This window comes from Acinetobacter sp. WC-141, from assembly GCF_000313935.1.
Taxonomy (GTDB): Bacteria; Pseudomonadota; Gammaproteobacteria; order Pseudomonadales; family Moraxellaceae; genus Acinetobacter.
The window spans coordinates 1-57671 of the sequence record NZ_AMSS01000049.1 but is presented as its reverse complement, the minus strand read 5'-3'; the positions used below and the strand labels follow the sequence as shown (position 1 = coordinate 57671).

Annotated in this window: 53 protein-coding genes, 4 tRNA genes and 1 rRNA gene; 13 read left to right on the top strand and 45 right to left on the bottom strand. The window is 38.9% G+C overall.

The features are described 5' to 3' along the window. Positions 1-409: 409 nt before the first annotated feature. The 6 genes from ACINWC141_RS09635 to ACINWC141_RS09605 form a co-directional block, all read right to left on the bottom strand. Positions 410-874: a hypothetical protein gene (locus ACINWC141_RS09635; protein ID WP_009390649.1), complete on the bottom strand. Its 465-nt coding sequence runs from the start codon at positions 872-874 to the stop codon at positions 410-412. 159 nt (positions 875-1033) lie between these two features. Next, complete coding sequence (locus ACINWC141_RS09630; protein ID WP_009390656.1) at positions 1034-1603, bottom strand: TetR/AcrR family transcriptional regulator; 570 nt, start codon at positions 1601-1603, stop codon at positions 1034-1036. 677 nt (positions 1604-2280) lie between these two features. Further along, positions 2281-2772, bottom strand: coding sequence for a flavin reductase (locus ACINWC141_RS09620; RefSeq protein WP_009390640.1), 492 nt, complete (start codon positions 2770-2772; stop codon positions 2281-2283). Between the two features lie 187 nt (positions 2773-2959). Continuing rightward, complete coding sequence (locus tag ACINWC141_RS09615) at positions 2960-4003, bottom strand: methionine synthase (RefSeq protein WP_009390634.1); 1044 nt, start codon at positions 4001-4003, stop codon at positions 2960-2962. Between the two features lie 21 nt (positions 4004-4024). Then, positions 4025-5011 carry a DUF1852 domain-containing protein gene (locus ACINWC141_RS09610; RefSeq protein ID WP_009390653.1) on the bottom strand — a complete coding sequence of 329 codons (987 nt, stop codon included), beginning with the start codon at positions 5009-5011 and terminating at the stop codon, positions 4025-4027. A 365-nt stretch (positions 5012-5376) separates the two neighbouring features. Continuing rightward, positions 5377-6249, bottom strand: coding sequence for a LysR family transcriptional regulator (locus ACINWC141_RS09605; protein WP_009390603.1), 873 nt, complete (start codon positions 6247-6249; stop codon positions 5377-5379). 255 nt (positions 6250-6504) lie between these two features. Between ACINWC141_RS09605 and ACINWC141_RS09600 the strand changes: the two genes are divergently transcribed. The 7 genes from ACINWC141_RS09600 to tcuB all read left to right on the top strand — a co-directional run bounded on the left by ACINWC141_RS09600 (position 6505) and on the right by tcuB (position 14413). Continuing rightward, positions 6505-7113 (top strand): LysE family translocator, encoded by a 609-nt coding sequence (locus ACINWC141_RS09600; protein ID WP_009390611.1) that lies wholly within the window; start codon positions 6505-6507, stop codon positions 7111-7113. Positions 7114-7317: 204 nt separating this feature from the next. Further along, complete coding sequence (locus ACINWC141_RS09595) at positions 7318-8247, top strand: LysR family transcriptional regulator (RefSeq protein WP_005302915.1); 930 nt, start codon at positions 7318-7320, stop codon at positions 8245-8247. Positions 8248-8525: 278 nt separating this feature from the next. Next, the gene (locus ACINWC141_RS09590; protein WP_009390595.1) at positions 8526-9836 is read left to right on the top strand and encodes an MFS transporter; all 1311 of its coding nucleotides are present in this window, start codon (positions 8526-8528) and stop codon (positions 9834-9836) included. Positions 9837-9924: 88 nt separating this feature from the next. Beyond that, positions 9925-10719 carry a substrate-binding domain-containing protein gene (locus ACINWC141_RS09585; protein ID WP_034678150.1) on the top strand — a complete coding sequence of 265 codons (795 nt, stop codon included), beginning with the start codon at positions 9925-9927 and terminating at the stop codon, positions 10717-10719. Between the two features lie 131 nt (positions 10720-10850). After that, complete coding sequence (locus tag ACINWC141_RS09580) at positions 10851-11780, top strand: LysR family transcriptional regulator (protein ID WP_009390620.1); 930 nt, start codon at positions 10851-10853, stop codon at positions 11778-11780. Positions 11781-11883: 103 nt separating this feature from the next. Beyond that, positions 11884-13290, top strand: coding sequence for an FAD-dependent tricarballylate dehydrogenase TcuA (gene tcuA / locus ACINWC141_RS09575; RefSeq protein ID WP_009390658.1), 1407 nt, complete (start codon positions 11884-11886; stop codon positions 13288-13290). Next, on the top strand, positions 13280-14413 hold the full coding sequence (tcuB, locus tag ACINWC141_RS09570; RefSeq protein ID WP_009390609.1) for a tricarballylate utilization 4Fe-4S protein TcuB: 1134 nt from the start codon (positions 13280-13282) through the stop codon (positions 14411-14413). Before tcuA ends, tcuB begins: the two co-directional genes overlap by 11 nt. 77 nt (positions 14414-14490) lie before the next feature. Here tcuB and ACINWC141_RS09565 read toward each other — a convergent pair whose 3' ends face one another. Then, the gene (locus ACINWC141_RS09565; protein WP_009390632.1) at positions 14491-15024 is read right to left on the bottom strand and encodes an HPP family protein; all 534 of its coding nucleotides are present in this window, start codon (positions 15022-15024) and stop codon (positions 14491-14493) included. A 97-nt stretch (positions 15025-15121) separates the two neighbouring features. Here ACINWC141_RS09565 and ACINWC141_RS09560 point away from each other — a divergent pair, with 97 nt between their 5' ends. Continuing rightward, positions 15122-15673 (top strand): TetR/AcrR family transcriptional regulator, encoded by a 552-nt coding sequence (locus tag ACINWC141_RS09560; RefSeq protein WP_009390607.1) that lies wholly within the window; start codon positions 15122-15124, stop codon positions 15671-15673. 40 nt (positions 15674-15713) lie between these two features. On the opposite strand, the gene ACINWC141_RS09555 is transcribed toward ACINWC141_RS09560, so the two are convergent. From ACINWC141_RS09555 to ACINWC141_RS09545, 3 genes are all read right to left on the bottom strand, one after another. Then, positions 15714-16943 carry a CaiB/BaiF CoA transferase family protein gene (locus ACINWC141_RS09555; protein WP_009390605.1) on the bottom strand — a complete coding sequence of 410 codons (1230 nt, stop codon included), beginning with the start codon at positions 16941-16943 and terminating at the stop codon, positions 15714-15716. A 52-nt stretch (positions 16944-16995) separates the two neighbouring features. Then, a complete protein-coding gene (locus ACINWC141_RS09550; protein ID WP_009390597.1) occupies positions 16996-18318 on the bottom strand; it encodes an MFS transporter in 1323 nt (440 codons plus the stop codon). A gap of 226 nt (positions 18319-18544) precedes the next feature. Next, complete coding sequence (locus ACINWC141_RS09545; RefSeq protein WP_009390606.1) at positions 18545-19765, bottom strand: acyl-CoA dehydrogenase; 1221 nt, start codon at positions 19763-19765, stop codon at positions 18545-18547. A 246-nt stretch (positions 19766-20011) separates the two neighbouring features. On the opposite strand from ACINWC141_RS09545, the gene ACINWC141_RS09540 reads away from it, so the two are divergent. Then, the gene (locus ACINWC141_RS09540; protein ID WP_009390636.1) at positions 20012-20959 is read left to right on the top strand and encodes a LysR substrate-binding domain-containing protein; all 948 of its coding nucleotides are present in this window, start codon (positions 20012-20014) and stop codon (positions 20957-20959) included. Between the two features lie 104 nt (positions 20960-21063). Here ACINWC141_RS09540 and ACINWC141_RS09535 read toward each other — a convergent pair whose 3' ends face one another. Continuing rightward, positions 21064-22239, bottom strand: coding sequence for a zinc-binding dehydrogenase (locus tag ACINWC141_RS09535; protein ID WP_009390617.1), 1176 nt, complete (start codon positions 22237-22239; stop codon positions 21064-21066). 401 nt (positions 22240-22640) lie between these two features. On the opposite strand from ACINWC141_RS09535, the gene add reads away from it, so the two are divergent. Continuing rightward, on the top strand, positions 22641-23636 hold the full coding sequence (add, locus tag ACINWC141_RS09530) for an adenosine deaminase (RefSeq protein ID WP_009390602.1): 996 nt from the start codon (positions 22641-22643) through the stop codon (positions 23634-23636). A 256-nt stretch (positions 23637-23892) separates the two neighbouring features. Here add and ACINWC141_RS09525 read toward each other — a convergent pair. The 14 genes from ACINWC141_RS09525 to rpe form a co-directional block, all read right to left on the bottom strand. Next, a tRNA-Pro gene (locus tag ACINWC141_RS09525) sits at positions 23893-23969 on the bottom strand. 4 nt (positions 23970-23973) lie between these two features. Continuing rightward, a tRNA-His gene (locus tag ACINWC141_RS09520) sits at positions 23974-24049 on the bottom strand. A gap of 32 nt (positions 24050-24081) precedes the next feature. Further along, positions 24082-24158 (bottom strand) — tRNA-Arg (locus ACINWC141_RS09515). A 56-nt stretch (positions 24159-24214) separates the two neighbouring features. Continuing rightward, positions 24215-24291 (bottom strand) — tRNA-Pro (locus ACINWC141_RS09510). Between the two features lie 142 nt (positions 24292-24433). Beyond that, entirely contained in the window at positions 24434-25498 is a 1065-nt protein-coding gene (nadA, locus tag ACINWC141_RS09505) for a quinolinate synthase NadA (protein WP_009390598.1), read from the bottom strand. A gap of 144 nt (positions 25499-25642) precedes the next feature. Continuing rightward, positions 25643-26863 (bottom strand): bifunctional glutamate N-acetyltransferase/amino-acid acetyltransferase ArgJ, encoded by a 1221-nt coding sequence (gene argJ, locus ACINWC141_RS09500; protein ID WP_009390655.1) that lies wholly within the window; start codon positions 26861-26863, stop codon positions 25643-25645. Positions 26864-26997: 134 nt separating this feature from the next. Continuing rightward, positions 26998-27477 (bottom strand): methylated-DNA--[protein]-cysteine S-methyltransferase, encoded by a 480-nt coding sequence (locus tag ACINWC141_RS09495; protein WP_009390601.1) that lies wholly within the window; start codon positions 27475-27477, stop codon positions 26998-27000. Between the two features lie 12 nt (positions 27478-27489). Continuing rightward, entirely contained in the window at positions 27490-27810 is a 321-nt protein-coding gene (locus ACINWC141_RS09490) for a DMT family transporter (RefSeq protein ID WP_004794435.1), read from the bottom strand. Positions 27811-27959: 149 nt separating this feature from the next. Then, positions 27960-28955 carry a cation efflux transmembrane domain-containing protein gene (locus ACINWC141_RS09485; RefSeq protein WP_034678145.1) on the bottom strand — a complete coding sequence of 332 codons (996 nt, stop codon included), beginning with the start codon at positions 28953-28955 and terminating at the stop codon, positions 27960-27962. Positions 28956-28983: 28 nt separating this feature from the next. After that, positions 28984-29739 (bottom strand): copper resistance protein B, encoded by a 756-nt coding sequence (locus tag ACINWC141_RS09480; protein WP_009390622.1) that lies wholly within the window; start codon positions 29737-29739, stop codon positions 28984-28986. Continuing rightward, a complete protein-coding gene (locus ACINWC141_RS09475; RefSeq protein WP_009390618.1) occupies positions 29726-31660 on the bottom strand; it encodes a copper resistance system multicopper oxidase in 1935 nt (644 codons plus the stop codon). Before ACINWC141_RS09475 ends, ACINWC141_RS09480 begins: the two co-directional genes overlap by 14 nt. Before the next feature lie 40 nt (positions 31661-31700). After that, positions 31701-32096, bottom strand: coding sequence for a hypothetical protein (locus ACINWC141_RS09470; RefSeq protein WP_009390646.1), 396 nt, complete (start codon positions 32094-32096; stop codon positions 31701-31703). 103 nt (positions 32097-32199) lie between these two features. After that, entirely contained in the window at positions 32200-33021 is an 822-nt protein-coding gene (locus tag ACINWC141_RS09465) for a Cof-type HAD-IIB family hydrolase (RefSeq protein WP_009390652.1), read from the bottom strand. 361 nt (positions 33022-33382) lie between these two features. Next, positions 33383-34069, bottom strand: coding sequence for a ribulose-phosphate 3-epimerase (gene rpe / locus ACINWC141_RS09460; protein ID WP_009390651.1), 687 nt, complete (start codon positions 34067-34069; stop codon positions 33383-33385). A gap of 184 nt (positions 34070-34253) precedes the next feature. Between rpe and ACINWC141_RS09455 the strand changes: the two genes are divergently transcribed. Then, entirely contained in the window at positions 34254-34526 is a 273-nt protein-coding gene (locus ACINWC141_RS09455) for a DUF2218 domain-containing protein (RefSeq protein ID WP_009390654.1), read from the top strand. Here the strand turns inward: ACINWC141_RS09455 and fghA are convergent, their stop codons facing one another. From fghA to ACINWC141_RS09425, 6 genes are all read right to left on the bottom strand, one after another. Further along, positions 34527-35372, bottom strand: coding sequence for an S-formylglutathione hydrolase (gene fghA / locus ACINWC141_RS09450; RefSeq protein ID WP_034678142.1), 846 nt, complete (start codon positions 35370-35372; stop codon positions 34527-34529). After that, positions 35341-36792 carry a C13 family peptidase gene (locus tag ACINWC141_RS09445; protein ID WP_009390631.1) on the bottom strand — a complete coding sequence of 484 codons (1452 nt, stop codon included), beginning with the start codon at positions 36790-36792 and terminating at the stop codon, positions 35341-35343. The genes fghA and ACINWC141_RS09445 overlap by 32 nt, the downstream gene beginning before the upstream one ends. A gap of 136 nt (positions 36793-36928) precedes the next feature. Continuing rightward, entirely contained in the window at positions 36929-37720 is a 792-nt protein-coding gene (locus ACINWC141_RS09440) for a class I SAM-dependent methyltransferase (RefSeq protein ID WP_009390612.1), read from the bottom strand. 9 nt (positions 37721-37729) lie between these two features. Then, complete coding sequence (tsaB, locus tag ACINWC141_RS09435; RefSeq protein WP_009390643.1) at positions 37730-38395, bottom strand: tRNA (adenosine(37)-N6)-threonylcarbamoyltransferase complex dimerization subunit type 1 TsaB; 666 nt, start codon at positions 38393-38395, stop codon at positions 37730-37732. Positions 38396-38530: 135 nt separating this feature from the next. Further along, a complete protein-coding gene (locus ACINWC141_RS09430) occupies positions 38531-39058 on the bottom strand; it encodes a gamma carbonic anhydrase family protein (protein ID WP_081400092.1) in 528 nt (175 codons plus the stop codon). A 19-nt stretch (positions 39059-39077) separates the two neighbouring features. Further along, positions 39078-39707, bottom strand: a complete 630-nt coding sequence (locus tag ACINWC141_RS09425) for a CoA pyrophosphatase (protein ID WP_085942204.1) — start codon at positions 39705-39707, stop codon at positions 39078-39080. A 114-nt stretch (positions 39708-39821) separates the two neighbouring features. Between ACINWC141_RS09425 and ACINWC141_RS09420 the strand changes: the two genes are divergently transcribed. Beyond that, entirely contained in the window at positions 39822-40370 is a 549-nt protein-coding gene (locus ACINWC141_RS09420) for an NUDIX hydrolase (RefSeq protein WP_002115876.1), read from the top strand. Positions 40371-40427: 57 nt separating this feature from the next. Here ACINWC141_RS09420 and filF read toward each other — a convergent pair whose 3' ends face one another. The 6 genes from filF to filA all read right to left on the bottom strand — a co-directional run bounded on the left by filF (position 40428) and on the right by filA (position 48554). Beyond that, a complete protein-coding gene (gene filF / locus ACINWC141_RS09415; protein ID WP_009390638.1) occupies positions 40428-42356 on the bottom strand; it encodes a putative pilus system protein FilF in 1929 nt (642 codons plus the stop codon). A gap of 18 nt (positions 42357-42374) precedes the next feature. Beyond that, complete coding sequence (gene filE, locus ACINWC141_RS09410; protein WP_009390604.1) at positions 42375-43655, bottom strand: putative pilus assembly protein FilE; 1281 nt, start codon at positions 43653-43655, stop codon at positions 42375-42377. After that, positions 43649-45313 (bottom strand): putative pilus system OmpP1/FadL family transporter FilD, encoded by a 1665-nt coding sequence (filD, locus tag ACINWC141_RS09405; RefSeq protein ID WP_034678157.1) that lies wholly within the window; start codon positions 45311-45313, stop codon positions 43649-43651. Before filD ends, filE begins: the two co-directional genes overlap by 7 nt. A gap of 12 nt (positions 45314-45325) precedes the next feature. Then, positions 45326-46495, bottom strand: a complete 1170-nt coding sequence (gene filC / locus ACINWC141_RS09400; RefSeq protein WP_034678138.1) for a putative pilus system protein FilC — start codon at positions 46493-46495, stop codon at positions 45326-45328. A 44-nt stretch (positions 46496-46539) separates the two neighbouring features. Beyond that, entirely contained in the window at positions 46540-47373 is an 834-nt protein-coding gene (gene filB / locus ACINWC141_RS09395; RefSeq protein WP_009390630.1) for a putative pilus system C39 family peptidase FilB, read from the bottom strand. Positions 47374-47678: 305 nt separating this feature from the next. Continuing rightward, the gene (filA, locus tag ACINWC141_RS09390; protein ID WP_005302845.1) at positions 47679-48554 is read right to left on the bottom strand and encodes a putative pilus system protein FilA; all 876 of its coding nucleotides are present in this window, start codon (positions 48552-48554) and stop codon (positions 47679-47681) included. Between the two features lie 356 nt (positions 48555-48910). Between filA and ACINWC141_RS09385 the strand changes: the two genes are divergently transcribed. Further along, complete coding sequence (locus tag ACINWC141_RS09385; RefSeq protein ID WP_009390623.1) at positions 48911-50269, top strand: chorismate-binding protein; 1359 nt, start codon at positions 48911-48913, stop codon at positions 50267-50269. Positions 50270-50272: 3 nt separating this feature from the next. Here ACINWC141_RS09385 and hisC read toward each other — a convergent pair whose 3' ends face one another. From hisC to rrf, 8 genes are all read right to left on the bottom strand, one after another. Beyond that, a complete protein-coding gene (gene hisC / locus ACINWC141_RS09380) occupies positions 50273-51358 on the bottom strand; it encodes a histidinol-phosphate transaminase (RefSeq protein ID WP_009390645.1) in 1086 nt (361 codons plus the stop codon). A gap of 69 nt (positions 51359-51427) precedes the next feature. Then, entirely contained in the window at positions 51428-52717 is a 1290-nt protein-coding gene (gene hisD, locus ACINWC141_RS09375) for a histidinol dehydrogenase (protein WP_009390642.1), read from the bottom strand. A 106-nt stretch (positions 52718-52823) separates the two neighbouring features. Next, positions 52824-53507 (bottom strand): ATP phosphoribosyltransferase, encoded by a 684-nt coding sequence (gene hisG, locus ACINWC141_RS09370; protein WP_003655841.1) that lies wholly within the window; start codon positions 53505-53507, stop codon positions 52824-52826. Beyond that, positions 53507-54763: a UDP-N-acetylglucosamine 1-carboxyvinyltransferase gene (gene murA, locus ACINWC141_RS09365; RefSeq protein WP_009390613.1), complete on the bottom strand. Its 1257-nt coding sequence runs from the start codon at positions 54761-54763 to the stop codon at positions 53507-53509. Before murA ends, hisG begins: the two co-directional genes overlap by 1 nt. Before the next feature lie 6 nt (positions 54764-54769). Then, positions 54770-55021, bottom strand: a complete 252-nt coding sequence (gene ibaG / locus ACINWC141_RS09360; protein ID WP_004641297.1) for a BolA family iron metabolism protein IbaG — start codon at positions 55019-55021, stop codon at positions 54770-54772. 135 nt (positions 55022-55156) lie between these two features. Then, entirely contained in the window at positions 55157-55498 is a 342-nt protein-coding gene (gene hpf, locus ACINWC141_RS09355) for a ribosome hibernation-promoting factor, HPF/YfiA family (RefSeq protein WP_009390621.1), read from the bottom strand. 164 nt (positions 55499-55662) lie between these two features. After that, a complete protein-coding gene (locus tag ACINWC141_RS09350) occupies positions 55663-57111 on the bottom strand; it encodes an RNA polymerase factor sigma-54 (protein ID WP_009390625.1) in 1449 nt (482 codons plus the stop codon). A 304-nt stretch (positions 57112-57415) separates the two neighbouring features. After that, positions 57416-57530, bottom strand: a 5S ribosomal RNA gene (gene rrf / locus ACINWC141_RS09345). Positions 57531-57671: the final 141 nt, after the last annotated feature.

Genomic DNA, 57671 nt, shown 5'->3' with positions numbered 1-57671 from the left:
GAAGAATTCAAAAGGGTTTGGGTTTTAAGACACCAAATCAAATGGCCGAAGACTTTTATAAGTTGGCTGCCTAGAATCTCCCAAGGGAAAGTCTCCTGATAATTCAGCGTATATCAAGTAGATTTTATATATTTTTTAGTAAACAACAACTAAGTTATATAATATTAAAATATACTTCATCATTTTTATAAGTTGCCATCAAATATACAATTAAGAGCAAAAATATCAATTAAATTTCTAAAAAAATTTTTATCATCCAAGATCTTCCAAATTATGAACTTTTTTATTATTAATATTTTTTTCATCCAATAAAATAAATATTTCATTATTTTTATTTCTCTTATTAAATACAGATATATTTTATTCTTCCACTTCCTTACAATTTTCAAAATTTTTAATTTATGTAAAATTAAAAAGGAGTCTCCTGAGGATTAAATATAGTTATAAAATACACACGCAAGTTCTCAATTTTTGTATTTTCATCCCATGGCTCTTCATTAGAGAACTCCAAGATTATTCCCTCATAATTTCTACTTAATATACTTTCATAGAATTCATCATAATAAAAGCTACTATCTTTCCCAAAAATATCTTTGGCTTTATCTCCAACAAATATTATTCCATTAAATTTACCTTGATAACCAATACCCGCAGAAATTTTATAAATCTTATCAAAATCTTTTTTTACGAATATTTCTACTGGCAATTTTCCAAAAGTAATTTTTCTTTCGTTAGTATCTATGTTCTCAATGAGGATTTCCTTTTTTATATTCTCATCAATCATATTTAGATAGTCAGATAATGTATCACCTATACATATATTTCCTATTGATTTTGAAGGAATAATAGGGGCATTTATATCCAAATATTTCATTTTATTCCTCTACAAATTGAATAGTACATTTTTGCCATTTTACTCGATTTTCTTAAATTCTCCCCTTTTGAAGTCATTCCTTTATACTTAACCAATCGACTGTCACTTAGCTTAAAGTTCTCATTATTTTTTCCTTTTTAGAATAGATTTATTTAGTAACTATTTAATCTTAACAGTATTCCCCCTCCCCCAAAACCTTTCCAAAACCACATCCCGTTCATCCAAACGATTTGAACTCAAAACCTGTAGCATCAAGCCATCAATTAAGTTTAAAACCATGTTGGCATCAGGTTTAAATGCAGTGCTTTCCAGACTAAAGACCAGATCAAAAAGCTCTCGAAGTAGCCATTTTCGATATTCAACGGCCATGCGGTAAGCCGTTGGATAAAGCTGTTTTATTTCAAAAATGGCTTTAAACAACAGGTGGTAAAGGCTATTTACATCGGCATGTAAACGCACAATTTCTTTGAGATTATCGGTGGGTTTTGAGTAGCGGTGTGAATAGACAATTGCCAGCACTTCTTCTTTCAGTCGGCTTTTTTGAAAGCTTATGCACGATTCTATAAGGCGTTCTTTTGAGTGAAAGTAGTTATAAAGCGTGGCTTTTGGAATTTTAGTTTCTTTGGCGATCAGGTCTACGCCTGCATTATGGAATCCATGCGTCGTAAAGAGTTGGATGGCGGTATGTATTACTTTTAATTTTTTTGAAGTCGTTTCTAAAGTTTGCATAGGTTTACCGTTTTAAATTCTTGTTGTTTCTAAATGAGATAAAAAGCCTGTGCCTTTTCTGGGAGAAAAAAAGGCACAGCAAAGCCGTAAGACGGTGCTTGGCACATCTCAAGTTTGTTGTTGCTAAGTTTTAAGTAAAAATGACTTAAAGCCTGAAAACCTTATGGCGTTCAAGCTGCTTTAATTTTTTAAGCTGTGTCGTTATAGCTTTTGGCAATGAGTGCCAAGAAATGATAGATGTGCATAGCCAACTCCTGTTTTTGGGAGTTCTGCCAGAGCATTTGTTTGGAATTATGGTGGCAGAACGAAAGAGGGTTGACAGACTGGTTTTCGAGAACCCAGCACACCCGAAGGTGTCCCCCTTCCGTCCTACCGCTACAAAAGAGGGACGAGTGGGTCTACATCAAAAAAAACAAGTTTTTTCAATGTACTCGAAAAATCAGCCTGTCAAAGCCGGCTGGCAATGTGGCCAGCAGGCAAAGAATAATCTGAGAGTTTAGATGTGTCAATGTAGCTTTTATGACAACTATTTAAATTTATTATTATTTTTCATTAAATTAAATTAATTATTATTTTAGATATTATATGTAATTGTATTTTTAAATTAAGTGAAGCGATCCATGCTTAATTCATTTCTATCATTTAACTTTTAATATAAGACAACAACACGAGTGGGATTAGACAATCTCCGTCTGCCCCACTTGGTGATAAGCACGATTAAAATAAACCAAGCTTTGGTCATGCTGGCTTTGTTTAATCGCCACAATCGGACAAATCAAAATGGTGTGTGTACCGACTTGTTGAATTTGTTCAATCTCACAATCGAAACTCACCAAAGCATCTTCTAACACAGGTGAACCCGTTTCTAACTCAATCCATTCGCCATGTTTAAAGCGTTCTTCTGGGGTTAGCTTAGATGAAAATGCTTTTGAAATATGTTCGTGGTGTGCGCCTAAAACATTCACAGTTAAGATTTTGTTATCTAGGAAATGTGCATGTGAGCTCGCAGATTGGTTCATACACACCAATAATGTCGGAGGTGTGTCAGTCACACTACAAACAGCAGAGGCAGTAAATCCAAAACGGCCAGACATGCCTGCCGTAGTCACAACACTAACCGCACTTGTGAGTAAAGACATTGCATTTCTAAAGTCTGTTGCTTGAACCATGACATTATTCCTAAATTGAATCGTACCTTGTCCTGAGTGTTTGCTATACCGCCCAACTCCATCAGGAGGGTACTTTATCGACATGAGTCCTAATTAGAACTACATGTAGTAAGTAAAATGAGGGTTACTTGTTTGATTATCAACTGCCATCAAAAAAGTAACCCTTTATACCACTTATTGGTAAATATTAAGCAGTAAGATCATAACCCGTAAGTTCTCTGCGAACGATTTCTGCACCTGCTGTTAAGGCATTTAGCTTGCCACGTGCCACTTCACGTGAAAGAGGCGCCATACCGCAGTTTGTGCAAGGGTAAAGCTTGTCAGCATCTACAAACTGAAGCGCTTTACGAAGTGTGTTTGCCACTTCTTCTGGTGTTTCAATCTGGTTAGATGCGACATCAATTGCACCAACCATGACTTTTTTACCACGAATGAGTTCGAGTAAATCGATAGGCACATGTGAGTTGTGACATTCTAACGAGATGATATCGATGTTAGATTTTTGCAGTTTCGGGAAAGCTTCTTCGTATTGGCGCCATTCCGAACCTAATGTCTTTTTCCAGTCAGTGTTGGCTTTAATGCCGTAACCATAGCAAATATGGACCGCAGTTTCACACTTAAGACCTTCAATTGCACGCTCTAAAGTCGCAACGCCCCAATCATTTACTTCATCAAAGAAGACGTTAAATGCAGGTTCGTCAAACTGAATAATGTCTACACCAGCAGCTTCTAACTCACGCGCTTCTTGGTTCAAAATTTTAGCAAATTCCCAAGCAAGTTTTTCACGGCTCTTGTAATGACCATCGTAAAGCGTATCAATCATAGTCATTGGGCCAGGTAATGCCCACTTAATGGGTTGATCAGTTTGCTGACGTAAAAACTTAGCGTCTTCAACAAACACAGGCTTTTGACGAGACACTGCACCTACAACAGATGGCACGCTTGCATCGTAACGGTCACGAATTCGAACTGTTTCACGCTTCTCAAAATCTACGCCATTTAAGTGTTCGATAAATGTGGTCACAAAGTGTTGGCGGGTTTGTTCACCATCGCTCACAATGTCGATGCCAGCAAGTCGCTGTTCGTGCAATGCTAAACGTAGCGCATCTTTTTTACCTTCAAGCAGACCTTCGTTTTCGAGTTTCCAAGGCGACCAAAGCTTTTCAGGTTCTGCAAGCCAAGACGGTTTAGGTAAGCTGCCAGCGGTTGAAGTTGGTAATAATTTTTTCATGATCAATGACCTATATGTTGATTAATTAAGAGCGTAATTAGCAGACCACTGCTCAAGAATCGCTTGGTATGGTTTGATAAATTGCTCTTCAACAAACTTCCCTTGCTCAATAGCGAGGCGGCTACGTTCTTCACGGTCATACACAATTCGAGTAAGTGAGTAATCTTGGTTCTTTAAGCTTGGCTGATAAGACTTTCCAGCCACTGAATTTGCGTTGTAAATTTCAGGGCGGTAAATCTTTTGGAACGATTCCATGGTGCTGATGGTGCTGATCAACTCAAGGTTGGTGTAATCACTCAGCAAATCACCAGTAAAATAAAACGCCAAAGGTGCAGCACTGTTTTTAGGCATGAAATAGCGAACTTTTAAGCCCATTTTTTGGAAATATTCATCAGTGAGTGAATAGTCTTCTTGCTTGTATTCAACACCTAAAACAGGATGTTCATTTTCAGTGCGGTGGTACACTTTAGTTGTTGAAACGCTTAAGCAAATCACAGGTGCTTTTTTAAAGTTGGCTTTGTAAGTTTCAGAGTTAATAAAGCTCTTAAACAAGTTACCGTGCAATTCACCAAACTTTTCTGGCGTGCTAAAAGTAGACTTGTTTTTGTTGTGATCTAACAACAGCACACTAAAGTCATAGTCACGTACATAAGACGAGAAGTTGTTGCCTACAATACCTTCAATGCGTTCATTGGTTTTTTTATCAACAATATTGGTTTTCAATATTTCGATTAAAGGAAGTGAACTGTTTTGGCTTGCTGCATCAACATTCATTTCAACTGAAATGATTTCGAGTTCAACGCCATAACGGTCGCCTTTCGGGTTGTCCCAATGAGCTAAGGCATTAAAACGATTGTCGATCATCTGTAAGGTGTTGCGCAGATTCTCTTGACGGCTCATCCCTCTCGCCAAGTTAGCAAAGTTGGTTGTAATACGCGTATTGTCTGCTGGACGATAGTTCTCATCGAAACAAATACTCTTAATCGTAAATGTAAATTCTTTACTCATTTTGATCAGTACCCTAATTTCTGAGATAAACCTAAAAATATTTCGAGCTCTTTTTAAACTTTCCAGCCTTGTCAGATTTGTGCCTTAAGGTCTTATCAAAAGTGAATTACTGGAATGCTTCAGAGCGTGAATAGATTTATACCGCAATCACAACATGAATAAAAATGATTTAGTCTCATTCAAAACTGAGTGAAATTCATGTTTAGGGTTTAATAAAGAAGTATGAAGTTAAATTTTTTTCATCTTTGGGAATTTTAGATAGCAGAGATTTAATATATGGCGCTTACACAGCGCCTTAATTATTTTAAATATTAATATTATTTTCAAAAACTTAAACAATAAAACTTTATATGAAATGGTTAGACTTAAAGTAATTTATGCTGACTCTCATTCATCTCTGCTTTTAACCATTCTAAAAATATGGTTTTACGTGAATCTTCCTCAAAAGCACTATGAGAAAGTAAAAAATAGGCTGAATTATCTTGTACAACAGGTGAAATTTTTTGCAGTAAGTTCCACTCAAGCTCTTTTTCAATCATATAAATTGAGATGATAGTCGCGCCGAGTCCAGCTAAACAACCTTCTAAACATAGATAAAAATGTTCGAGTTCAACTTTGGTATAGCTTTTTAAGCTTTGCTTTAACTCAGCAATACGGCTCATACTTTTGAAAAAATTTGGTCTAGAAGTCGAGATGAGTACGTCGTTTGTTTCCGATGGCTTGGTTGCTTGAACTAGAGCAATATATTCATCGGCAATTTTTTCGCTATAGATATGCTCTCCCCAATCAAAGTCATTTCTACGAATTGCGATATCAATATTATCTTTTTCAAAATCGACTACGCCACCTGCGGTAAGTAGAACCACATCAAAATCATGACCGAGCTTTTTAAATTTTGATAACCGTGGAATAAGCCATTTCATGGAGAGAGTCGGTTCACACGATAAAACCAGTTGCTTGTTGTGAGTTTTAGGCTGACTGAGATGAATCAAACATTCATCGAGTTGACCAAACACCTGATGGCAACAACTCAATAAAATTTCGCCCTGCTCAGTCATCACAAGTGTTTTATTTTTACGGTCAAACAAAGCCGTATTTAAAGTCTCTTCTAAATTATAAATCTGTTTACTGACCGCACTTTGCGTCACAAATAATTTCTTTGCAGCTAAAGTCACACTGCCATACTTCGCCACAAAATAGAAAAATTTTAGTGAATTCAGCGATATTCTTTCAATCATTCCAAAAACTCATAAATGTGTAGTCGTTTTTATCGATTTTTATTTTTAGATTTCTGTTCAAAATAAAAATCATCTTTATTAAAACCTATTTTAGATGATGAAAAATATATTAGATATCTATATCTATCTTCGAAGACCTAAAGCCCCAATCTTTCTCACGAAAAGAATAATAGCTTTCAGTAAAACAGCTCTCCTCTTGAATACATTCCAAAAAGTACAGATGAATTTCCTCGTTTTCAGCGAGGGTGCAAGATAATGGCAGAGTTCATTGCGGTTATTCTCATTACGATTTTGGCAGTGGTAAGCCCCGGCGCTGACTTTGCGATTGTTACCAAAAATAGTTACTTGTACGGCAGAAAAATAGGTGTGTTCACTTCACTCGGCATATCGCTTGGCGTGTTGGTGCATGTGACTTATACGTTTGTCGCCGTTGCGTTTGTGATGACATATACACCGCAAATTTTGAATATTGTTAAGTATATTGGCGCGCTTTATTTGATTTATATTGGCTATAAAACTTTTACTCAAAAACCAGTTTTAGACACTGCTGCTTTAACCGCTATCGGTACTTTTCAAGCCATAAAATACGGTTTTTTTACCAATGCCCTCAACCCTAAAACCACGCTATTTGTGATTAGCACCTATACGCAAATTGTGAGCTTAACTACGCCTAAAACCATTCTTTTGGCTTATGGCTTTTTTATGTCTTTTGCCCATTTTGTATGGTTTTCACTGGTGGCTGTGCTCTTTTCATCAATGCTGTTGAGACAGAAAATGTTAGCCAAGCAAGTGCAGATTAATAAGGTGATTGGTTCAATTTTATGTGTCTTAGGCGTGATTTTGCTTTTTACTAAGTTTCAGTAAGAAACTCATTTTATGGAAGAATAAGTTGCTTATGCTTCTATATAGTTTGTACTTTTAAAAAGGCTTTTTATAAGACTTTTCCAAAAGAGCTATTTAATTTTTAAGGAACTTTTATATTTTTTGCTGTTAATATTAAAACGCATGATAGATTTTCCAATCCTTCATATCTATATAAATCAAGGATGATGAGCGAATACATTTATTATGGAAATCAAACAAATAAAATATTTTTTGACGGTGGTTGAAGCAGGCAGTATTGGTAAAGCTGCCCAAAAACTCGATGTCGGTGCTTCGGCCATTAGTCAGCAAATTAGTAAGCTAGAGCAAGAGTTAAGCATTCGCTTATTACAGCGTAATGCTTTTGGTGTCACGCCTACACCCGCGGGTCTGGCCTTTTTAAAACACTCTCAACTTATTTTGCGTCAAGTTAACTTTGCTATAGACGCTGCACATTCAGCTCGGCTTTCAGGCCATGTGAGCCTTGGTTTTCCACCGACCATTACCGCTTTAATTGGCATCCCTTTAATGAAACTAATGTCTGAACGCTATCCAGACATTCGTCTAGAAATTGTGGAAACCCTGTCGGGTAACCTGATTCAGTCAATTAATTCGCGTCAGCTTGATATCGCCATTATTTTTACTAATGAAATTGATAAACAGTGGTCGATCCAGCCTTTGGTCCGCGAACAAATGTATTTAATGGCACGCAAAGAAGTGCTTGAAAAATATGGTCTTGCCGACTGTATCAAAAGTGGAATTATTCAGTCCCAACAAATCGGTGATATTCCTTTAGTGTTGCCACGACAGCGTCATAGCTTAAGAAAATTGCTTGAACACAAGATTGGGCAGCTCAATGTCGTCTATGAAATTGATGGTCTACACTTACTTATGGACAGCCTGATTCACCTTGACCTTGCAAGTGTTCGTCCCGGAAGTGCTTGTCTGCAAGAATACAAACATAAACTTCAATTACTCAAACTCATTGACCCTGAAGTTGAGCGAATCAATTACTTGGTGAGCCTTGCCGAAGAAGAATTATCACCTGCTGCACTCGCTGCAAAATCGGCAATTAAAGCCTGTGTGAAAGAGTTGATTCAAAACCAAATTTGGCCGTGTTCTGAAATTATTTTATAAAGGGTCATTAATTTTATTAAATACCTAATTAATTTTGCCCTCTCACTCCCTCCTGCTTTTTAAGATTACATTTTCATCCGAATGATAAGTGAATTTCTGTTTATCAAATTATAGATGTGTAGTTTGAACTGGAAACAAGGCATCACATTTTCTACGAAGGACATCTTTAAATCTCATCTCTAACCCATTTGCTATTTAGGTTTATTGAATGAGTCGATTTAAGGCCAATCATTGAAAATCGTGAATGTTTCCATTTTGTCAGGCCAAGGAGGTCTCCAATGGATGTCGTGAATAACCGTAGGGCTACTTTTAAAAAAATATTAAATGTAACGAGTGGCAACTTTTTAGAACAGTACGATTTTTTTCTTTTTGGTTTCTATGCCACTTATATCGCAGCAAAATTTTTCCACTCTGAAAATGAATATGTCTCTTTAATGATGACATTTACCGTGTTTGCTGCGGGCTTTCTTATGCGTCCTCTCGGCGCTATTTTCTTGGGCGCTTATGTCGACAGAGTTGGTCGACGTAAAGGTCTTATTGTGACTTTAAGCCTTATGGCAATCGGAACCATCTTAATTACCTTTGTACCGGGTTATGAAACCATTGGTATTATTGCGCCAATTTTGGTGGTGATTGGACGTCTATTACAAGGCTTCTCGGCAGGTGTTGAATCTGGCGGTGTATCGATTTATCTCGCTGAAATTGCAACAGATAAAAACCGTGGATTTATCACAAGCTGGCAATCTGGCAGCCAACAAATTGCGGTTGTGTTTGCGGCATTACTTGGCTACTGGCTCAACACTATCTTAACTACTGCTCAAGTGGGTGAATGGGGCTGGCGTATTCCGTTCTTAATTGGTTGTTTGATTATTCCTTTAATCTTCTTGTTCCGCCGTACGTTAGAAGAAACTGAAGACTTTAAAGCACAAAAAACGCATCCATCGACCAAAGAAATTTTCAGCACGCTTGCGAGCAACTGGCGCATCGTACTTGCGGGCATGATGATGAGTGCCATGACCACCACCACGTTCTATTTCATTACGGTTTACACCACCGTGTATGCAAAACGTACTCTAGAAATGTCGGTAACGGATAGCCTTTTAGCAACTGTGTTTGTCGGTTTATCAAATTTCTTCTGGTTACCAATGGGTGGCTTACTTTCAGACAAAATTGGTCGTCGTCCAGTTTTAGTCGGCATTACAACCCTTGCCATCTTTACAACTTATCCAGTTTTAAGCTGGTTGGTGAGTGACATTAGTTTTACCAATCTGATTATTACGCTTGCTTACTTCTCGTTCTTCTTTGGTATGTACAACGGCACCATGGTCGCAACGCTTGCCGAAGTCATGCCAAAACGTGTACGTACAGTTGGCTTCTCTTTAGCGTTTAGCCTTGCAGCCGCTATTTTTGGTGGTATGACGCCAATGGCTTGTACGTACCTTGTCGAAAACACAGGCAACGCAAGCACACCAGCATTCTGGCTGATGTTAGCAGCGGTATGTAGCTTAATCTCAAGCTTGTATTTATGCCGTGGTTCTAAGCAGAAGAATGCTGACCCAATTGCTGAACCTGCCAAGGTTAGCGCTTAAAACAACAACTATTTAACCTGAAATTTTAATGAACAGTACGGCGCATGTTGCAGCCGTACTGACTCTCCTATCATTAAAGCGAGATACTATGAAAAAGTCCCCTATCTTCATGACCATTTGCCTAGCTGGTGCAGGTTTAGGCTCAACGCTTGCTAACGCAGATACACTCGAAGTGATTAGCTCAGGCGGTTTCTATTCATCTATGGAAAAACTCATTCCAATATTTGAAAAGCAAACTGGTCACACGGTTCACCTTTCATCTGGTTCATCAATGGGCGCATCGCCAACTGCAATTCCAAATCGCCTCGATCGTGGGGAACATTTTGATGTGGTGGTGTTGGCTGCTCCTGAACTAAACAAGCTTGCAGAAAAAGGTTATGTCGACCCAAATTCACAAAGTCCTTTAGTCAATTCAAGCATTGGCATGGCTGTACCTAAAGGTGCGCCAAAACCAGACATTAGCTCTGCGGCAAAATTCGAAAAAGTTTTATTAAATGCTAAGCACATCGGCTATTCAGCAAGTGCGAGCGGTACGCATCTTGAAAAAGATGTTTTCCCAAGCTTCCCGCCTGTCGAGTACAAAGTGATTTCTGGTAAAGCAGAAAAAGTGGTCGGTGACCGGGTTGCAAAACGTATTGCTGAAGGTCAGTTTGATATTGGTTTCCAGCAAATTAGTGAAATCAAACCTTTTACTGGTCAATATGGTCAGGTTGAGTTAGTGGGTCCAATTCCTGCGCCTTATCAAAAAGTCACTGTGTTTGCAGCAGGCATTGGTAAGAACTCTGAACATGAAAAAGTCGCAAAAGAGCTCATCAAGTTTGTGAAATCACCACAAGCAACACAAATTATTGAAGAACAGGGTCTTGAGCAGGTTAAACAATAAAAGCTCTAAAAGGCAACGTCTTGAGGTGATGTTGCCTTTACTCTGTTGGTAGTTTACTCAGCCTAATAGAACAAAATGTATAGCGATAAACCAGTGTAGAATAATCAATAAAGGTCAATGTAGTATTTGCCGTGGAACTCAAACAATTAAAGTATTTTATTGCGGTGATCGAGTCAGGAAGCTTGGGTAAAGCTGCAAAAAATCTTGATATTGGAACTTCCGCATTAAGTCAGCAAATCTCGAAACTAGAAAGTGAGCTTTCTATTCGCCTTTTACAACGCACTGCTCTTGGTACAGTTCCCACCCCTGCGGGTTTAGCTTTTTTTCAACAGGTTCAACTGGCGCTTAGGCACTTAGACCATGCTGTAGATTCTGCACACTCTTCACGTTTAAGTGGTCATGTCACCGTCGGTTTTTCGCCAAGTGTCGCGTCGGTTATAGGCACGCACTTTTTAAAACTCATGAGAAACCGTTATCCCGACATTAAAGTCCGTTTAATCGAAGGATTGTCTGGTGACCTCAAGGCCTTAGTGAATGCAAGGCAGCTCGATGTTGCCATCATCTTTAGTGACGATGTCGATCCACAGTGGGCCATACAGCCTTTAGTCAAAGAACAGATGTTTTTAATCTCGCCTAAAGAAGTGCTGAGTCAATACCACCTTGAAAGTTGTATCGACACTCAAACCATTACTCATCCACAGCTTAAAGAACTTCCGCTTATTTTGCCGAGCCAACGACATGGACTGCGCTTGTTGCTCGAACAGAAAATTCATCAGCTTAAAGTGGCCTATGAAATTGATGGGCTACACTTGTTAATGGAAAGCATTAGCCAACTCGAAATGGCAACCATTCAACCTGCGGGTGCATCATTAAACTCAAGGCAAGACTTATGTTTACTGCGTGTTGTAGAACCTGCTATTGAGCGTATTAACTATTTAATTAGTCTCTCTGAAGAAGAACTCTCGCCTGCTACTTTAGCCACCAAAGTGGTGATTCGTGCTTGTGTGACCAACCTGATTAATGAAAAGCGTTGGCCCGGTGCGAAACTCATAAACACTTAAGCCTTTAGTGTTTATTTTTACTAAACACCCATTCAAGCTTAGCCTCTCACTTCATCGTCCCTTTTAAAGCTACATTAGCCCTAGCTGAGAAAGGGAGAAATCCATGCATGATGTGATTGTAATTGGTGGTGGGAATGCCGCACTGTGTGCTGCGCTCACGGCAAAAGAAAGTGGCGCGTCTGTGCTTGTCATAGAAGCAGCACCTAAAGAATGGCGTGGTGGTAACTCACAACACACTCGTAATCTCCGTTGCATGCATGATGCCCCTCAAGATGTATTAGTCGATGCCTACCCCGAAGAAGAATATTGGCAAGACCTCCTTAAAGTGACTGCGGGCAAAACCAATGAGCACTTAGCTCGTCTGGTTATTCGTAGCACGGCGACCTGTCGTGACTGGATGCGTAAACATGGCGTGAATTTTCAGCCGCCACTATCGGGTGCTTTACATGTTGCACGTACCAATGCCTTTTTTATGGGTGGCGGTAAAGCCCTCATGAATGCCTACTACCGTAGTGCCCAAGAACTTGGCATTGAGATTTTATACAACACAAAAATTAAAGATCTAAAATTAAACCAAGGACATTTTGAAGCCGCAATTACGGAAGATGGTCGTGTATTTAAAGCTAAAAGCTGTGTATTGGCCGCAGGTGGTTTTGAGTCAAATCTGGAATGGTTAAGAGAAGCATGGGGGCAAAATGAAAACGGCGAATGGCCTGCCGATAATTTCATTATTCGTGGAACCCGCTTTAATCAGGGCAATTTGCTCAAATTTATGATAGATCAAGGCGCCGATATTATTGGTGACCCATCACAATCGCATTGTGTCGCTGTAGATGCACGCGCACCATTATATGACGGCGGCATCTGCACCCGTATTGACTGCGTTTCACTAGGAATTGTGGTCAATAACAAAGCCGAACGTTTTTACGATGAAGGCGAAGACTTCTGGCCAAAACGTTATGCGATTTGGGGCCGCCTTGTTGCCAAACAACCTCAGCAAATTGCCTATTCTATTATCGACTCAAAAGCCATTGGTCGCTTTATGCCACCTGTGTTTGCGGGTGTAAAAGCAAATAGCATTCAAGAACTGGCCGAAAAAATCGGGCTAGATGTAAAAACCTTCTGTCACACCGTAGAAGAATTTAATCAAGCCTGCGTACAAGGCACCTTTAACCACACGGTTTTAGATGACTGCACCACCGAAAATATTGTTCCCAACAAAACCCACTGGGCCGTTCCTCTCGATCGCCCGCCCTTCTATGCCTATGCGCTTAAACCCGGCATTACCTTTACCTATTTAGGCTTAAAAGTCGAAGACGATGCTGCGGTACGTTTTAACAATAAAGCCAGCCGCAACCTGTTTGTCGCCGGTGAAATGATGGCAGGTAACGTACTCGGTCAGGGTTATACCGCAGGCGTTGGTATGTCGATCGGAACAACATTTGGGCGAATTGCCGGAAAAAATGCAGCCCACTATGCACTTTCACAAGGAGTTGAACATGAATGCTAGTACTAAAGCCCTAATTCCCGTTGTTCAGCTCTCTGACCATGAGCAGGAAGTTCAAAGAGCCCTACAGATTTGTAATGCTTGTCGTTACTGTGAATCGTTTTGTGCTGTATTTGCGGCGATGACCAAGCGCCTTGAGTTTAATCAAGCCGATATTCATTACCTCGCAAACCTGTGCCATAACTGTGGTGCTTGTCTACACGCTTGCCAATATGCCCCGCCACATGAGTTTGGTGTAAACATTCCAAAAGCGATGGCGCAAGTACGTTTGGAAACTTACCAAGAGTTTGCGACCCCTCAGCCTTTAGGGCGACTTTATAAGTCTGTCGGCATTCCTTTTGTTTCGTCGTTATCAGTTATTTTCTTTTTATGCATGTTAGCTGTGGTCTGGCACAAAGGCACCGACCTGTTTGCAGGCTATCAAGGTAATTTCTATGCGATTTTCCCGCATAACTTTTTAGCTCTATTGTTTGGAGCGACCTTTACAGTTGCGATTGTTTTGCTCGGTATCGGAATTAGTAAATTTTGGCGACAAACATCTAAAGTTATTCACGGCAAAGTTGAGAAACCAGATCTAGTTCAAGCTACCCAAAATGTATTAACACTTAAATATTTAGACGGTGGACATGGCAAAGGCTGTAATGAGCAAGATGACCGTTATACACAAATCCGCCGTGTGTTCCATCACCTGACTTTTTATGGCTTTATGCTTTGCTTTGCAGCCACGGGCGTAGCGACGTTATATCACTATTTCCTTAACCTGCATGCGCCGTACCCTATCTTTAGCTTGCCTGTTATTTTGGGTACGTTGGGTGGACTTGGCTTAGTGGTTGGGCCATCTGGCTTGCTCTATTTAAACCTTAAACGCCACCCATTACATGGTGACCGTGAGCAAAAACCTGTAGATCGAGGCTTTATTTTCCTTTTAATTTTAGTCAGTGCTTCAGGGTTAGCACTCATGGCATTTCGGAATTCTCCTTACATGGCACTTTTACTGATTTTCCATTTAGCTACGGTCATGACATTCTTCATTACTATGCCATTTGGAAAGTTCGCACACGGTTTTTATCGCAGCGCTTCTTTACTCAAATTTGCCATCGAAGAACGTATTTCTAAAAAGTCATAATTTCACTCAAAAGTATTCACTATCTTGACGTAGTGAATACTTTCATTATTTTAAGCTCCGAATACTTCATGCCTTCCCTAATTTTTACTATTTAAAATTCCTAAACCATACATCGGCCACTTGTTACTCGCTTTAATATTATTAATGAGCATCGCTACCAAAACTAAAGACACTGCACCGACTAAAACAGGGAAAATCAAAAAGCTCCACTCGTAATGTATGCTACTCGCGGTGAGTAAAATAACCAAAGGATTGGCCCCAGCAGGTGGATGAACGCATTTAAAAATCTGCATGAGTGCAATGGCACAGCCCACTGATAAAGCAATTGTAAAAATGGAAACACCAACAAATTTTAGAAAAAACAAACCTACAAAAGCCGAAATAAGATGCCCAAATATAATATTTCTCGGCTGCGCCAAAGGTGACTGCGACACGGTATAGAGCAACACACAGGTCGCACCAAACGGTGCCATGATAAAGATATTGTGTGTGAGCTGACTCAACCACAGAAGTATAAAAATACTGAGCGTACCTCCAATAAGGCTTCTTAAAATATCAATTTTATTGGGCGATGGAGCCAGTTTTTCTTTGCCATAAAAGATCGAGAACATGGTTTTTTCCTCAAACAAAAATTTGCTTTTTAAAAAGCATATAGATAAAATTTCAAATAGTACAGATCTGTACTATTTTGTTTTTTGGAAAAGACACATGTCAAAATCTGCCTTAAAAATATTAGATATAGCCGAGAAGTTATTTAATGAAAATAGTTTTGTCGGGGTTGGTGTCGACCTGATTCGCGATGAATCTGGCTGTTCCAAAACCACCATGTACACGTACTATAAAAATAAAAATCAACTAGTTCAGTCTGTACTCATTGCACGTGATGAACGATTTAAGCAAAGCCTTTTGGGCTATGTAGGAGATGCAACGGGTTTAGAAGCCATCAATAAAATTCTGGATTGGCACACCAATTGGTTTAGACAAGATTTTTTTAAAGGCTGTTTATTTGTAAGAGCGGTGGCTGAATCTAACCAAGACGATCAAGACATTATTTCTATTTCTAAAGTCCATAAACAATGGATTAAAGTATTGATTGCGGAAAACTGCAATATACCGAATGGTGAAGCTTTATCTGAGCTGATCTATACGGTGATTGAAGGATTAATTAGCCGCTTTTTAGTCGATGGTTTCGATGAAACACTTGCGATAAACATGAAAAAATCGATTAACCAATTATTTAATATTAACCAAAATTTATAATTGCAGCCCTAGAGCTGCAATTGAATAAATGAAATTTTAATTAAGCAATTTTCCCATCAATAATGCCCTTTTCCTTTAACACGATGAGTTCTTCTGCGGTTTTAAATCTCGATAAGATTTGAGCAGTATGTTCACCCAGCTCTGGCGGTGCATGATGATATTCAACCGGAGTATCAGACAGTTTGATGGGTGAGCCAATAGTTTGAAAGTTTTCATTTAAACGATGAGGAATGTTCACCACCAAATTGCGATGTACGATTTGTGGTTCAACCAAAGCATCTTCAATGGAGTTGATGACACCTACGGGCACTTTAAGCGCATGAATCCTCTCAACCCATTCTTTGGCAGTTTTCTGCAAAAAGTGCTTCGACAATAAAGGAATCAGTTCATCTCGATATTTTACGCGGTCTTGGTTGCGCACAAACTTTTCATTTTCGAGTAACTCGGGATAACTAATCGCAACACACAAATCTTTAAACTGTTTATCGTTACCGCAAGCAATAATAAATTCTTTATCTTTAGCCTTAAAAGTTTGATACGGCACAATACTCGGGTGTTGATTACCCATGCGCTGCGGGGCTTTCCCTGAAGCTAAATAGTTCATTCCCTGATTTGCCAGTGCCGCGACCTGTACATCAAGGAGTGACATATCAATATATTGACCGCGCCCCGTGTGTGAGCGTGCAATCAATGCCGCTTGAATGGCAATGGTTGAATACAAACCAGTTTGAATATCTACCACAGCCACACCAACCTTTTGTGCACCACCACCGGTAACATCATCAGGCTCGCCAGTAATGCTCATCAAACCAGACATACCTTGAATAATAAAATCATAGCCGGGTTCTTCTGCACGCGGGCCATCTTGTCCAAAACCAGTAATCGAGCAATAAACAATATTTGGATTTAACGCACTTAATGAAGCATAGTCCAGACCGTATTTAACCAAAGAGCCTGTCTTATAGTTTTCAATCACGACATCGGCAGTTTTAGCAATTTCATAAATTAAAGCCTGACCTTCTGGTGTGGTAATGTCCACGGCAACAGAATATTTATTGCGATTCGTGCACTGAAAATAGCCAGATTCACGGGTCATGTTTCCGTCTTGATCGGGCATCCATGGTGGTCCCCACATGCGGGTGTCATCACCGACTCGAGGACGTTCAATTTTAATGACTTCCGCGCCAAGGTCTGCCAAGATTTGCCCACACCATGGCCCCGCAAGCACACGACTTAAATCTAAAACCCGAATTCCTTGTAATGCACCCATAACGATACCCTTATCTTTTTAGAAGGCACTCAACGCACCTTCTTTTCATTGTCTATGATTGTTTTTGCGGATCGTACTGACGATCTTTAATAAATAAACCTGGCAATACACCCGCAACAAAATACGCAGCGCCCATCACAATAAAGGCCATGGTAAACGTACCGCCCGATGCCAAGAAACCAATGGTGGCTGGTGCAATAGCAGCCCCGACACGACCAATGTTATAGGCACCGCCAATGGCTGTTCCGCGTACATCAGTTGAAAAACTTTCAGCCATATAAGTCGCGTTTACACCATATGGAATGCCATATAAGAAGCCAAAAGTGATTAATAAATACAAAATATTGTCAGGGGTATTGAAGAAAATAATGATGGGTAAGAACACTGCACTGGCAATTGTTCCAAACACAAAAACAGCACGGCGGTTAAATTTGTCTGCAAGATAACCCGCTAAAATTTTTCCTAGAATCATTGCAGTATATGAACCCACCATATAACTGGTTAAGTTTTTAAAGTTCATATGCACTTCTGTTTCTAAATAACTTGGCATCCAGTTGTTAATGCCGTAATAACCAAACTGTAAGAAGAATGCTGTCGTCATCCACAACAAAAACATCTTACGGTGCTTAAAGTTATTAAAAATTTGCTTATAAATACTGCCACTTTTAGGCTTTTCGGCCACGGCTATTTCTTTAGGTTGCCTATTGCCTTGTAAGCTTTCAATTTTGGTGAGCTGCCAAGATTTTGGTTCTGGTACAAATCGTTGCAGGAAAATATTAACGAAAGCAGGTACTACAGTCAGGAAGAATAAAACACGCCAGCCATGATCTGGAATAATCGCGCCAGCTAATAGCGTCGCAGCAATATAACCCACCGTTTGACCCGTCTGTAATGTACCCAAGACCGTTGTACGGTAAGTGGTTGGCACATATTCAGCCATTAAGGTATTGCAGGCCATATAGAGTGCTCCGATTCCCAAAGCACCAATAAAACGTAAAGCCATAAATTGCTCGAAGCTTTGCGTAAAGCCTAATAAACAGGTCGCTACAGAAAAGAAAGTCACTGAGTTGGCAATGGTCCGTACACGACCAAACTTGTCACATGCCCAGCCACCTAAAATACCGCCGATCCCCATACCCGCTAAAGAAGCACTACCTAAGGCACCTGCTTGAAAGGTACTTAAACCAAACTCTGCCTTTAAACTGGTCAAGCTATAAGACAGCAGCATAATATCAATGCCATCGACCACCATTGCAAAATAGGCAAATAACAACGCCCATTTCCATGTATTTGGTCCAATCTTTTCATATGTTCCAAGGTTACTTGGAAATGTAGTTCTTAACTCTTTCGATATTACTTGAACGTCATTGTTCATCTTTAGTTCCTCATTTTCCCAAATGAGTCATCGATAGCTTACTTATGTTTTCTGTATGACTTAATCTTCTATATTTTCATCATCTTACTTTCAAATTTAAGTACACAGAGGCACATCTTTACATGAGTATCCTTACGATGAATCTTGTCATTATCCATAAATTTTTGCGTAAAAATCCCTAAAGGCGTTCTCGAAAGAACACCTTTATCTTTTTAGAATTAACGAGTTAGTTACTAAATGCGGCGATACCTGTTTGTGCACGACCTAGAATTAAGGCATGAACGTCATGTGTACCTTCGTAAGTATTTACGACTTCAAGGTTAACCAAATGACGTGCCACACCAAACTCGTCACTAATGCCGTTTCCACCCATCATGTCACGTGCCATGCGAGCAATATCAAGTGCCTTTCCGCAGTTGTTACGCTTAATTAAAGATGTGCCTTCAACTGACGCAATGCCTTCATCTTTCATACGACCAAAACGTAAAGCCACTTGCAAACCTAATGCAATTTCAGTTTGCATATCAGCCAGTTTCTTTTGAATCAATTGATTTGCAGCCAACGGGCGACCAAATTGTTTACGGTCCATGGTGTATTGATGTGCAGTATGCCAGCAGAACTCGGCAGCACCCATCGCGCCCCATGCAATGCCATAACGAGCGCTATTTAGACAGGTAAATGGGCCTTTTAAACCTCGAATTTCAGGGAATGCATTTTCTTCAGGTACAAAAACGTTATCCATCACAATTTCACCTGTAATCGATGCACGTAAACCGACCTTGCCATGAATGGCAGGTGCAGATAGGCCTTCCCAGCCCTTTTCTAAAATGAAACCGCGTATATCACCAACATTGCCTTCAGCAGAAACTTCTTTTGCCCAGACTACAAATACATCGGCAATTGGGCTATTGGTAATCCACATTTTTGCGCCACTTAAACGATAACCACCGTCAACTTTTTTAGCACGGGTAATCATACTGCCCGGGTCTGAACCGTGGTCAGGTTCAGTCAAACCAAAACAGCCAATGTATTCACCAGTAGCCAGTTTAGGTAAGTACTTTTGCTTTTGCTCTTCAGTACCAAATTCATGAATCGGTACCATCACCAATGAGCTTTGCACGCTCGCCATAGAGCGGTAACCCGAATCGACATATTCAATTTCACGCGCAACCAAACCATAGCTCACATAGTTCAAACCCGCGCCGCCATATTGCTCAGGAATGGTTGGGCCTAGTAAGCCTAGCTCTCCCATTTCACGAAAAATAGATGGGTCTGTTTTTTCATGACGGAATTGTTCAAGTACACGGGGTTGCAGGCGTTCTTGGCAATAGGCATGAGCCGCATCACGAATCATGCGCTCATCTTCGGTAAGCTGTTGCTCAATTAAAAATGGGTCTTGCCAGTTAAATTGAACTTTTGCTTTTTTTGTTGTCACCATGTGATTCATCGCATCCTCTGCTTGATTTGATCTTCTTTATTTAACTCGATGTTATGCGTGAAAAATGCAGTAATCAAACGATAAATGTTCATGCAGATATGCGGCTTACGCATATTTAAAATAAGATGTATTAAATTTAGATATTTAATTCGTTGTATTTCATTAAAAATGGCTTATTTTTATACTAAACTCTGCTCTCTGCATTTAGGTCATATGCTGTTTTGAAATATGACGACAAATAAAAGGATTTTATTTATGCGAAGAAGCATCCCGTCTATTCAGGGTCTAATTTGCTTTGAAAGTGCAGCAAAACATCTAAGTTATACCTACGCTGCGCAAGAGTTATGTATTACCCAAAGCGCAGTTTCTCGCCAAATTCAGCAGTTAGAAGATTTCTTGGGCGTTGAGCTATTCATCCGTACTCGGCATGGAGTTGAACTCACGATTGCTGGTAAGCAGTATTTTAAAAGTATTAAACCTTACTTATTAGGCTTAGAGAAATGTACGGCCGATGTGATTTCTCATAAGGGTTTAGGTGGAACATTAAAGTTAGGCGTGGTTCCTACCTTTGCAACGCGCTGGCTGTTACCCAAGCTTCATCTTTTAAATCAAAAACACCCTGAAATTACGGTTCACTTAGAAACCAGTACTAAACCTTTTTTATTTAACGACAATATTTTTGACGCTGCCATTTTTGCAGGGACACAGCAGCAAATTGACCATTGGCCCGGCATACAAGCACATTATTTAATGGATGAAGAAATTGTACCTGTGTGCTCACCAAAACTGATCGAAAAGTATTTTCCAGATGCAGTCATGATCAATGAAAATACCTATGATTTAAGTTCTGAAGATTTGCTGAAAATTCCCCTGCTACAACAAACCACTCGACCTAGCATTTGGCAAGAATGGTTTATTACCCATCAGATGCAGCATCCGAAACCTTTTGATGGACAACGCCATGAGTTATTTTCAATGCTTGCGGTTGCTGCAAGCCATGACATGGGAATGGCCTTAATTCCACAAATGTTGATTGAATCTGAACTACAAAAAAAAGAACTGGTAATTGTTTCCAATAAGAAACTAAAAGGTAGCCGAAAATACTATCTCATTCACTCAAGCCAAGATATCTCACCGACTATTCAAAAATTTGTTGACTGGATTTGCCAAGAGCTAGAACAACTAAAGAGCAATACAAATTAGCTCAGCAGGTTTTATTTATGCTCAATATTGCGCTCTATACGCATAAAAAAAGATTGTGATTAATAAGATCACAACCTTTTTAGTTGAGTATAAATGACTTTAATTTAATGACTCATTAATTGAATATCTGAACCACTACGTTTTGGATCAATCAAGATTTTGGCATGCTGTTCAGGATCACGTAATGCTTCAAATGCGCTCGTAACGCCCTCTAAACCGACAACACCGGTAATTAGCGGTGAACAATTCACTTTACCTTCCGCAATCATGTGTAGTGCATCTCGAAACTCAAGTGGTGTATAGCCCAACACGAACTGAATTTCTAACTCTTTATTAATTGCAAGTGCGGGTTCTATTTTGTCACTTTGCATGCATACCCCCACCCCAACAATTCGGGAAAATAAAGGTGCACCTTCAATAATTTGCTGCAAGACACCTGGTACGCCCACGCATTCAAAAATAACAGGACGTTTTGGCAAAGCGCCTAATTTATCAATCATGCGCCATCCATGCCACCAAGGTAAGCGTGTCGCTTGCAACTTATCAAACAGTCCCATGCCCATATTAATCGCATCAGAAACATTGCCAAGCAAGCCAAACTCTTTCCAGTTGGCAAATGGCGATGTTTCTTTAGGGTCTACCACAATATCGGCACCGCATTGCTCGGCAAGCTTACGTCGGTTTGGTGAAAAGTCGCTGGCAACTACAGTTTTAACCCCAGCTGCTTTAAGCATTAATATGACACCTAGCCCGACAGGACCACAGCCAATCACAATAGCAGGTTCACCAGTTTTCACACGGCTACGGCGAACAGCATGTAATGCAACCGCCATAGGTTCAGTCATGGCAGCACTATCTGCATCTAGACCGTTAGGTACTTCAAACATCAAGCTCGATTGAGCCAATACTTGCTCGGCATAACCGCCCGAAGCATTTGGAGAAAGCCCTGTAGATAAATAACCATGCTGATCTACATTTAAAAGTGGCATTGCACAAACAAGTGTATCGGCTTTAAATTTATGACGTGTTTTTGGACCGTAGTCTAAAACCTTGCCACAAAATTCATGTCCAAGTACAAACGGATCTGTAGACTTGGCTAAACCATGAAACCCGACACGTGCAGCCAAATCATGCATGTGGTCGCAATGATGCTGCATATGTAAATCAGAGCCACAGATCCCACATCGCACCACTTCCAATAACACCTGCCCTTTTGCAGGCGTTAATTTCGGCTGATCTACCACTTGTAATTTTGCTTGATGACAAAGTACCGACTTCATTTGAGCGCTTCCTATTTCTTCTTTTTCATTTACTTGCCAGAAATAGATTTCTACAGATAAATTAATCGCTTTATCAGTTTGGTCTTTAGCAAGCCTTTATTCATCTTTACAACTAAAAAGCAAAATACCAATGACCATTTTTCAGCCAATCTTTTGTTGAAGAGTCAACAAAAACAGGCTCAGCGAAATTAAAAACAATAAAAATCTTGGTGCTTGTATCTTACACAGACTGCGTTGTCTTCTTAGGCCAGAACAATGTCATCAAAATTAAAACTTATACAAATATAGTAAGTTCAAAAAACTCAACTCAACGCTTTTCACAAAAACATAGCAAATCCAAACTTTTATCAGTGCATCTAAACAGGCATGATAAATTAAGACGAACAGATAAGAAGAAATCTATGATTACAAAAACGCTTCCCCTTACAGATATACACCGCCACCTTGATGGCAACATCCGCATTCAAACCATTTTAGAGTTGGGGCAACAATACAATTTGGATTTACCTGCTTACGACATTGAAACGTTGCGACCACACGTACAAGTGATGAATAACCAACCTGACTTATTGAGTTTTTTATCGAAGCTAGATTGGGGCGTAAAAGTATTAGCAAGTTTAGATGCCTGTAAACGTATTGCATTTGAAAACATGCAGGATGCTGCCCAACAAGGCCTAGATTATGTAGAGCTGCGTTTTTCACCGGGTTATATGGGAATGACACATCAACTTCCCCTTGAGGGTGTAGTGGAAGCTGTGATTGCTGGTGTAAAAGAAGGCAGCCAAGCTTACGGGGTAAAAGCGAATTTAATTGGCATTATGAGTCGTACTTTTGGTCAAGAAGCTTGTGAAAAAGAATTAAATGCCTTGCTTGCCCATAAAAATGATATTAAAGCGTTGGATCTCGCAGGTGACGAACTTGGTTTTCCGGGCAATTTATTTATTGAGCACTTTAAAAAAGCGCGTGATGCGGGTTGGCATATTACAGTACATGCAGGCGAAGCTGCTGGTCCAGAAAGTATTTGGCAAGCTATTGAAGAATTAGGTGCAGAACGAATTGGACATGGTGTTAAAGCAGTTCAGGATTTAAAACTTTTAGATTATTTGGCTAAACATAAGATTGGTATTGAATCTTGCCTCACCTCAAACATTCAAACCAACACAGTACCTTCTTTAGCAGAGCACCCATTAAAGACATTTTTAGAACATGGTGTGCTTGCCACTATTAATACAGATGACCCTGCGGTAGAAGGCATTGAGATACAACATGAATATTTAACTGCTGCCCCATTAGCTGGTTTAAGCCCTGAGCAAATTTATACAGCTCAAGAAAATGGCCTAAAAATCGCATTTTTATCAGATCAAGAAAAAGATGAGTTAAGACAGAAATATCAATAACAGAGAACAGAGAACAGAGAACAGAGAACAGAGAACAGAGAACAGAGAACAGAGAACAGAGAACAGAGAACAGAGAACAGAGAACAGAGAACAGAGAACAGAGAACAGAGCTTATATAAACACGTTCAAATATTGGAGTGCGATTGAATTAAAATTACGAACTAGAAAACAAAAAAATTCCTTCTATCAATACGACAAGAAGAAATTCTTTTTAATCTTTGGGATATTTTTTTAAAGCTTGAACGCTTTTAAAATATGGTCGGAGCAGTAGGATTCGAACCTACGACCCCCTGGTCCCAAACCAGGTGCACTACCAGGCTGTGCTATGCTCCGAAATTGGGGTGAATGACGGGATTCGAACCCGCGACAACTGGAATCACAATCCAGGGCTCTACCAACTGAGCTACATCCACCATCAAATAGTTCTATGTACCAAGCTACCGAGTGGCGCGCCTGACAGGATTCGAACCTGTGACCATCCGCTTAGAAGGCGGATGCTCTATCCAACTGAGCTACAGGCGCTTAACCGATGATGCTTATCATGCGATACTTCGCCGATCTTAAAATATTATTTTAAGTGGTCGGAGCAGTAGGATTCGAACCTACGACCCCCTGGTCCCAAACCAGGTGCACTACCAGGCTGTGCTATGCTCCGATCTATCTCAGCTTTTGCTGTATCGCACATCGTGCGGTACGGTGTGCATTCTAGGCGCGACGCCCTCAGACGTCAACACCTATTGTCAAAAAAAGTTAAAAATCCTTATCAAATGTATATTTAACAAGCATTTTGAGGTTTTTTAACGCTTTAACGATGCACTAAAGGCTAACATTCGATCTAAAGGCATTTTGGCACGTTCAGCAAGCGCTGGTTCGACGTGTATTTCCTGATCACCTTTTTGTAAAACTTCTAAAATTCCATCAAGTTCGTTCATTGCCATCCACGGACAGTGAGCACATGAACGACAAGTTGCTCCCTCACCTGCTGTTGGCGCTTCAACTAAAATCTTATTAGGTACCGCTTGCTGCATTTTGTAGAAAATACCGCGGTCAGTTGCCACAATAAGTCTTTCATTTGGCAAAGTCTGCGCAGCTTTAATCAGTTGAGAAGTACTACCTACCGCATCGGCAATGTCTACAACCGACTCAGGCGATTCTGGATGTACCAATACAGCCGCATCTGGGTACAGTGCTTTCATGTTGGCAATGCCACGTGCACGGAATTCTTCGTGCACAATACATGCGCCATCCCAAAGCAACATATCTGCACCAGTTTTCTTTTGAATATAGCGACCTAAGTGCTGATCTGGTGCCCAAATAATTTTTTCGCCTAAGCTATCTAGGTGCTCAACAATTTCAACAGCACAGCTTGAAGTCACTACCCAATCTGCACGTGCTTTAACAGCAGCCGATGTGTTGGCATAAACAACTACGGTGTGGTCAGGGTGCTGATCACAAAATGCTGTGAACTCGTCAACTGGACAGCCCAAATCGAGTGAACAGGTTGCCTCAAGTGTCGGCATTAAAATTGTTTTTTCAGGAGACAGAATTTTAGCTGTTTCTCCCATAAATTTGACCCCAGCAACAACCAGTGTTGAGGCAGCATGATCTCGTCCGAAACGGGCCATTTCTAAAGAGTCAGAAACGCATCCACCTGTTTTTTCAGCAAGCTCCTGTACTTCAGGGTCGCAATAGTAATGAGCAACAAGGACAGCATCACGTTTTTTGAGCTCTGCTTCGATCTGTGCAAACTTTTGTTGTTTTGCTTCTTCACTTAAGCGATTGTCTTTTGGCTCACCTAAACGGTCTAAATGCGCTTGTACAATGTTTTTTGCATCGTTGGCAATTAAAGTCGCATCACTCATAAAACGTCTTCTCTATCCTTCATGCTGGCATACCTGCTCGCATATAACGTTACTGCTTAAATGATTTACGGTTTGAATCATTTAATATCAAAAGTTGGGGCTAATAAAAAAGCCTCTTTGTCGAGGCTTGATTATAACTGATATTTAAGAACGGTAATCAGCATTAATTTTGACATAGTCGTAAGATAAGTCACAGGTATATACCGTGTCTTTGGCTTGACCACGTCCTAAATCAACACGAATGGTAATTTCGGTTTGAGCCATAACACGCGCGCCCGCTTCTTCGGTATAGTCCTCAGCTGCGCCGCCATCTTTACAGATTTGCACGTCGTCTAACCACACTTGAATTTTAGACACGTCTAAGTCTTTAACTCCTGCATAGCCAATCGCAGCTAAAATACGTCCCCAGTTTGGGTCAGATGCAAAGAGTGCAGTTTTAACAAGTGGTGAATGCGCAATGCTATAAGCAATGTCACAACACTCCTGAATGTTACCGCCGCCTTCTACAGCCACAGTAATAAACTTCGTCGCGCCTTCACCATCACGAACAATTAACTGTGCTAATCGATTCATTACACGAGCAAGTACTTCTAACACTTTAGCGTAACGTGTATCACTGTCTGATGTGATTTCAGCGCCGCCCGCCTGACCTGTTGCTACAAAAATACAAGAGTCATTGGTTGAGGTATCGCCATCAATCGTAATACGGTTAAATGAATGCTCAACCGTCGTTTTTAGTAGCTTTTGTACTAAATCACGGCTAATCGGTGCATCTGTTGCCACAAAGCTCAACATGGTTGCCATGTTCGGGCGGATCATTCCAGCGCCTTTACTAATACCTGTCATAGTATAAGTAATGCTATCTAGCTCAAATTGTTCAGATGCGCCTTTAGGTACTGTGTCTGTGGTCATAATGCCAGATGCAGCATCATTCCATGCCGCGTCTTGTACACTATTTAATGCAGGTTGAAGACCAGCAAGTAAACGTTCCATCGGAAGCTGCTCACCAATCACCCCAGTAGAAAACGGAAGAACTTCAAAACTGTTAACTCCAGCAAGCTCCGCCAATTTTGCACAAGTATCCTGAGCATTTTTCAAACCCGTAGGTCCAGTTCCTGCATTGGCATTACCTGTATTAATCACTAAATAACGAGGGTTGCCTTGGGCAAGATGAGCTTTAGAAACATGAACAGGCGCTGCACAAAATGCATTTTGAGTAAATACACCTGCAACATTCGAGCCTTCTGCAAACTCAAAAATGACTAAATCTCGTCGGTTTTGGTAACGTACATATGCTTCTGTTGAGCCAATTTTTACACCTTTTACCACATGCATTTGTGGCATTGTTACGTCACCGACAGCCATTTTTAGAACATCCAAAGTTTGTTATGAATAAGATCAATATTTCAAAAAAGCGATGCCATGAAGCACTTTCTTCATGAAATATCATAGTGGACAGCTTAGTAGAAAAGTCTAAAAAAATCGAGCGCAAAAACGGCTCATTGTTGCTCTAGTTTTAATAAAATATCTTTCTTATCAAGCCCACCAGCAAAACCAACTAAAGCTCCACCCGCACCAATGACACGATGACAAGGTGCAATAATTGAAATCGGATTTTTGCCATTTGCCGCGCCTACTGCTCGCACCGCTTTTACATTGCCAATTTGAACAGCAATATCTTTATAACTTCTTGTTTCACCATAGGGAATAGTCAGTAAAGCAGACCAGACCTGCTTTTGAAATACGGTTCCTTCGAAATCTAGTGGCAATGTAAACTTACGGCGTTTACCTTCAAAATATTCTTTTAATTGTTGCTCGGCCGTTAATAAAACTGGATGCTCAAGTTGTTCGACTAGCTCAGCCAGTCGAACACGTTTTGGATTTTCATTGTCCCAGAGTACTGCCACCAAAGCATTTTCATTCGCAACCAGCTTTAATTGCCCAACAGGCGAATTGATATACTTATAAGACAGCAACATAGTTTTATTCTCTTAGGAAGGCGATGAAATTTTCATTAAAACCAAACCTGACACAATCAATACAGCGGCAATCATTCGCATAGCGCCAACAGGCTCATGAAGAAAGAAAATACCAACTAGAAATGACCCGATTGCGCCAATTCCTGTCCAAACCGTATAGGCAGTGCCAAGGGGTAAAGTTTTCATTGAAATTGAAAGTAGAATTACGCTCAAAATCATAAAAACTACGGTAATAACACTAGGGGTTAAACGTGTAAAACCTTCAGACATTTTCATAGAATATGCCCAAATGATTTCAAATACACCTGCTAAAATTAAAATAGCCCAAGCCATAACATTCACTAATTTTTATAGTGTCAGGTCGTCCCGACATGATTACCCAATATGGGGGAGGTCGTTCCTCCTTTATGTGAGGACTCAGTTTACTTTAAAATAAAAAATGAAGGCAAACCCTATCTAAAGCTTGCCTGTCTTAGAAAATATTATTCGTTTTTTAACTGTAAAATTTTTCGTGCACCGTTTAAAACGAACAAAACAATAATTAATCCAATCATTAAATCAGGATAAGGAGAGCCTGTAATGGCAACCAGTATTCCCGCAACAATGACACCCAAGTTTACGATGACATCATTTGCAGAAAAGATATAACTGGCCTTCATATGTGCTCCACTCTCTTTGTGGTCTCTCATTAAATAAAGGCAACTAATATTGGCCGCAAGCGCCAATCCACCAATTAAAATCATGAGAATTGAAACGGGTTCACTGCCGTAAATAAAACGGCGCAACACATCAATTAGCACAATGATGGCTAAGCCGAACTGGAACCATCCGGAAAGATGCGCAGCCTTTAATTGTGCATTGAGGTTTTTACCCACCACAAATAAAGCAATGCCATAAATTGCAGCATCGGCAAACATATCGAGTGAATCGGCGATTAATCCGGTCGATGAAGCAATAATACCTGCCATAAACTCAATGACAAACATGACGCCATTAATGAGTAACAACCATTGTAAAACTTGCTTTTGTGTTGCATTGGTTGAAGAACTAGCTCGAACCTTTTTCGGTTTTTCGATAGGTTCATAATGTGGCTGCGTTTGTTGTAATTCTGCTCCTAATCCTAAACGTTGCAGGCTTTGGGTAATCTTTTCAGCTTGAACACTGTGATAAATCGCCAAATGACGTGCCGGCAAGTCAAAATGAAGCTCTTGAATATCGTCCACGTAAGGCGCTAAAGCCATTCGGACCATTTGCTCTTCAGCTGCACAATCCATGCGGGGAATATGATAATAACTTACCCATTGACTCTTTCTAGGTACAGCTTCATTAGGTGTAGAATACTCCTGAGACGGCATGCTTGAGCAGCCGCAGCTAGAGCTACTTTTACTTAAATGTATTTGATTCTCTTGTTTTTCTAAAGCCATCTGTGCACCATAACTGACACAAAAAACAATGCCATCAGTATAAACCAATGGCATGTCATTAAGCTTAATTTTTGTTCGGCAATTAGAACTTAAGTGTTAACCCTGCTCCATAATACCAACCATTTTCAGAGTCGGTTCCAGTTTGCCAAGCAGTTTGTTTTAAACCTTTTTCATAGCCGTAACCCACATCAACAAATGGCATGACCTTTTTGTTGATTTCATAACGGGTTTGAAAACCAGCTTGTAAACTTGATAAACCTGTTTTACTGGCATAGTGAGATTCATCTTGCAAAACAACATCTGCTTTTAAATAAGGTTTACCAATTAACTTTTGGGTAAAGAGTAAGTCTCTTTCCGTTTCTAAACTTAGCTTCCATAGCTGGTCTTCACCTGCGTAAAGATATGCATCGGTTTCAAAAAAGTAAGGTGCCATGCCATGCAAACCGACTACACCTGCCCAGCGATCTTGCTTTTCGTCTTCCCGCTGTAAACGCTCGTAGTTTACCCCAGCCTGTACATCCCAATAATCAGCTACATTTCGGCTATAAAGTACTGAACCGCCGTAATTAGCGTCTTCAGACTCGGCTTTTTCAACGTGAGCTTTAATGAACAATTTATTTTCATCAGTTCCCATCCAACTTTCTAACTCAGAAGAAAAATGACCTTCTCCCTCTTCATTTTGAGTCCAGCCAGTATCAATTTTTGTTGCCTGATAGATCTGTCCACCATGTTCGCGTAAATGATCATGTGTTAAGGGTTCTTGTGCCAAAGTAAGAACCGATACACCAGAGAAAACACCGCAACATATCATTTGAGAAAATAACTTAGTGATGCGCATGACTAGCTCCTTCTTCATTTTCAGATTGAACAGGTGCTTGAGATGCATCTACTGCTCCATCATTCACTTGAGCCACAATCAACTTATTCATCATCCCTGCACTCATGTGATAAAGCAGATGGCAATGAATCGCCCATTCTCCTAAGGCATCAGCTGTTAATAACGCAGTAACTGTTTTTCCTGGTGGAACAATAACGGTATGTTTATTTGGCAAGTTTTCAACTTGCTGACCATTTTCCAATTGCATGAACATGCCATGTAAATGCATTGGATGAGCCATCATGCTGTCATTCACGAACTTTAAGCGAATACGCTCTCCATATTTAACTTGTAATGGCTCAGCTTCGCTAAATTTCTTGCCATTAATGGTCCAGATATAACGCTCCATGTTGCCGCCTAAACGAATAACAAGCTCTCGTTCTGGCGCACGCGTGTCTGGCTGAGGTGTTAAAGATTGCAAATCACTATATTGCAGCGCTTTCATACCCGCTGGTGTCGAAGCATTTGCCCAGCCATAAACGGGCTCATCCTTTTTAGCCTTATTCTCAGATTGAGTTGGCATCTCATGATTCATATTCATCATAGCGTGGTCATGCTCACCCGATGGCATAGCCTGCATATCATGTTTCATTTCAGGCATTGCTGACATGTCATGCTTCATTTGCATCATCGAATGATCATGTTCGCCAGATGACATATTTTTCATGTCATGGCTCATGTTCATCATCGTATGATCATGATTAGTCTGGCTCTCTTCTTTTTTCATTTTCGGCATCGCCGACATGTCGTGTTGCATATTCATTTGATGGCCAGCATGTTCATCACTTGCCCCATTGCCATGACTCATACCCATATCATCCATGGTTAGCAAAGAACGTGGACGTGGCTGCGGCATTTGAACTGACCCCACAGCTTGCGTATTTTCATCATGCAAAGTACCGATAGCGAAACCACTGCGATCAATAGACTCGGCTTCAATCTGATAATTTGGCTGTTTGGGTTCAACAATGACATCGTAAGTTTCGGCAGTGCCAATACGAAACTCGTCAATTGCAACTGGTTTAACTGGCTGCCCGTCTGCACTTACAACTGTCATTTTCAAATTTGGAATTCTGACATCAAAAAATGACATTGCCGAGGCGTTAATAAATCGCAATCGAACCTTATCGCCAGCTTTAAAATTACCTGTCCAGTTTTGCTGAGGTGTCTTGCCGTTAACTAAGAAGGTATAACCCGTCACATCAGACATATCGGTTTTTAACATCCGCATCTGATTCCACATCGAACGATCTTGCCAAGTTGCTTTTAAGCCTTGTGTTTTAACTTGCTTCCAGACATCAGATACGGTTTCACGGCGGTTTTGATAATATTCAGCTGATTTCTTCAAATTCTTTAAAATACTATCGCTAGAAGAATTATGAAAATCTGAAAGCATCACCACATAATCACGATCAGTTTTTTCATGAGCAGCAACAGGTATCTTGCCTTTTGGATAAATCACGAGCGGGCCATATAAACCATCTTGCTCTTGGCCTTTACTATGAGCGTGATACCAATAAGTGCCGTTTTGTTTCACCTTAAAGCGGTAAACAAAATCTCCATTTGGCGCGATTCCTTTGAAATTATTAAAACCCGGTACACCATCCATTAATCCTGGCAGTAACAACCCATGCCAATGCAAAGACGTATCTTGATTTTTTAATTGGTTATGAACATGAATAACAGCCTCATCTCCTTCCTCAAACTCAAGGAGTGGTGCTGTAAATTTTCCATTTACGGTAATTCGTTTGAACGGCTGACCGGTAACATTGACCTGTTGTTCATTAATATTAAGGTGATATTCCTTAATTGCCGCGAGGGTCCATGGTGAAACCAATAGACCAAATACAGCGACTAAGCTGCTAATTGTTTTATGAGACATTGCTGTAATCCTTTGAACTAAAAAAATAAGTAAGAAAGGATTAAGCTTTAGGAGGACGTAAAATTTCTTGCCAGTATCCGGCTAAATGTTGAGCCTGATAAATACTGCTAAATTGAGACGTTATAGGAATAAATTGTGATTCAACATCTGGCACCGCGGGTTGCAATGCCAAATTCACGATTTGACAATGTACTGGGTTGCAATCCTGACAAGGCTCACCGTGCGAATGAAGAGACTGTGTCATTGTTTGATGACATACAGTCTGATCATCGGTTTGAACATGCATATTCTTATGCGAAGATTTTTCACTATGACACGGCATAGTGTGAAGATCATGCTGCATAGGCGTCTGAGCAACAGACACACCACTCCACCCAATGACCAAAGTCATTAGGAACACAAACCAAGCATACTTGCGTAAGTGTTGTAGAGCCATTGTGGTTTATCGCCTAGAGCCGATGAGTAATCATAATCCCATTAGCATAACCAAGTTTTAAAACAGATACAATTTTCCATTTTAACTGTTTGTTTTAAAAAAATTAAGCAAACGGAGGTTGACGCTGAAGTACTAAATCAATCACTTCTAGTGCACCCTCATGTTCATTACTTACAGTGGCATAAGACGCTACTGCTTTTAAAGCTTCTACTGCATTTTCAACAGCAAACCCATACCCCGCAGCTTTGATCATCTGGATATCATTATTGTTATCACCAATCGCAACCACTTGATTAGGCTCAATCTGCCACTTCTGTAATAGAAGTTTCAAACCATGTGCTTTATGCTGGTCAGGAAGGATCAAATCAATAAAACCAAAACCGCTTGAAACAGGCACTAAGACTTTATCTGCAACAAAGCTTTGCTTCTGAAAATCTTGAAAAATCGCAAAGCTTTCGTTTTCCTGAGCAGTGAAGGTAATTTTGCACACCAAATCGTTTAGCGCATAAAAATCATCTATAACTGTTAACTTTTCAAAGTATCGAGCGACTTTGGCATAGTCCTCTGCGTTCATGCTGCTATGCACATAAGCACTCTGTTTCCCACAGATCACCATGGTTGAGGTATATGAAGGGTCAATCGCTTTTAAAATCTCAATGAATTGGTGCTGACTTAAATGAGCAAACGCTAACTCTTGTCCTGCATCTACAACATGCGCGCCATTTTCTGCAATAAAAGCAATTTCATGACTAATTTCTGGAAAATAGGTAATAAGCTTTGCGAGTTGGTTGCCGCTAGCAACTACAAAATGAATATTATTTTGTTTAAGTTGTTCATACTGTTTTAAAAAACGTGCTTTGTTGTACTGCTTCTTAGAATTAAGAAAAGTCCCATCCATATCTACCGCTAAAATTTTTATCGTCATTAATTATCTAAATCTCTTATCTTACTAAAATCTTATTAAACCAAATTTAGCTTGATTTTTCATGACACTTTTACAGTTTTATACTTATCTATCCATAAAAGTTTTTACACAGAGCAGTATCGTTTTTTGCACAGGTTATTTTTTAGTAAAGCTTAATAAAAAATCAGGTAATAAAATATCCAACACGCATGAAAAAAGAACGCCAAAACGTTCTTTTTTCATACATTATGTCTAAGGAATAAACGGTTGATCTAATTTTGTTTATTTTACCAACATCTTATCCATATGGTTATCAACACAGTTATCCATACAGTTATAAACAAAGTTATCCACAAGCCTATTCTCGATTAAACATATTTTTTTAAACGTCTACACTACCTACTTTCGCAAGCTCTGAACGCATTTGATCAATTACAACTTTATAATCTGGTTGACCAAAAATTGCCGAACCAGCAACGAACATATCTGCACCCGCTTCTGCAATTTCACGAATATTTGCAGGACCAACACCACCATCAACTTCTAAACGAATATCGCGGCCACTTGCATCAATAATTTTACGAGCTTCACGCAATTTTTCTAAAGTCATTGGAATGAACTTTTGTCCACCAAAACCTGGGTTTACACTCATGATTAAAATCTCGTCAACTTTATCAAGTACATAATCTAAATAGTGTAAAGGCGTTGCAGGGTTAAACACTAAACCAGCTTTAGCACCACCAGATTTAATCAACTGTAATGAACGGTCAATGTGATGAGAGGCTTCTGGGTGAAACGTAATAATATCAGCACCCGCTTCCAAAAAGTCTCCAATAATTCGATCAACTGGAGATACCATTAAGTGAACATCAACAGGAGCTTGAATACCATATTTTTTGAGCGCCTTACACACACCAGCACCAAAAGTTAAATTTGGAACATAGTGATTATCCATCACATCAAAATGCACCACATCTGCACCCGCGGCTAAAACTTTGTCTACATCTTCACCTAAACGAGCAAAGTCAGCAGATAAAATAGAAGGAGCAATCAAATAAGGCTTGGACATAGGTGGATGACCTGGCTAAAAATTTAAGGAGAGGCTGAAAATTATAACAAAAAAGAACCTACTTGGCCTGCCCTTCCTTGCTCAAATGACAACATTTCAAACTTGCAACGTAACGTTGCAACAATAGAATGCTAACGGCGAAACGAATTTGTTAAGGTACATTAAACCAATGTGAGGATTGAGAATGAAAAGCACAACTCATCTATTAACAAACGATGGAAAACGTATTGCAAAACGTCTGGTTAATCATTGGAAGCACAAGTTTGAAGTACAAGAAACTGAACAAGATTTTAAAATCTTAATGCCTACAGCAACGATTACACTTGCCCCTGCAACAGAGCAGTTAAACGTTGCAATTGATAGCCAGTTAGATGACCACGATCACTTAGAAAAAGTGGTGCTTGATCATCTAAACCGTATGGCTCAACAAGAATTTCAGGTTGAATGGCAACACTAATTAGCCATTTACCTTTTCTAACTGGATTGCATGAAACTGCAAATGCTCATCCATAAAGGTTTGGATAAAGTAATAGCCATGATCATAGCCAGCATGTTGTCTTAAAGTTAAAGGCTGTCCTACTTTTAAACATGCTTGCTTAAATTTTTCAGGGTGAAGTTGTTCATAAAATTGATCATCCAATCCCTGATCAATCAAAATTTCACTAAATACTGCACCATTTTTTGAGACTAAAGCTGTGGCATCATGAGCCAACCAGCTTTCGCGATCTGCACCTAAATAATGACTAAAGGCTTTATCTCCCCATGCGCATTCAGTTGGCGCACAGATTGGAGCAAAAGCAGATACAGACTTAAACTTCTCAGGATATTTAAACGCTAAAGTTAATGCGCCGTGTCCACCCATTGAATGCCCAAAGATACCAACTTGTTGAGCGTTTACAGGAAAGCTTTTCAAAATGAGTGGATATAACTCATCAATTAAATAACTTTCCATTTGATAATGTTCAGACCAAGGTGCTTGTGTGGCATTAATATAAAAACCCGCACCTTGACCTAAATCCCAGTTATCCCCTGCTGCCACTTGTTCTCCACGAGGAGAAGTGTCTGGGGTAATCAATATTAGGCTCAGTTGGGCGGCCATATGCTGTGCATGCGCTTTTATAGCAAAGGTTTCTTCAGTGCACGTTAAGCCAGCTAAATAAAACAAAGTTGAGCAAGCTTTACCTTCTAAAGCTGCTGGTGGTAAATAAATACCAAACTTAGCAGGTCCTTTTAACAACTGAGATTCAAATTGGTATATACGCTGCTCACCCTCAAAGCAGCGGTTTTTTTGCAGGAGTTGCATCGTTTTTAGCCTCTGTTTTTGTTTGAGCAATATCTACAGTACCAGTATTTTGCTGAGGAAATAGATACTTTTCTAATTGAGGTAGCATAAGTTCCATATTTTTACCAATCATCCATTGGGGCTCTGAAGGTTCAACACCTTGAGCCACTTCCCATTTGGTGACTGTTTGCTTAGCTGTGTTAAACGAGTCTTTCATCGAAGATTGCTCTCGCATAGCCAAATCAAAGAAAGCTCGACCAAAATAGGTATAGTCGGCTTCGTTATTACATCCAAAGGAAGTTTTATCAGCAGCTGATGCAGTAATAATTAAAGTATCTGGAGACTGCAAAGCAGGAATAAAACTTCCTGAATAACAAGCCGAGATAACAATCACACGCCAGCGAATACCGGATTTATCAAGTGTTTCTCGCAGCCATTTCGGGTCTACTTGCCCTAAATCTAATGGTGCATTTTCAATTTCAAAGTGATTTTGTTCACCGTGTGAAGTCATATATAGAAATAAAACATCACTATCACGGTTCATTTGCTGCCCCATACGGCGTAGGGCTAACTCAATACTGGTTTTAGAGGCAATTGGAATTTCTGTACGAGTATCTGGATTATTAACCAACATCATCGATCGACCAATCGTTCCAAAACGTGTATCAAATTGTTCTTTAATACGGACCACTTCCGATTTAAAAACATCTTGATAACTATCGCCAGCCACACCTAAAAAATACCAATGACTTTTTGCCTGCTCACCATATTGCACTTGCTCTAAAGAATCATTTAGCAACTTACTTTGTGCATAAAAAGCATCTTCAGCAAATGTTGGAGCAGAATCTTCGACCTTCCAAATCGGTTGATCTTTTACGGAAAGTTGCCACACCACCATTGTCGCAATCGTCGCAACCATAACCAGTGCACGTTCCCACCAAGGCCACTTGAGTTCGCGTGAGAAAACCCAAATTACCGCTAAACTTTGCCAAACGAACAAAGCCACAAATAGGCTTGGTAAAATCCCGTTATAAATAGTATCGGGAATAAAGTTGAGATAACCATTAGAACCCAAATACTGAATTAAACATTGAATTAATAAGATATTTGTATCTAGAACCAACCATAGTAAAGCAGGTACTAGCATTAAACGGGGTTGGTTAGTGCGCTGTGATAAAAATATACCAACGATTAAGGCAATGAATGGCCAAAGTGCATAACCAATTAAACCTTGTGAATTAAAATCACCGATTTGACCAGCGACAAGCCAACTATACAGAGAGTTAGTACATCCCCCTAAAATTCCCCAAACAATCAGCTGAAGAATAGATGGATGTACAATTTGTAAAGAACGTCTTGATCCCAAAAACAGCCACATTCCGGCAATTTGGTTGCTTTTAAAATCATGCCAAAAGTTAATGGAGGGTTTAAGATCAATCATAAAAGGTTTTCAAAAATTTCGTTTTTGTCAGGCATCTTAAGTGTATGCCTGCTAAGAATTTTAGCAATCATGCTTTTGAACTATATCACATATATTTGTGCATTATTCAAGCAATAAAACCTAACCTTACATAAGCCTACTGAAAATACGCATCAAAACGACAAGCATCTCCTTGCCATTGATGAGCTGGCTCTTGATTTGCCAAGAAAATAGAATGGCGTGGCCGTTTAACCACGACACGTTTAGCAACTTTCTGTGCCAAAACCAGCAAATTATCCCCCAAATCCATTTCACCATCTTCGGGTAAAAGTAGATGTAAAAGCTGCATCTGCTTTTTAACTTGAGCTTGCTTTTTGACTGCTTGATGATTCTGATCGCGCTGTGGAAACATCGGGTCTAGATAAACTACATCAACCATTTGAGCTGTTTGCTGTAACTGTTTTAAATAACTTGCAGAGTCTGCAAAGATCAGTTGAATCCGATCCATAAATTGGCTTAAAAAGCTATCTTGTTCAGCTTGTGCTTTTGCATCTTCAAGTAAGGTAAATAAAATCGGGTGGCGTTCAACCAATTGTATTTGTGCGCCCAGATAAGCCATGAGTAAGCTATCGTGACCCAAGCCTGCTGTAGCATCAACCAGTATTGGTTTTTCACCTAACTGACAAGCCCGAGCAATCATTTCTGATTTAAGACTTGCACGTTTTAAACGGGAAATTTCGGCTTTCCAGTCGGGCTGCATTTTCATACCATTTGCAGACAACCATAGCCCGTTTTCATCTACACAAAGTGCCAACTCAGGATTTAAACGTAAAAACCTTGCATTCAGTTTTTCAACTAACTGCAAATCTACAGTCACACCTCTAGAACAAAGCACAGCTTGGTAGTGCTGTGCTTTTTCTTGAAAATCTACTTCAAAATATATGTGCATGATTCGCCTTTATTTTGCTTTACCCTGATCCGCTATTTTTTTCCATGCATCATCACGTAAATAAACTGGCAAAGCATATTCAGCATCAACCCACTGCTTTTGCGCTGCATAAACACGTGCAATAGAAGCAATGTCTTGTGCAGTTGCAGTGATTGTTTGATGTTCAGCATTAGCTTGAAGTAGCTTTGTACCCGAACCGATTAAACAATGTTTTGCATAAGCAGCAGCTGGCTCGTAGCCCATTAATTTTTCTTCATCAATACATTGCATAATTCCATGCTCATCGAGAACAAAACTTGCAATGTAAACTTCGTTCATACGCGCATCGAGTACTGCAGTCACTTGTTTCAAACCTTCAAGTCGGTATGCCGCTTGAGCTAAAGCTTGCAAACTCGAAACAGGAATAACGGGTAAATCTTGTGACCATGCCAACGCCTGAGTCACAGCTGCATTAATTCGAACACCACTAAAAGAACCCGGCCCACGGCTAAAGGCAATCGCATCTAGACCAGCAACCTCAAGACCTGTTTGTTGTAGCCCCTGCTCGATCATGGGCAAAATGGTCTGGGTTTGTGCTTTCGCCCGCGTATCGAGTTGAAAAAACAGTTCTTGGGTTTCATCGACTAATGAAATAGAACACTGCTCATTTGCAGTTTCCAACGCCAGCAATTTCATGCACAACCTTAGTATTAAATCAGATTAAAAACGAGGGTTATGATACCCCACTCGGCTCTGATAGGCGAGTTGTTCTCTTTCTAAATAAAAATGCCAAGCTTGTGCTTGGCATAAAAATATTTTGCTAAAAAAGAGTTAAAAGTGGAATTCTTCTAAATCTGCATAGTTCTTAAAGTGCTCAGCATAATGCAATGCACTCAAACGTATTTTTGCAGCGCCATCTTCATCTAAAGTTTTGACAATTTTGCCAGGTGAACCCATCACCACTGAGTTATCTGGAATCACCTTCCCTTCAGGAACTAAAGCATTAGCACCGATAATACAATTTTTACCAATCACAGCCCGATTTAAAATTACGGCGTTCATACCAATCAAACTATTATCACCAATCGTACAACCATGCAGCATGACTTTATGACCGACTGTGACATATTCACCAATATTTAACTCAAGGCCCGCATCGGTATGTAGTACAGAATTTTCCTGAATATTAGAGAAATCACCAATTCGAACTACACAGTTATCGGCACGAACTACAGCTCCAAACCAAATGCTGACTTGACGCCCTAACTCTACTTGCCCAATCAGCGTTGCTGTTGGAGCAACCCAACCATCCCATGGCTCATGTAAGGCTTTTGGGTGCTGTCCTTGATAGCTATACATCATAATTTATCAATCCTGATCATTTATTCTTATGAGAAAACTTTGGCATTCCAAAGGTTGGTGAGTTGAGTAAAAATGGCCAATCTTTTTGATAACCCAATCCATATTTAAACAGAGCAACTAACATACGAGCAGTTAACCCCCAAATAATTTCATTATCAATCTGTAAGCTTGGAAAATATAAAGACTGATGGGCATATCGAACTTCATAGGGTGTTGGCCGCGTTTCAATAAGTTGCTGTAACGGGACAAAGAAAATTCGATCAATTTCGGTAGGCTGAGGTATTAAAGTCACCTCTGGAGGAATAAGCCCAACGATCGGTTTTACAGACAAACCACTTCTTGCACGCTGCATCGGCAAATCACCGAGCAACTGCACATCGAACGGATTTAAAGCTGTCTCTTCCTGAGCTTCTCTTAATGCTACAACAATATTACTGGTATCACTAGGATCACGCTTTCCACCCGGAAAAGAAACTTCCCCCGCATGGTTGTTCATATGTATTGAACGGCGTGTAAGCAGTACCTTCGGATCATTTTCATTAGTAATTGCAATCAGTACTGCTGCTTGTGCTTCTTGTATGCGGGTGGAAAAGCGCAATCTTTGCTGTAACTTTTGTGTTAGCAAGTGCTCTTCCATACCATTCACCTATTATTCTATCTCTCTTTGCATCATATCTGAAAATCAAACTTAGGGAATAGAGTTGATGCGTAAGTCTAAAAATTCAGTTATGCTGAGTCATCTCTATACTCGATGATAATTATGAGTTTCTGTGTAGCGTGTGGGCATAAAACCGAACAAAAAATTCCTTTAGGTGATCATAAAGTACGCCGTGTTTGTACTCATTGTGGAAATATTCACTATGAAAACCCCAAAGTAATCTGCGGTGCCTTAGCGTTATGGGAAGACAAAGTATTACTCTGTCGTCGTGCGATTGAACCTCGTTATGGTTTATGGACTTTGCCTGCTGGCTATATGGAATTGTTCGAAACCATGGAGCAAGGTGCAGCACGCGAAACTCGTGAAGAAGCAGAAGCCGAGATAGAAATAGAACAACTTTACTGTATGTACAATATTCCGCGTATTGGTCAAATTTATGTACTTTTCAAAGCACAGCTGAAAGATGGCATTTTTGGTGCAGGTGAAGAAAGCATCGAGAGTCGCCTGTTTGAAGAGCATGAAATTCCATGGGGTGAACTTGCATTCCCTAGTGTTGAACACACTTTAAGACATTATTTTGAAGACCGTAAAAAACAAGTGTTCCCAACACATCTTGAAACTTTGGGTACTCGTTTAGACCATACGGGTTAATCATTTAGATAATAAAAAAAGACCGCTAAGCGGTCTTTTTTTATTTGTCTCTTATTTTTAAGGCTTAGTCTTAATCTGATAACAATTAGCTGTTCTAAGTGTCACAGTTCCTGCCATACGCTGACCTAGAGCCTTTTCAGCTTCAGTCGGAGCAGGTGAAATATCTTTAATATTATTATATACCTGTTGATAGAAAGCATATGGATTTAACCATGAAACTGTTTTGTTATCATAAGTAGTAAGGTTTGCACCACTGGTCTGCCCTTGTAATAAATTAGCAACGTTAATTTTTGCACCACTTACAAGTAATGTTTGACTACCAGTTTGAGAAGTACTTTGAACTACATTTGAATTTAAGCCAGCTACAATACCATTTAAATTCCCTAATTCAGGCACCCCAAAAATCATTCTTACAGTAATTGACTTATCATTGGTGGCCGATTCTGTTCCTCCAGTTGTACCAATTCTGTACTGCTGAACTCCATTGTTATCAATTAAACTCGTATTTGAAACCACTCCACACTGACCAGACATATCTGTCGCAGTAGCTTCAGGTTTAATATCTGTTCTAATATTCCCATTCTCATCAATGACAATACCCAAATCAATAGGTGCAATTCCTGCTGTATCAAATTTAAAGTTTAGAGTTGCATATAATGGGAAAATATAAGTTTGTCCAGATTTGACGTTCTTAGCAGTTTTAAAAATCTGATTAGACAAATAGCTCGCAGGACTTACCTTATAAATATCCATAGAACCATTATAATTTTGGTTATCAACACTTTGTTTCCATAAAGCATACTGCTGAGGATTAGGAGTTTTAGTATCCGTCAAAGCTAAATATGAACTATCACGCCCTGCAATAAGTGAATCATTTAACAATTTACCTTGATAAATCACTAAATCTTCATTTGTATTACTAGAAGTTTTTAAACGAAATGGTTGTGTTGATTTAATTTCGGTTTGTATTGGATCAAGCCAAGTAGTCTGTGCATTTGCAATCATTTGGGTCGGTTTTGATTTCGTCAAAACATTTAATACTGCACTAATTGCTACCTGGCTTGTGATTGTACTTGTTCCTTTCCATTGCAAACCATAACCAAATGTATATCCTTGACGATCAGATAATAAGAATAAATTACCAAACACATGTTGGGTATTTGCCCCATTTTTCGAGCAATCCGCCAAATTAGTCAAATTACATCCGTAAAAGTTTTCAGAAATCAAATTAGGCGGAGCCAAAGTAATATAATCTGACTGATATAGTCCCACTAAACTTAAGTTTGTTAATTGTGCTACCAGTTCAAAAGCTTGCTCATCTGACACCTGACTTAAATCTAGCCAAGGTTTTAAAATATTGGCATAAGCCCCATTTTTCCATTCTGTAGCTGTGATATTTTGAACTAAAATATTTAAAGTATTCTTCTTATCATCGGTAAATTGTGTTGGCTGCAAATCACCAGCAATATTATCACCACGCTCCAGACCAATGCTTTGAAAGAGCTTTACCAATGCCATTGCAACTCGAATTGTAGGATCATTCTGATTAAGGGATGTTGGGGTTTGCCCAGTTAATCCGATCGCCATATCCATGACTTTCAAACGCGGTGGAACAGTCATTTGAATTTTTGAAACAGTGTCGAGCTTAACAGAACCTAATTCAATTTTTCTTATAGCTTTAGAATCTTGCAAATAAAAACTAGCTGTATCTCCAGCTTTACAAGATCCAATAACACTATTACCTGAAGCCTTAGTCACAAAGCTTAGATTTGCTGCACTACTACATGTAAAATTAATACCAGCAATTGGGTAATCTAAAGAAAATTGTAGACAATCACTGCTTGTTATAGAACAACTTCCATTAGCAGTAGCTCCTCCTGATCCGTTTGTAGGATTCTCATTTATTGTGGAACTACCACCACCGCATCCATTTAGCATAATCGCTAATGTGGTTAAGGCAAAAGGCCATAAAACTTTTTTATTCATTAGATACCCTACTTATTTTTAACGTAATACGGAAATTTGAATTTGTCCCTGATTCGATAACTCAGTTTCTGCAACATCTACAGCAGAGGATAAGGGCGTTAACATCATGTAGTGTGCTGATGATGGTACTTTTAAAACACCTTGAATTGATGCATGTTGTAACATAGTAGAAGGATAAGATTTACTCTTAAATCCACTTACTCCTTCTAAAATACAACCCTTATCATCTAAAAAAACAGCTAATGGCCAATAATACGAAGGTTTCTCATTACTAGCAGCGAACGACATAAGTTTTAAATGTTGGACTGAGGGATCAAGCTTAATCAACTCATACTCAAATTTTTCTTTCAAAGGTTTTCTTGGCCATACATTTACTTCTTTATTTATACTAAGTGTCTTAATTGATTTGTTATAACCCTTGATAAAACATTGATCTTGTTCAAAAGCGGCCACTAATTCTTTCGAAGATAACCGCATATATGTGGGCGCTAATACAACTGTAGACTCTTTATCTTGAGTATGGCGATTAAAAAGCTGATCTAAAGTTGATCGGCTGACACCTTTCTTCCGCTCTACTGATTCTGTTCTTCCTAAGCCATCTGGCACGAGATAAAAACGTTTTTTCCCTTCAAGATTAAATTCCTGATCTTCAAGATATTCATTATTTACATATTCCACACCATCAATGGTAGTAAATTTAGACTTATCTTGTGTAGAAGTTGGTGCTGGGGAAGCTTGCGAAGTGCTTTTTGTCGGTGGTGGAATTAAAAGCAAATCTTTTTGCCATTCATTGTTAGAGGGCGTTTGAAGTTTTACATTTTCAATAGGTGTTTTTAATTCACGATCATTTGTTGAAGCGGACTGAGGATTCTGGGCTTTTTGCTGTGCAGTTGGTGCAGTTGGTGCAGTTGGTGCAGTTGGTGCAGTTGGTGCAGTTGGTGCAGTTGGTGCAGTTGGTGCAGTTGGTGCAGTTGGTGCAGTTGGTGCAGTATTTAATTTCTTTTCTGCTCGTTGTTCTAATTTTTTTGGCAAATCTTTAATTGGCTCTTTTTCTTTATAATTTTTTTGAGCAGGAAGAATCACCGTTTTATCTTGTGGATTTTGAGGTTTTATTTCTATTTGAGGGATAGACTGTTTTTTCTGATCAACTCTTTTACTCGGCACAATCATAGGACGACCATCAGGACCAATAATCGTATAAAAACCGTCTGCATAAGATGTAGAAACATTTGCTATCGCAATACATAAAATTGAAATAGCAAATTTAGGTCGAAGCATCCATTTATACTGTTTTACCATTTTGTTCTGTAACTCAAACCAAGCACTGTAATTTTCGTATTTGTTTTTACATCTAAACCAGCATAAGGGTTTAATAAAATATTATCGACACCACATTTATTCGATAAAGTACTCGTACATGCTGGAATATTATCTCGACTGCGTAAGAAACCAACTGAAAGGTCTAAATCAGTATCTGTATCAAAACGATACCCTAATCCTAAACCAAACAATTGCGCATTGTTAATTGGAACCATAGTATTACGTTTGTCATCAGGAATAGCACTAGCCCGAGGCTCATAACCTGCTCGTAATTTCAAACGATCCGTTGCCGAATACTCCAAGCCGATTCCCCAACTCCATGGCGAGGTAAACTTTAATGGCAATGCTAAAGAGCTATCGGTCACATCATTAGATAATAGTTTTGCAACTTTAAGTAGTGAAATCTGACGATCGAACTCAAATTTAAATTTATCCCATGCTGAATAATCAGTCCACCCAACATCAAAGTTTACTTGTAAATCTGGCAAAATTTTATATTTAATACCTGCCTGAAAATGTGCGGGATATTCTAAATCCATCGCGACTAAACCCGATTCGATATCAGGTACATATCCAGGTAAGCCGAGAATTCGAGCTAAAATTTGACCAGTCGCAGATGAGTTCAGCCCGCGTACCAATTCTTGAGGCGCTTTAGCATTATCAATCATGTATTTGCCTTTCATACGCATCTTGGCTGAACTTTGGTAAACCATACCGAAGCCAAAATCATCTGTCGGCTCCCAAAGCAATCCCAAGTTATAACTAGGGCTTAAAGATTGCTCCATGGAAACTTGTAAGGCACCCATTTTATTAAATGGGTTCATACCTTCCTGAGCATTACACATTCCAAATAATAATAGATCAGTAATCATGTCATTATTATTCTTGAATGGCGCACAAACCACTTCATCAACCATGCGTAAGACACCAATCATCTCATTTGGAAAACGAAGATCAGTTTTTAATGCTAGCGCGTTATATGACATTCCAATGGAAGCACCAATTGATAAATGGTCATTAACTTGGAAACCAAAAGATGGAGACAAATAAGTAATACGCTCTACAGCAACTTGTTGCCCCATATAGTTACCAGCATTACCATTTTCTGCGCCAAAACCTGCTACCAATGGTGCATATACCGCTGTTGCATATGTGACTTTAGAACCTGGGGGCTTATAGGCAATTCCCGCTGTAGGAGCAACGAGTGGATAACCAGCTCCTAAATCAACCATTTTTTTAAGAATAGGCACATATAAGCTGGCGTACTCGACATCTCCATGAACTGAGTCTTTAAAATCTGTACAAATATTCGCAGTAACTTCTGGACCATCATTACAAACAAGAGGATCATCTGAATAACCAAAAACGTTATACCCAGGCGGTGCTGAAAATTCTCGCTGAATATCAAAATTAGCTAGAATACCCTGTACATCAGTTTGCAGTCCATCAATCTTAGCTAATGCTGCTGGGTTAAAATGAACCGCACTAATCCCTGGTGGGTCTGCGGTTACAGCATTCCCCATCGATAGTGAACGAATATCAACAGCTAGGTTTTGTCCTAATTGAGCATTGGCAAAGCTAGAAATACCAGAGATCACAATTGCCGCCGTTAGAGGACATAATTTAGGATATTTCACCTGCATATCTCCTTATTTTTGTTTTTTATTAAAACCTAAAATATCTAACGGGAACGATAAACCAAGTGAGACATCTGGTGCATCCTCGGTTAAACCAAAGCCAACTGTACCATTAACAATCGTATCAGGTGAAACACGTACACCTAAGGCAAAAGCCATCATTGCACTACTTTGGTCTGGAGATTTATAAGATTCTCCATTTGCAAATTGGAACTCAGAATTTAGGTTAAAGCTTTGTTGATATGACATGGTTAATGACACATCATAGTTAAATGAATAAGCAAAACCGAAAGAGAAGCCGCCACTAATTCCAGGGTCAAAAGATTCTAAAATACGGTTACCACGTACCTGATTTAAACCAGACTCTTTAAAACCATAGTTGGCAGAGGCAGAGGCAAATAAAACAACTGGATCGATATATTTACGAGTACTGGCGCCTATACCTGCAGAGTAATACCCTTTACCAGTTGAAAGCTCATTTTGACCAACTTCGTAAGGACTATCACCAGTTTTACTAGATAAGCTACCAAACAAGACTAAAGGTAAACGTCCTTGTTTAAGAGGGAAAGGTTCCCAACGCGCACCTAAAGAAATATCACCCAATCCTGCAGTGGTAGAATCGCTATTGATATCAGATTTAGCAACTAGAGGTACTGTTGCTGAAAGTGTTAAATTATCTAAAACACCATATTGAGCTGTGAAACTATTGGTCAATGTATGTTGAGCATCTTCCCTGATACTTAAGCGACTAATACTAGAGTTATCATCTCCTAGTGCTAAATCCAAAATACTGTCGCGGTAATAAGTATAATCGAGATCATAATATGTAGAAATCTCCCCTCTTTTAATTAATGAATATTGTCGTTCATTCGAGGTGAAGACTTCTTGTAAATTTGTCTCTTGACTCGCATCGCCTTCTTTTTTCTGTAAAGCTGTAGCAGCTTGATTAGCTTCAGTATTTGCTGTTACAGGATCACTGGTTACTATGTCTGTGGAAGGAGTTACACTTCCATCTTGAACTGAATCTGTTGCTGGCGCTACTTCTGATGCGGTATTTGTTTCAGAAACTACAGCAGTATTTTGAACTTCCGTTTGTGCAACTTGGTCCTTTGCATAGATTGTTCCTGTAATGGCACTCATACTTAAGGCCAATACACTCATCTTCATCCATCGATTATTCATATTCCTTCCACCCAATTTATTTATTTTACTAAATTAAAAATTCATTACTTACGCTTGTAATAAAGACGCATAAAAGTTTCTATCGGCTGATTATGATTTGAAGAATGGCTGTCATTATCCAAAACCCGTCGCATTGTTGAGGCTTTATTTGCTAAACGGTCATAATTAAATGTTGGATATTGCACGTCAACAAAGGCATAACGGTTAACAGTTGCATCTTCCACATGACGCATATCTGCATCTTTTAATGCTAATAAGTCTTTACGTTGCGATTCAGGAACAGAAATAACAAACAACGTATTGTTATCCCAAATTTCTTTAAATCGATTTTCATCAAAACTAATATTCCCTAATGCAGGGTCAGCAACGTAGACTCTTCCATCTTTATAAGCTTTATATACGACAAAATGTTTAAATCCAGCATATGAAATCGGAACAATTGCAGGCTGACCTAATTTAACTAAATCAGGAAACTCTCCTCGGTAACCACCACTATCTAAACCGATTGCTGTGACAAAACGTTTCATATCAAGTAATGAGAAGCTACGGCGTTCAATAATTCGCTGATATTCGCCATACTGTAGTAACCCACTCATTGTTTGCTGTTCAGTCAAACTAGTGCCGACATACCCATTTAACAAAGTGGTAAGTGCAGCCGAACCACAGCTATAGTCATATGCTTGTCGAACAATACCGCGAAATTGATCTTCTATCGCAGGTCTAATCGTAACGGGTTCAATATGATTTCGGTGAAAAGATAAATTACGTGAATCAGCCGTCTCTGTATAATAAACAGTTCCCGGTGGTTTTTTTTCTATTTCGAAGGCTTCTGTCGCAAAGTAATACATCAATGCTGAGCCTAAAACAATCTCTAACATAAGCACTTGGTCTAAATGGTGGCCTAACTGGCCTTATTCATTTTATTCTTAGAGCAATAGCTCTACATCCCTGTGTCTCGAAGATACCTTTTTTTTTGTAAAAAAACAGCTTTTTTTTAATCTTTTTGATGAACGTATAGTTCTACTCTAATTAAACTGTTAATTAGCTCTCATTCTTAACTAGCGGCAGCCTTAATCTATTTAATATACATATAGTAATTTTATTAATTCTTAAGAGAAATTTAATTAAAATTTCAATTAAAAAAGCGCGTATTAAACGCGCTTTTTATTTTCAAACTTTTAAATTAGTGACCAGAAATTGTAATTGTAGAAGTACCAACATTAATACCTTGGATTTCAACATCACCGATTGAAGCAGCAGTATTAGAACCTAAGTGAATACCCTGTGCATATACATTCATGCCTTGAGTACTATTATTTTGAATCTTCAACCCTGTTGGTACAACAGAAATGTCTGCATTCACATCTAGGTTACCAGTTGTATTTCCTGCACCACGAACCATTACTTTGTCTAGGACAATTTTACCACCACCCGCAGCATCATTGATGCCTAGATTAGATAGTGTCAAACCACCTTGTAAGCTGGAATTTACCTTGATCATTGCACCCTGTGGGGTAGCGCCTAATTGAACATTAGCTGAAATTGCGCCTAAAGATAAATCTAAACCAGAAAGAATTTCAGTCGGTGCTGCTTCTGTAATACCGCGTACAGCAGTTGTTTCATTTAAAGTACCAGAACTGCCAACACCGATAGAGCCAACTTTTACATTAACTGCCCCTACATTTGCAGCAACGTTTAAAAACGCTCCATTTGTAGCAGATGCACCAACGCTATCAATTTTAAGATCTAATAGATTCTTTGTGGTATCTACCTGCGTAAGAGTTATAGCCTTACCATTAGTTGCAGTTGTACCTGTGATTGTAATAGCACCCGCAGTTGCTGCTGCACCTGCAATACCTGTAGTTGGGTCTAAACCATCGTTATCGTGAATATATAATTTGTCGATAGAGATACCGCCAGCACCTAAAGCGATACCGATGTTAATACCATCTTGACCTGTAGCAGCACTAAGCGCAGCATCGTCCATTGACTGCATTGCCATTGCATTTGCGCTGATAGCTAAAGAAGAAACTAAAGCAAGTTTAGTGAACATTTTCATTGAGCACTCTCCCAAGAGCATTTATTTTTTGACTTTAACCACTCTCATTGTCTCAAGTTGCATTTTTCTTTATATAGCAACCGAAACTTCCAATCCTTGAGTAGTTTTGCTTAGCAATTACTAAATTACATCTACGTTACTTTTTGTTCAACTAGTGTTGTGCATTTTTTGCCAACTACCCGACAAACGGTACACGCAATTTATTTTGTTTTTAGCTTCCAAATAGAACTCCAATCCCCTACTAAAATTTGACTATTTTATCAGCGAAAAGTACATCCCTCCTAAGTCTTCTCCCTGATGATCCACAAGTTGTAGTAAAATAATATTTCCCTCATTAACTATTCTGTTATTTAAAAATGTCTCAGTTAAAGATAAAAATCTCATTACCTAGTAAAAATGCTGCCGAGATTTTAAAAAATTTACAAGGTTTAACTGGGCTCATTTATTTAAATGACAATAATAATCCTATTATTGGTTTCCTGCCGAAGCAATATATTATTATTCAAAATAAAAATAATCTCATATTTCAGCGTCAAAATTCCAATAAATATAAAAATATATCAACATCACATCAATTATTAGATTTTATTCAACTAAAAGAAAATCATTTAAAAGAAAATAAAAATATTCACTCAACAACAAGTTTTAACGGCGGCTACATCGGTTTTATTAGTTACGATTTTGCTGCACATCAATTTATTAATACTCAGACTCATATACAGCCCTCTTTGTTCTTAGGCCAATACCGTTCTTTTTTAAAATATATTGATAATGATTGGTATTTTTTTAGTGATGAAGTAGATGCACTTGACCTATTCAAATACATTGAAAAAAAATTAGAGACCATTATTTCTAATAAAGCTAAAAATATATTTGAATTAAAAACTGCTATTCAACCAAGATGGTCTAAAGAACAATATTTTGAAGCTTTTAATAAAATACAAGAATACATTAAAGCTGGAGATTGTTATCAAATTAATTTAACCCAAGAATTTAAAGCTGATTTCAAAGGATCTTTATTAAATAAAGCTGAAGATTTATGGAGTCTTACTAATGCACCATATGCAGGTTATTTAAAATTAGATCAATTTGAGCTATTAAGTTGCTCTCCTGAGCTTTTCATTGAATTCAATCAAAATAAACAAATTAGGACACGACCTATTAAGGGAACCATGCCTCGATATGAGGATAGTGAAAAAGATTTTATTTCAAAACAAACTTTAAAAAACTCACAAAAAGATCAGGCAGAGAACGTCATGATTGTTGATTTATTACGTAATGATTTGAGCATTTATGCCAATACAGGGTCGGTAAAAACAACGCAATTATTCGAGATTGAGAGTTTTAATCAAGTTCATCATATGGTCAGTGAGATTGTTGCCACGCTTAAAGATGATATTAATCCAATGCAAATGTTACTTTCTGCTTTACCGGGGGGATCGATTACAGGAGCCCCAAAAATTCGGGCGATGGAAATTATTGAAGAGCTAGAAGAAGAAGCAAGAGGTGCATATTGCGGGACCTTAGGTTACTTCAATTTTGATGGAACGGGTCGCTGGAATATTCTTATCCGCAGCTTTCAACAATATCAAAATCAGCTCTCTTTGTGGGCAGGGGGTGGCATTACGATTGCCTCAAATGCAGAAGCCGAATATCAAGAAAGTCTTGATAAAATCTCTGCTATGCTGAACTTGATGAACAGCACAGCAGACTAAAACTTAAAGAATATCTTGTTTTAACGTTTGTACTAAACGCATATTCTGCTCATCAGTACCCACTGTAATACGCAAAAATTGATTAATACGAGGCTTATTGAAATAACGCACAATAATACCTTGTTCACGTAATTGCTGTGCAAGTTTGCCTGCATCATGGACTGAGTGTGAAGCAAAAATAAAGTTCGCTTTAGAAGGTAAAACTTTAAAGCCCAAAGCAGTTAAGTCATCTACTAGCTTTTCACGACTAGAAATCACTTTCTGGCATTGTTCTTCAAAATAAGCCTGATCTTCAAAAGAAGCGACCGCGGCTGCAATTGCAAAACGATCAATAGGATATGAGTTAAAACTATTTTTGACGGCTTCAAGCGCCGCAATCAAATGTGGTTGAGCGATTGCAAAACCAACACGCAAACCAGCTAATGAACGCGATTTCGAAGTTGTTTGACACACAACTAGATTTTCATAGCGATTTACTAAACTCACCGCAGACTCGGCACCAAAATCAACATATGCCTCATCGATCACCACGACCCGATCCGGATTTGCTTTTAAGATTTTCTCGATATCTGGCAAACCCATTGCAATACTGGTTGGTGCATTAGGGTTTGTGATAACAATCCCGCCATTTGGTTGTGTATAGTCTTTAACTTCTATCTCGAAATTCTCATTGAGTGGAATTTCTTTAGTTTTTGTGCCAAAGAACTGACTATAAACTGGGTAGAAACTATAAGTAATATCTGGATAAAGAATCGGTTCATCTTGAAGGAAAAATGCTTTAAAAATATGAGCAAGTACTTCGTCTGAGCCATTACCAACAAAAACTTGAGATACCTCAATATTCTGTTGTTTAGCAATTGCTTGTTTTAAAGCTGTTGCATCTGGATCTGGATATAAACGCAATGCATCAGCTTGCTGAGTTAAGACAGCTTGAACTGCTTCAACTACTTTTGGTGATGGCGGATATGGATTTTCATTCGTATTAAGTTTCAATAAATTCTGAATTTTAGGCTGTTCACCAGGAACATAAGGCTCTAATTCACGAACTTCTGGACTCCAAAAGCGCATTTGTGCTGTAGATAAAGTCATGGTCTTATCTCAAAAAAGGGCTGAAAATCAGCCCTGAGTAATAATTAAAACACTACAAGGTTTACAAGCTTATTGATAACGATAACGAGCTGAGCGTGCATGCGCATCTAAGTTCTCTTGAACAGCTAATATATCGGCTGTTTTAGCTAATGTTTTAACCCCATCTTTCGAACACATAATCAAGCTCGAGCGTTTTTGAAAGTCATAAACGCCTAATGGAGAAGAAAAACGAGCAGTTCCAGATGTTGGCAATACATGGTTTGGACCCGCGCAATAGTCACCGATTGCTTCAGGTGTATAACGTCCCATGAAAATGGCACCAGCATGACGAATATCTTCGCTCATGGCTTCAGCATCATCTAAGCACAGCTCCAAATGCTCTGGTGCAACCTGATTAATCAACTCAATTGCTTCTGCACGGTCTTTGACTAATACCAAAGCACCACGGTTTTGAATTGAAGTTCGAGCGATACCTGCCTTTGGCAATTCATTTAAATGCTTTTCAATTGCCAACTCTACTGCATTAAGCAAAGCTTCATCTGGAGTTATAAAAATAGCTTGAGCCACAGTGTCATGTTCAGCTTGTGATAAAACATCCATAGCTAACCAATTTGCATTATTCTCACCTTCTGCATAGACTAAAATTTCAGAAGGTCCAGCAATCATATCAATGCCGACTTGACCAAATACAGCACGTTTAGCAGCTGCGACAAAACGATTTCCTGGGCCCGTAATTTTATCTACAGGTGGAATGGTCTGAGTACCATAGGCCAAAGCTGCTACAGCCTGTGCCCCACCAATTGTAAATACCCGGCTAACTCCCGCAAGATAAGCTGCGGCAAGAACCAATGGATTTAATTCACCATTCGGTGCTGGAACAACCATAATAATTTCAGGTACACCTGCAACATGAGCAGGTACAGCATTCATTAGGACTGAAGATGGATAAGAGGCTAAACCACCCGGCACATAAATACCAACACGGTCTAGAGGGGTAACTTTTTGCCCTAATGTATTGCCCAAGTCATCTATATAGGTCCAGCTATCTTGTTTCTGAGCTTCATGAAATGTGCGAATACGCTTTGCTGCCAACTCTAAAGCATCACGAATTTCTGGGCTTAAATTATCAAAAGCGGTTTTAAGTTGTTCTTGAGATAATTCTAAATCTGAAAATTGATGCGCTGGATGTCGATCGAACTGTTGAGTAAGCTTTAAAACATGATCATCACCATGCTGACGAACATCAGCAATAATTTGATCTACTGTTTGCACTAAATTAAGATCATTCACGGTTTCAAATGCCAATAGCTCAGCAAAAACCTGTTTGAAGTTTTGATCTTGAGTCGATAAACGTCGCATCAATTTACCCACAAGGCGAAAAAGAAAAAGTAAGTTTACCCTTTTTCTATGCGCTTGTGGGCATCATCTAGCTTAACTATCGCAAAAGCATGATGGGAAATTGCTTTTAACGCGATTGAACAGCTTGCTCAAGCTGTGAAATGATTGGATTTAACAAAGTTTGTTTACGTTTAAAACTGGCTTTATTTACAATTAATCGAGAAGAAACTTTGCAAATCTCTTCTAATGGCTCAAGACCATTTGCTCTTAAAGTATTACCAGTATCGACCACATCCACAATGTAATCACCTAAACCAACCAAAGGTGCTAACTCCATAGAACCATAGAGCTTAATAACATCAACCTGTTCACCTAAGCTTGCATAGTATTGACGTGTAAGATTGACATATTTCGTGGCAATTTTTAAACGACCCTTTGGATGCTCCATGCCTACTTTACCAGCAGTCATTAACTTACATTTAGCAATTTGCAAGTCAAGTAACTCATATACATGCTGAGCACCATGCTCCATCAACACATCTTTACCTGCTACACCTATATCTGCTGCACCATTTTCTACATAGGTGGGTACATCAGATGCACGTAAAATCAAAATACGTACTTGCTTATGTGTAGTAGGAAAAATTAGTTTACGAGACTTTTCCGGATCTTCGAGTAAATTAATACCCGCTGTAGCCAATAAAGGTAACGTCTCTTTCAAAATACGCCCTTTACTTAATGCCAAGGTCAAACCATGATCAAAATTACCCATCACATCAAAATTAGGATCATCGTTTCTTACATCATTCATTAACTTACTCGCTTAATTTTGGCACCTAAACCTTGAAGCTTCTCTTCGACATGTTCATAACCACGGTCAATATGGTAGATACGATCAATTAACGTATCTCCTTCTGCAACTAAAGCAGCTAGAACCAAAGAGAATGAAGCACGTAAATCTGTTGCCATAACAGGGGCTGCCTGTAAGGTTTCAACTCCGGTTACAACAGCATCGTGACCTTCTACCTGAATATTAGCGCCCATTCGTGACAATTCAGGAACATGCATAAAACGATTTTCAAAGATCGTTTCAGAGATTGTTGCGAATCCACGACCAATCACATTTACTGCCATCAGCTGTGCTTGCATATCAGTTGGAAATTCTGGATGTGGCAAAGTTCTAAAACTTACAGCTTTAGGGCGTTTACCCATCATATCAAGCTCAATCCAGTCATCACCACGAGTGACTTCAGCACCCATTTCTTCAAACTTATCCAAAACAGACTCAAGTAATGCTGGATCAGTATGAGTAGTTTTGACACGACCACCCGTAATTGCAGCAGCTGCTAAATATGAACCTGTTTCAATACGATCAGCTACAACAGCATATTCACAGCCATGTAAACTTTCCACGCCAGTTACAACAAGAGTATCTGTATCAAGGCCTTCAATCTTGGCGCCCATTTTAATTAACATTTGGGCAAGGTCAGTGATTTCTGGTTCACGTGCTGCATTACGAATAGTTGTAACGCCATCTGCTAATGCCGCAGCCATTAAGATGTTTTCGGTACCACCAACAGTGACCATATCAAAAACAACTTCACCACCTTTTAAGCGACCATCAACTGAAGCATGGACATAACCGTTTTCAACTTCAATATGCGCACCTAAAGCTTCTAAAGCTTTTAGATGTTGGTCCACAGGTCTTGAGCCAATCGCACAACCACCAGGTAAAGAAACTTTAGCATTACCATAACGTGCTAATAATGGTCCTAACACCAAAATTGAAGCACGCATTGTTTTTACCAGCTCATAAGGTGCAAACTGATTGTCTAAAGTAGATGTATCTGCTTTTACTGTGTCATTTTCATAGCTAATCGTAACCCCTAATCCACCAATTAGCTTTACCAAAGTATTAACATCTTTAAGATTTGGAACATTGGTTATTGTGATTGGAGAATCTGCAAGAATAGTTGCAGCAAGTAATGGTAAAGCCGCATTTTTAGCACCAGAAATGCGCACTTCGCCTTCGAGCTTAACACCACCCGTAATTAAAAATTTATCCATTAATATTTAAGCTCCGAAAAGGCTTGCTTTACGCCATTCATCTTTGGTCATTGCACGAATTGTTACCGCGTGAACTTCCCCACTTGCAATATAAGTATTTAATGGTGCATAAACTAATTGTTGACGAGCCACCGTACGCTTACCTTCAAATTGATCATCCACAATACGGAGGTCAAATTTTCCAGCCTGTCCGCTCACCACCACTTCCGCTACAGGGAAAGCTTCTTTTAAAATTTGAGTGAGCTGTTCACTATTCATTGCAAAGACCTCTGACACAACCTAAGGGGTAAAACGGAGTATTTTACTATAACTTTTTCCAAGAATTCAGTACGTGTTTATATTTTATCAATAAAAAAGAGGCTATCTTTCAAGCCTCTCTTAATATTTCAAAACTTATTCAATAGAAACAGCAACTTGTGAATAAGCACATTGCATTTTTCGATATCTTAATAATTGTCTTTTTAATTTTTCAGTCAATTTTTTAATTGATGTATACATATCATCAGCAGCTGCCTGAGCAAACAACTCAATCCCTGGCAATCTTACGATAGCCTCTGCAACATGATTTGAACTGCCCTTATGAGAGCGCTTATCAATTTGATGATCTTTCGTTAATTTAATCTGCATACTATTCACCTGATCCAGGTGTTTCGTTAATTGATTAAATTTTGATTTAATATTTTCTTCTATAGCTGGTGTAATTGCTAAATGATGTCCACGAATCGTTATTTGCATAATTCTATCCCTCACCTTTTTAGGTTATTTAAAGAAGAACTAAAACGATTTAATGCTATCAAAGAATATTAGGACAATTAAACCATTTTAGTGACTCCTCTTGGTGAAATTAAAATTTCATTATTTCGTCATAATGAATCTCTAGAATAGCCATACTTCAAAATTCAGATCAAGACTTTTCTTTCAGACGATGAAGGAATATGTAACGATTCTCGATATTTTGCGACAGTCCTTCTCGCAACTTCAATCCCCTCATCTTTCAATAATGTAGCAATTACATTATCTGACAAAGGCTTACGCGGGTTTTCACTTGCTACGAGTTTTTTAATCATTGCACGAATTGCAGTCGAAGAAGCCTCTCCTCCGGTAGTTGTGCCTACGTGACTAGAGAAAAAATATTTCAACTCAAAAAGACCACGTGGAGTAAGCATATATTTATTTGTAGTTACACGAGAAACTGTAGATTCATGCAATTCTACTTCTTCAGCAACATCTCGAAGAACTAGGGGTTTCATTGCTTCAGCACCTATCTCCAAAAAAGCTTTCTGATGCTCCACAATACAAGATGCTACTTTTAATAGGGTTTTATGTCTTTCATCAATACTTTTGATAAAATTTTTCGCCTCAAGCATTTGATTACGCAAATATAAATTATCCTCACTCTGATCTGCTCTACGAATCATACTAGAGTAAAAAGAGTTAATTCTTAATTTAGGTAATACATCTGGGTTTAGTTGAACCTGCCAATGTAAATCTTTTTTAGAAACTACTACGTCTGGGATTTGATAATCTGACTCTTGTTTATCAAAATCCATACCTGGATAGGGTTTCAATGTTTTTAAAAGATTGATTGCAAACTTTAATTGGTCTTTTGTTAAACCCGTTTGTTTGAGTAATTTATTTAAATCATTTGCTATCAAAAGCTCATAATATTGCAATAAGCTTTTTGCCTCGTTTAAATATTCAACATCTTTCGGTAGAAATTCGAGCTGTATTTTTAAACATTCCGCTAAATTACGTGAACCGATCCCTAGTGGATCAAGTCTTTGAATATGCTTTAGGACAACTAAAACCTCATCTTCTTCAATATCTTCTTCAATATCAATTTCATTTAATAATTGTTGAGCTGCTAAAATTATTTCTTCTATTTCAGCATCTAAGAAACCTTTATCATCTAATGCATCAACAATACAGTAAGCAATTAATTGATCTATTTTGGAGAAATGCAGGAGATTAACTTGTTCTAAAATGTGTTCTTTTAAAGATAATTCAACTTGACGATTATCCTCACGCTCTTCAAATTCTGGGGTAGCCAAAGCCGTCGACTGATGAGTGTAAATATCATCCCACTCGGTATCGACTGGTAAATCATCAGGTAAATGATTTGCATTTAACTCAGTCGTTAAGTCATCTGATTCTTTATTTTCTAATGTGGACAGGCTTTCTGTTAATGACTCTTCTTCTATTTTTTCAAGTAAAGGATTACTATCTAGTTGGATCTGAATTTCTTGTTCAAGCTCTAAACTGGAGAGTTGTAACAAACGAATCGCCTGCTGCAATTGAGGTGTTAACGATAGAGAATTCGCAACTTTCAACCCAACAGATAATTTCATATATTCTAGTTTCCATAAAACAAGCAAAAATCATGCCTACTCAACATTTATAACATATAGTTTCTATTTATCATATATATCAGTTTGAAATTTTTCAGAAGAAAAATAGATTTTTTAAATTAAAAAACTTATCAGAGAATAATATTCATAATCGTATTACTTAGATGTATTTCTTAAATATTATAAAAAAGGACTCCTAATAGAGTCCTTTTTTATTGTCTTAACTTCTTACCTACGTTTTTCTAATTAATTTCTGCATAAAAAAACACCCCCAACATTTGAGTTGGGGGTGTTTAGAATAATGAGCTGGCGATGACTTACTCTCACATGGGAAACCCCACACTACCATCAGCGCTAAGAGGTTTCACTTCTGAGTTCGGGAAGGGATCAGGTGGTTCACTCTTGCTATGGTCGCCAGCACAACTGGTATGGATACTTGCTTCGTTTTATTCACTTCGTGATACGTTGCGTTTTCCAAATCTTTACAGATGGGCTGATTGAATCTTACTTTAGATGTTCATTTTAGCTAAGCATATAACTAAATCAAGTTGCTTTGCATA

Excerpts from the sequence above, each read along its gene's own strand:
- ACINWC141_RS09385 (WP_009390623.1), top strand. The coding sequence starts at position 48,911 with ATGTCTCAGTTAAAGATAAAAATCTCATTACCTAGTAAAAATGCTGCC.
- ACINWC141_RS09555 (WP_009390605.1), bottom strand. The coding sequence starts at position 16,943 with ATGGGTGCATTACAAGGAATTCGGGTTTTAGATTTAAGTCGTGTGCTT.
- hisD (WP_009390642.1), bottom strand. The coding sequence starts at position 52,717 with ATGCGACGTTTATCGACTCAAGATCAAAACTTCAAACAGGTTTTTGCT.
- filB (WP_009390630.1), bottom strand. The coding sequence starts at position 47,373 with ATGTTAGAGATTGTTTTAGGCTCAGCATTGATGTATTACTTTGCGACA.
- ACINWC141_RS09585 (WP_034678150.1), top strand. The coding sequence starts at position 9,925 with ATGAAAAAGTCCCCTATCTTCATGACCATTTGCCTAGCTGGTGCAGGT.
- hpf (WP_009390621.1), bottom strand. The coding sequence starts at position 55,498 with ATGCAAATAACGATTCGTGGACATCATTTAGCAATTACACCAGCTATA.
- ACINWC141_RS09635 (WP_009390649.1), bottom strand. The coding sequence starts at position 874 with ATGAAATATTTGGATATAAATGCCCCTATTATTCCTTCAAAATCAATA.
- ACINWC141_RS09610 (WP_009390653.1), bottom strand. The coding sequence starts at position 5,011 with ATGAGTAAAGAATTTACATTTACGATTAAGAGTATTTGTTTCGATGAG.
- ACINWC141_RS09420 (WP_002115876.1), top strand. The coding sequence starts at position 39,822 with ATGAGTTTCTGTGTAGCGTGTGGGCATAAAACCGAACAAAAAATTCCT.
- rpe (WP_009390651.1), bottom strand. The coding sequence starts at position 34,069 with ATGTCCAAGCCTTATTTGATTGCTCCTTCTATTTTATCTGCTGACTTT.
- ACINWC141_RS09480 (WP_009390622.1), bottom strand. The coding sequence starts at position 29,739 with ATGCGCATCACTAAGTTATTTTCTCAAATGATATGTTGCGGTGTTTTC.
- nadA (WP_009390598.1), bottom strand. The coding sequence starts at position 25,498 with ATGAGTGATGCGACTTTAATTGCCAACGATGCAAAAAACATTGTACAA.
- ibaG (WP_004641297.1), bottom strand. The coding sequence starts at position 55,021 with ATGAATAGTGAACAGCTCACTCAAATTTTAAAAGAAGCTTTCCCTGTA.
- ACINWC141_RS09590 (WP_009390595.1), top strand. The coding sequence starts at position 8,526 with ATGGATGTCGTGAATAACCGTAGGGCTACTTTTAAAAAAATATTAAAT.
- ACINWC141_RS09455 (WP_009390654.1), top strand. The coding sequence starts at position 34,254 with ATGAAAAGCACAACTCATCTATTAACAAACGATGGAAAACGTATTGCA.
- ACINWC141_RS09560 (WP_009390607.1), top strand. The coding sequence starts at position 15,122 with ATGTCAAAATCTGCCTTAAAAATATTAGATATAGCCGAGAAGTTATTT.
- ACINWC141_RS09485 (WP_034678145.1), bottom strand. The coding sequence starts at position 28,955 with ATGCCATTGGTTTATACTGATGGCATTGTTTTTTGTGTCAGTTATGGT.
- hisG (WP_003655841.1), bottom strand. The coding sequence starts at position 53,507 with ATGAATGATGTAAGAAACGATGATCCTAATTTTGATGTGATGGGTAAT.
- ACINWC141_RS09490 (WP_004794435.1), bottom strand. The coding sequence starts at position 27,810 with ATGGCTTGGGCTATTTTAATTTTAGCAGGTGTATTTGAAATCATTTGG.
- ACINWC141_RS09545 (WP_009390606.1), bottom strand. The coding sequence starts at position 19,765 with ATGAATCACATGGTGACAACAAAAAAAGCAAAAGTTCAATTTAACTGG.
- ACINWC141_RS09440 (WP_009390612.1), bottom strand. The coding sequence starts at position 37,720 with ATGCACATATATTTTGAAGTAGATTTTCAAGAAAAAGCACAGCACTAC.
- ACINWC141_RS09595 (WP_005302915.1), top strand. The coding sequence starts at position 7,318 with ATGGAAATCAAACAAATAAAATATTTTTTGACGGTGGTTGAAGCAGGC.
- ACINWC141_RS09630 (WP_009390656.1), bottom strand. The coding sequence starts at position 1,603 with ATGCAAACTTTAGAAACGACTTCAAAAAAATTAAAAGTAATACATACC.
- ACINWC141_RS09600 (WP_009390611.1), top strand. The coding sequence starts at position 6,505 with ATGGCAGAGTTCATTGCGGTTATTCTCATTACGATTTTGGCAGTGGTA.
- ACINWC141_RS09445 (WP_009390631.1), bottom strand. The coding sequence starts at position 36,792 with ATGATTGATCTTAAACCCTCCATTAACTTTTGGCATGATTTTAAAAGC.
- ACINWC141_RS09620 (WP_009390640.1), bottom strand. The coding sequence starts at position 2,772 with ATGGTTCAAGCAACAGACTTTAGAAATGCAATGTCTTTACTCACAAGT.
- ACINWC141_RS09495 (WP_009390601.1), bottom strand. The coding sequence starts at position 27,477 with ATGTTGCTGTCTTATAAGTATATCAATTCGCCTGTTGGGCAATTAAAG.
- fghA (WP_034678142.1), bottom strand. The coding sequence starts at position 35,372 with ATGCAACTCCTGCAAAAAAACCGCTGCTTTGAGGGTGAGCAGCGTATA.
- ACINWC141_RS09430 (WP_081400092.1), bottom strand. The coding sequence starts at position 39,058 with ATGTATAGCTATCAAGGACAGCACCCAAAAGCCTTACATGAGCCATGG.
- add (WP_009390602.1), top strand. The coding sequence starts at position 22,641 with ATGATTACAAAAACGCTTCCCCTTACAGATATACACCGCCACCTTGAT.
- filC (WP_034678138.1), bottom strand. The coding sequence starts at position 46,495 with ATGAATAATCGATGGATGAAGATGAGTGTATTGGCCTTAAGTATGAGT.
- tsaB (WP_009390643.1), bottom strand. The coding sequence starts at position 38,395 with ATGAAATTGCTGGCGTTGGAAACTGCAAATGAGCAGTGTTCTATTTCA.
- tcuB (WP_009390609.1), top strand. The coding sequence starts at position 13,280 with ATGAATGCTAGTACTAAAGCCCTAATTCCCGTTGTTCAGCTCTCTGAC.
- ACINWC141_RS09535 (WP_009390617.1), bottom strand. The coding sequence starts at position 22,239 with ATGAAGTCGGTACTTTGTCATCAAGCAAAATTACAAGTGGTAGATCAG.
- ACINWC141_RS09540 (WP_009390636.1), top strand. The coding sequence starts at position 20,012 with ATGCGAAGAAGCATCCCGTCTATTCAGGGTCTAATTTGCTTTGAAAGT.
- murA (WP_009390613.1), bottom strand. The coding sequence starts at position 54,763 with ATGGATAAATTTTTAATTACGGGTGGTGTTAAGCTCGAAGGCGAAGTG.
- tcuA (WP_009390658.1), top strand. The coding sequence starts at position 11,884 with ATGCATGATGTGATTGTAATTGGTGGTGGGAATGCCGCACTGTGTGCT.
- ACINWC141_RS09605 (WP_009390603.1), bottom strand. The coding sequence starts at position 6,249 with ATGATTGAAAGAATATCGCTGAATTCACTAAAATTTTTCTATTTTGTG.
- argJ (WP_009390655.1), bottom strand. The coding sequence starts at position 26,863 with ATGGCTGTCGGTGACGTAACAATGCCACAAATGCATGTGGTAAAAGGT.
- filA (WP_005302845.1), bottom strand. The coding sequence starts at position 48,554 with ATGAAAATGTTCACTAAACTTGCTTTAGTTTCTTCTTTAGCTATCAGC.
- ACINWC141_RS09350 (WP_009390625.1), bottom strand. The coding sequence starts at position 57,111 with ATGAAATTATCTGTTGGGTTGAAAGTTGCGAATTCTCTATCGTTAACA.
- ACINWC141_RS09470 (WP_009390646.1), bottom strand. The coding sequence starts at position 32,096 with ATGGCTCTACAACACTTACGCAAGTATGCTTGGTTTGTGTTCCTAATG.
- hisC (WP_009390645.1), bottom strand. The coding sequence starts at position 51,358 with ATGACTTTATCTACAGCACAAATGCGCTTTTGGAGTCCAGAAGTTCGT.
- filE (WP_009390604.1), bottom strand. The coding sequence starts at position 43,655 with ATGGTAAAACAGTATAAATGGATGCTTCGACCTAAATTTGCTATTTCA.
- ACINWC141_RS09465 (WP_009390652.1), bottom strand. The coding sequence starts at position 33,021 with ATGACGATAAAAATTTTAGCGGTAGATATGGATGGGACTTTTCTTAAT.
- ACINWC141_RS09615 (WP_009390634.1), bottom strand. The coding sequence starts at position 4,003 with ATGAAAAAATTATTACCAACTTCAACCGCTGGCAGCTTACCTAAACCG.
- ACINWC141_RS09565 (WP_009390632.1), bottom strand. The coding sequence starts at position 15,024 with ATGTTCTCGATCTTTTATGGCAAAGAAAAACTGGCTCCATCGCCCAAT.
- ACINWC141_RS09550 (WP_009390597.1), bottom strand. The coding sequence starts at position 18,318 with ATGAACAATGACGTTCAAGTAATATCGAAAGAGTTAAGAACTACATTT.
- filF (WP_009390638.1), bottom strand. The coding sequence starts at position 42,356 with ATGAATAAAAAAGTTTTATGGCCTTTTGCCTTAACCACATTAGCGATT.
- ACINWC141_RS09475 (WP_009390618.1), bottom strand. The coding sequence starts at position 31,660 with ATGTCTCATAAAACAATTAGCAGCTTAGTCGCTGTATTTGGTCTATTG.